The organism is Streptomyces sp. NPDC059009, assembly GCF_042740175.1.
GTDB lineage: Bacteria > Actinomycetota > Actinomycetes > Streptomycetales > Streptomycetaceae > Streptomyces.
In genome coordinates, this window is the sequence record NZ_JBHYJB010000020.1 from 1 (window position 1) to 57671 (window position 57671).

45 protein-coding genes and 1 rRNA gene (1 of these 46 running past the window's edge) are annotated in these 57671 nt (G+C 71.5%); 24 read left to right on the plus strand and 22 right to left on the minus strand.

Annotation, left to right across the window (positions count from 1 at the left end):
* Window positions 1-83: ribosomal RNA gene (gene rrf, locus ACFWYM_RS20645) — 5S ribosomal RNA — on the plus strand; the annotation flags it as partial.
* An 82-nt stretch (window positions 84-165) separates the two neighbouring features.
* On the opposite strand, the gene ACFWYM_RS20650 is transcribed toward rrf, so the two are convergent.
* The 5 genes from ACFWYM_RS20650 to ACFWYM_RS20670 are packed head-to-tail and all read right to left on the minus strand — an operon-like array spanning window position 166 to window position 5728.
* A complete protein-coding gene (locus tag ACFWYM_RS20650) occupies window positions 166-1476 on the minus strand; it encodes a DUF58 domain-containing protein (protein ID WP_384838859.1) in 1311 nt (436 codons plus the stop codon).
* A complete protein-coding gene (locus tag ACFWYM_RS20655) occupies window positions 1476-2465 on the minus strand; it encodes an AAA family ATPase (protein WP_384838862.1) in 990 nt (329 codons plus the stop codon). The genes ACFWYM_RS20650 and ACFWYM_RS20655 overlap by 1 nt, the downstream gene beginning before the upstream one ends.
* A complete protein-coding gene (locus ACFWYM_RS20660) occupies window positions 2465-3694 on the minus strand; it encodes a DUF4350 domain-containing protein (protein ID WP_384838865.1) in 1230 nt (409 codons plus the stop codon). The genes ACFWYM_RS20655 and ACFWYM_RS20660 overlap by 1 nt, the downstream gene beginning before the upstream one ends.
* Window positions 3691-4407, minus strand: coding sequence for a DUF4129 domain-containing protein (locus tag ACFWYM_RS20665; RefSeq protein ID WP_384839202.1), 717 nt, complete (start codon window positions 4405-4407; stop codon window positions 3691-3693). The genes ACFWYM_RS20660 and ACFWYM_RS20665 overlap by 4 nt, the downstream gene beginning before the upstream one ends.
* Window positions 4408-4414: 7 nt before the next feature.
* On the minus strand, window positions 4415-5728 hold the full coding sequence (locus ACFWYM_RS20670; RefSeq protein WP_384838867.1) for a hypothetical protein: 1314 nt from the start codon (window positions 5726-5728) through the stop codon (window positions 4415-4417).
* A gap of 143 nt (window positions 5729-5871) precedes the next feature.
* On the opposite strand from ACFWYM_RS20670, the gene mtnA reads away from it, so the two are divergent.
* The 7 genes from mtnA to ACFWYM_RS20705 all read left to right on the plus strand — a co-directional run bounded on the left by mtnA (window position 5872) and on the right by ACFWYM_RS20705 (window position 14846).
* Window positions 5872-7020, plus strand: coding sequence for an S-methyl-5-thioribose-1-phosphate isomerase (gene mtnA, locus ACFWYM_RS20675; protein ID WP_384838870.1), 1149 nt, complete (start codon window positions 5872-5874; stop codon window positions 7018-7020).
* A gap of 4 nt (window positions 7021-7024) precedes the next feature.
* Window positions 7025-7714, plus strand: a complete 690-nt coding sequence (gene mtrA, locus ACFWYM_RS20680; protein WP_189176211.1) for a two-component system response regulator MtrA — start codon at window positions 7025-7027, stop codon at window positions 7712-7714.
* A 1-nt stretch (window position 7715) separates the two neighbouring features.
* Window positions 7716-9884 carry an MtrAB system histidine kinase MtrB gene (gene mtrB, locus ACFWYM_RS20685; RefSeq protein ID WP_384838873.1) on the plus strand — a complete coding sequence of 723 codons (2169 nt, stop codon included), beginning with the start codon at window positions 7716-7718 and terminating at the stop codon, window positions 9882-9884.
* Window positions 9885-9972: 88 nt separating this feature from the next.
* Window positions 9973-11724 (plus strand): LpqB family beta-propeller domain-containing protein, encoded by a 1752-nt coding sequence (locus ACFWYM_RS20690; protein ID WP_384839205.1) that lies wholly within the window; start codon window positions 9973-9975, stop codon window positions 11722-11724.
* 233 nt (window positions 11725-11957) lie between these two features.
* Entirely contained in the window at window positions 11958-12902 is a 945-nt protein-coding gene (locus ACFWYM_RS20695; RefSeq protein ID WP_384838876.1) for a ComF family protein, read from the plus strand.
* Window positions 12903-13216: 314 nt separating this feature from the next.
* Complete coding sequence (gene hpf / locus ACFWYM_RS20700; protein WP_384838879.1) at window positions 13217-13909, plus strand: ribosome hibernation-promoting factor, HPF/YfiA family; 693 nt, start codon at window positions 13217-13219, stop codon at window positions 13907-13909.
* Window positions 13910-14102: 193 nt separating this feature from the next.
* Window positions 14103-14846 carry a response regulator gene (locus ACFWYM_RS20705; protein ID WP_384838882.1) on the plus strand — a complete coding sequence of 248 codons (744 nt, stop codon included), beginning with the start codon at window positions 14103-14105 and terminating at the stop codon, window positions 14844-14846.
* A gap of 21 nt (window positions 14847-14867) precedes the next feature.
* Here the strand turns inward: ACFWYM_RS20705 and ACFWYM_RS20710 are convergent, their stop codons facing one another.
* Together ACFWYM_RS20710 and ACFWYM_RS20715 are read right to left on the minus strand one after the other, a co-directional pair.
* Window positions 14868-16055 (minus strand): winged helix-turn-helix domain-containing protein, encoded by a 1188-nt coding sequence (locus ACFWYM_RS20710; RefSeq protein WP_384838885.1) that lies wholly within the window; start codon window positions 16053-16055, stop codon window positions 14868-14870.
* A gap of 30 nt (window positions 16056-16085) precedes the next feature.
* Complete coding sequence (locus ACFWYM_RS20715; protein WP_384838888.1) at window positions 16086-16658, minus strand: GNAT family N-acetyltransferase; 573 nt, start codon at window positions 16656-16658, stop codon at window positions 16086-16088.
* A 229-nt stretch (window positions 16659-16887) separates the two neighbouring features.
* Between ACFWYM_RS20715 and secA the strand changes: the two genes are divergently transcribed.
* Window positions 16888-19725, plus strand: coding sequence for a preprotein translocase subunit SecA (gene secA, locus ACFWYM_RS20720; protein WP_384838891.1), 2838 nt, complete (start codon window positions 16888-16890; stop codon window positions 19723-19725).
* Between the two features lie 101 nt (window positions 19726-19826).
* Here the strand turns inward: secA and ACFWYM_RS20725 are convergent, their stop codons facing one another.
* Window positions 19827-20273: an Rv3235 family protein gene (locus ACFWYM_RS20725; protein WP_384838894.1), complete on the minus strand. Its 447-nt coding sequence runs from the start codon at window positions 20271-20273 to the stop codon at window positions 19827-19829.
* A gap of 342 nt (window positions 20274-20615) precedes the next feature.
* Here ACFWYM_RS20725 and ACFWYM_RS20730 point away from each other — a divergent pair, with 342 nt between their 5' ends.
* Entirely contained in the window at window positions 20616-21122 is a 507-nt protein-coding gene (locus ACFWYM_RS20730) for a DUF6912 family protein (protein WP_384838897.1), read from the plus strand.
* 213 nt (window positions 21123-21335) lie between these two features.
* A complete protein-coding gene (locus ACFWYM_RS20735; RefSeq protein WP_384838900.1) occupies window positions 21336-22004 on the plus strand; it encodes an HAD family hydrolase in 669 nt (222 codons plus the stop codon).
* A gap of 77 nt (window positions 22005-22081) precedes the next feature.
* Here ACFWYM_RS20735 and ACFWYM_RS20740 read toward each other — a convergent pair whose 3' ends face one another.
* Window positions 22082-22648 carry a DJ-1/PfpI family protein gene (locus tag ACFWYM_RS20740; RefSeq protein WP_384838904.1) on the minus strand — a complete coding sequence of 189 codons (567 nt, stop codon included), beginning with the start codon at window positions 22646-22648 and terminating at the stop codon, window positions 22082-22084.
* 577 nt (window positions 22649-23225) lie between these two features.
* On the opposite strand from ACFWYM_RS20740, the gene ACFWYM_RS20745 reads away from it, so the two are divergent.
* The gene (locus ACFWYM_RS20745; protein ID WP_384838907.1) at window positions 23226-28172 is read left to right on the plus strand and encodes an NAD-glutamate dehydrogenase; all 4947 of its coding nucleotides are present in this window, start codon (window positions 23226-23228) and stop codon (window positions 28170-28172) included.
* A gap of 113 nt (window positions 28173-28285) precedes the next feature.
* Here ACFWYM_RS20745 and ACFWYM_RS20750 read toward each other — a convergent pair whose 3' ends face one another.
* A complete protein-coding gene (locus ACFWYM_RS20750) occupies window positions 28286-30118 on the minus strand; it encodes a serine/threonine-protein kinase (protein WP_384838910.1) in 1833 nt (610 codons plus the stop codon).
* 150 nt (window positions 30119-30268) lie between these two features.
* A complete protein-coding gene (locus ACFWYM_RS20755) occupies window positions 30269-31405 on the minus strand; it encodes a serine/threonine-protein kinase (RefSeq protein WP_384838913.1) in 1137 nt (378 codons plus the stop codon).
* Between the two features lie 413 nt (window positions 31406-31818).
* On the opposite strand from ACFWYM_RS20755, the gene ACFWYM_RS20760 reads away from it, so the two are divergent.
* The 3 genes from ACFWYM_RS20760 to ACFWYM_RS20770 are packed head-to-tail and all read left to right on the plus strand — an operon-like array spanning window position 31819 to window position 34614.
* On the plus strand, window positions 31819-32535 hold the full coding sequence (locus ACFWYM_RS20760) for a polyprenol monophosphomannose synthase (protein ID WP_384839208.1): 717 nt from the start codon (window positions 31819-31821) through the stop codon (window positions 32533-32535).
* A complete protein-coding gene (locus tag ACFWYM_RS20765) occupies window positions 32532-33086 on the plus strand; it encodes a GtrA family protein (RefSeq protein ID WP_384838916.1) in 555 nt (184 codons plus the stop codon). The genes ACFWYM_RS20760 and ACFWYM_RS20765 overlap by 4 nt, the downstream gene beginning before the upstream one ends.
* Window positions 33070-34614 carry a hypothetical protein gene (locus ACFWYM_RS20770; RefSeq protein ID WP_384838919.1) on the plus strand — a complete coding sequence of 515 codons (1545 nt, stop codon included), beginning with the start codon at window positions 33070-33072 and terminating at the stop codon, window positions 34612-34614. The genes ACFWYM_RS20765 and ACFWYM_RS20770 overlap by 17 nt, the downstream gene beginning before the upstream one ends.
* A 55-nt stretch (window positions 34615-34669) precedes the next feature.
* Here the strand turns inward: ACFWYM_RS20770 and ACFWYM_RS20775 are convergent, their stop codons facing one another.
* The 3 genes from ACFWYM_RS20775 to ACFWYM_RS20785 form a co-directional block, all read right to left on the minus strand.
* On the minus strand, window positions 34670-35212 hold the full coding sequence (locus tag ACFWYM_RS20775; protein ID WP_384838922.1) for a UTRA domain-containing protein: 543 nt from the start codon (window positions 35210-35212) through the stop codon (window positions 34670-34672).
* Between the two features lie 130 nt (window positions 35213-35342).
* A complete protein-coding gene (locus ACFWYM_RS20780; RefSeq protein ID WP_384838925.1) occupies window positions 35343-35900 on the minus strand; it encodes a GNAT family N-acetyltransferase in 558 nt (185 codons plus the stop codon).
* Between the two features lie 10 nt (window positions 35901-35910).
* The gene (locus ACFWYM_RS20785; RefSeq protein ID WP_384838928.1) at window positions 35911-37200 is read right to left on the minus strand and encodes a hypothetical protein; all 1290 of its coding nucleotides are present in this window, start codon (window positions 37198-37200) and stop codon (window positions 35911-35913) included.
* A gap of 362 nt (window positions 37201-37562) precedes the next feature.
* Here ACFWYM_RS20785 and ACFWYM_RS20790 point away from each other — a divergent pair, with 362 nt between their 5' ends.
* Window positions 37563-37904: a hypothetical protein gene (locus ACFWYM_RS20790; protein ID WP_384839211.1), complete on the plus strand. Its 342-nt coding sequence runs from the start codon at window positions 37563-37565 to the stop codon at window positions 37902-37904.
* Window positions 37901-38161, plus strand: coding sequence for a hypothetical protein (locus ACFWYM_RS20795; RefSeq protein WP_384838931.1), 261 nt, complete (start codon window positions 37901-37903; stop codon window positions 38159-38161). Before ACFWYM_RS20790 ends, ACFWYM_RS20795 begins: the two co-directional genes overlap by 4 nt.
* 284 nt (window positions 38162-38445) lie before the next feature.
* Here ACFWYM_RS20795 and ACFWYM_RS20800 read toward each other — a convergent pair whose 3' ends face one another.
* The 5 genes from ACFWYM_RS20800 to ACFWYM_RS20820 all read right to left on the minus strand — a co-directional run bounded on the left by ACFWYM_RS20800 (window position 38446) and on the right by ACFWYM_RS20820 (window position 48053).
* Window positions 38446-40128: a glycosyltransferase family 2 protein gene (locus ACFWYM_RS20800; RefSeq protein ID WP_384838933.1), complete on the minus strand. Its 1683-nt coding sequence runs from the start codon at window positions 40126-40128 to the stop codon at window positions 38446-38448.
* Window positions 40125-42395 (minus strand): CDP-glycerol glycerophosphotransferase family protein, encoded by a 2271-nt coding sequence (locus tag ACFWYM_RS20805; protein WP_384838936.1) that lies wholly within the window; start codon window positions 42393-42395, stop codon window positions 40125-40127. Before ACFWYM_RS20805 ends, ACFWYM_RS20800 begins: the two co-directional genes overlap by 4 nt.
* Before the next feature lie 47 nt (window positions 42396-42442).
* Complete coding sequence (locus tag ACFWYM_RS20810) at window positions 42443-46075, minus strand: CDP-glycerol glycerophosphotransferase family protein (protein WP_384838939.1); 3633 nt, start codon at window positions 46073-46075, stop codon at window positions 42443-42445.
* Between the two features lie 153 nt (window positions 46076-46228).
* Window positions 46229-47128: an ABC transporter ATP-binding protein gene (locus ACFWYM_RS20815; protein ID WP_384838942.1), complete on the minus strand. Its 900-nt coding sequence runs from the start codon at window positions 47126-47128 to the stop codon at window positions 46229-46231.
* Window positions 47121-48053, minus strand: a complete 933-nt coding sequence (locus ACFWYM_RS20820) for an ABC transporter permease (RefSeq protein WP_384838945.1) — start codon at window positions 48051-48053, stop codon at window positions 47121-47123. Before ACFWYM_RS20820 ends, ACFWYM_RS20815 begins: the two co-directional genes overlap by 8 nt.
* A 148-nt stretch (window positions 48054-48201) precedes the next feature.
* Between ACFWYM_RS20820 and ACFWYM_RS20825 the strand changes: the two genes are divergently transcribed.
* Window positions 48202-48846, plus strand: a complete 645-nt coding sequence (locus tag ACFWYM_RS20825; protein WP_384838948.1) for a TetR/AcrR family transcriptional regulator — start codon at window positions 48202-48204, stop codon at window positions 48844-48846.
* Window positions 48847-48885: 39 nt separating this feature from the next.
* Here ACFWYM_RS20825 and ACFWYM_RS20830 read toward each other — a convergent pair whose 3' ends face one another.
* Window positions 48886-49056, minus strand: a complete 171-nt coding sequence (locus tag ACFWYM_RS20830) for a hypothetical protein (RefSeq protein ID WP_384838951.1) — start codon at window positions 49054-49056, stop codon at window positions 48886-48888.
* 201 nt (window positions 49057-49257) lie between these two features.
* Here ACFWYM_RS20830 and ACFWYM_RS20835 point away from each other — a divergent pair, with 201 nt between their 5' ends.
* The 5 genes from ACFWYM_RS20835 (at window position 49258) to ACFWYM_RS20855 (ending at window position 55787) form a co-directional block, all read left to right on the plus strand.
* The gene (locus ACFWYM_RS20835) at window positions 49258-50433 is read left to right on the plus strand and encodes a histidine kinase (protein WP_384839214.1); all 1176 of its coding nucleotides are present in this window, start codon (window positions 49258-49260) and stop codon (window positions 50431-50433) included.
* Window positions 50421-51065, plus strand: a complete 645-nt coding sequence (locus tag ACFWYM_RS20840; RefSeq protein WP_384838954.1) for a LuxR C-terminal-related transcriptional regulator — start codon at window positions 50421-50423, stop codon at window positions 51063-51065. The genes ACFWYM_RS20835 and ACFWYM_RS20840 overlap by 13 nt, the downstream gene beginning before the upstream one ends.
* Before the next feature lie 295 nt (window positions 51066-51360).
* Window positions 51361-52134: an ABC transporter ATP-binding protein gene (locus ACFWYM_RS20845; protein ID WP_384838957.1), complete on the plus strand. Its 774-nt coding sequence runs from the start codon at window positions 51361-51363 to the stop codon at window positions 52132-52134.
* On the plus strand, window positions 52131-54749 hold the full coding sequence (locus tag ACFWYM_RS20850; protein ID WP_384838960.1) for an ABC transporter permease: 2619 nt from the start codon (window positions 52131-52133) through the stop codon (window positions 54747-54749). The genes ACFWYM_RS20845 and ACFWYM_RS20850 overlap by 4 nt, the downstream gene beginning before the upstream one ends.
* A 42-nt stretch (window positions 54750-54791) precedes the next feature.
* Window positions 54792-55787 (plus strand): molybdopterin-dependent oxidoreductase, encoded by a 996-nt coding sequence (locus ACFWYM_RS20855; protein ID WP_384838963.1) that lies wholly within the window; start codon window positions 54792-54794, stop codon window positions 55785-55787.
* Here the strand turns inward: ACFWYM_RS20855 and ACFWYM_RS20860 are convergent.
* Entirely contained in the window at window positions 55784-56638 is an 855-nt protein-coding gene (locus ACFWYM_RS20860; RefSeq protein WP_384838966.1) for an MOSC domain-containing protein, read from the minus strand. The genes ACFWYM_RS20855 and ACFWYM_RS20860 overlap by 4 nt on opposite strands.
* A gap of 73 nt (window positions 56639-56711) precedes the next feature.
* Between ACFWYM_RS20860 and ACFWYM_RS20865 the strand changes: the two genes are divergently transcribed.
* Window positions 56712-57068 (plus strand): VOC family protein, encoded by a 357-nt coding sequence (locus ACFWYM_RS20865; protein ID WP_384838969.1) that lies wholly within the window; start codon window positions 56712-56714, stop codon window positions 57066-57068.
* A gap of 21 nt (window positions 57069-57089) precedes the next feature.
* On the opposite strand, the gene galE is transcribed toward ACFWYM_RS20865, so the two are convergent.
* On the minus strand, window positions 57090-57671 hold the 3' portion of the coding sequence (gene galE, locus ACFWYM_RS20870) for a UDP-glucose 4-epimerase GalE (protein ID WP_384838972.1). It continues 411 nt past the right edge of the window; the window shows 582 of its 993 coding nt (coding positions 412-993); its start codon lies beyond the right edge, outside the window; its stop codon occupies window positions 57090-57092.

Genomic DNA, 57671 nt, shown 5'->3' on the forward strand with positions numbered 1-57671 from the left:
ACATTCCGAACCCGGAAGCTAAGCCTCACAGCGCCGATGGTACTGCAGGGGGGACCCTGTGGGAGAGTAGGACGCCGCCGAACTCCTTTTAGAGAAAGCCGTATTCCCGGACCTTGGTCCGGGAATACGGCTTTCTTGCGTTTTGGGCCCGGAAGGACCGCCTGACTAGAGGCGGCCCGCTGCCTTCAGGGACAAGTAGGCGTCCGCCAAAGCTGGGGGTAGCTCGGATGGAGTGGCGTCCACGATCGTGACCCCGTGGCGCATGAGTTGTTCCGCTGTGCGGCGGCGCTCTGACTGGGCCTGAGCGGCCGCTGCCGCGTCGTACACCGCATCGATGCTTCCTCTGGCCGTTGCCATGCGCTCGATATGAGGATCGGCGACCGAAGCCACCAAGACCTTGTTCCGCGTGGTCAGTTGGGACAGCACGGAGAGGAGGCCCTCTTCGACGGGGGCTGCTTCGAGACTGGTGATGAGAACGATCAGTGAGCTGCGGGGGGCCGTGCGGAGTGCCGTGGCGGTCAGGCCCCGAGCGTCCGTCTCGACGAGTTCGGGCTCGATGGTGGCCAGTGCGTTCACGAGGGAAGGCAGGATGTCGCCGGCAGTGCGACCTTGGACCAGGGCGCGTACACGACGGTCGTATGCGAGGAGATCGACGCGATCGCCTGCGCGGGTGGCCAGGGCGGTTAGGAGCAGAGCGGCGTCCATCGCGGCGTCGAGGCGAGGGGCGTCGTCCACGCGGCCTGCGGAAGTGCGGCCGGTGTCCAGGACCAGCAAGATGTGGCGGTCGCGTTCGGGGCGCCAGGTGCGGATGGCTACTGAGGACTGGCGGGCGGTGGCGCGCCAGTCGATGGAGCGTGTGTCGTCGCCTGGGACGTAGTCGCGGAGACTGTCGAACTCCGTGCCTTGGCCGCGGGTCAACACGCTGGTGCGGCCGTCGAGTTCGCGGAGGCGGGCCAGCTTGGACGGCAGATGCTTGCGGCTGGCGAAGCGAGGTAGGACGCGCAAGGTCCAGGGGACTCGGTGGCTGCCTTGGCGGGCGTAGAGGCCGAGGGGGCCGAAGGAACGGATGGTGACGCGGTCGGCCTGGTGGTCGCCGCGGCGGGTGGGGCGCAGGCGTGTGGTGAGTCGGCGGCGCTCGCCTGCGGGGATCGTCAACGTGTGGCGGGATGCCGTGACTTCGGTGCCGGGCTGCCAGCTGCTGGGGGGCCAGGCGTCGCGCAGCTGGGCGCGGAGCCGACGGCGCGACGGGTTGGTGACGGTGAGCTGGATGTCGGCGGACTCGTCGAGGCGTATTGAGGTGTCGCCTGAGCGGGTCAGGTTCAGGCGGCGTACGGGTGCGGCCAGGGCGAAGTCACAGGCGCAGGCGAGGGCCAGGGGGCCGTTGACGGCGAGGATGCCTGTCCAGCTGGGCTCCAGGATGCCGATGGGGAGTGAGCCCAGGGCGGCGAGGAGCGCGGTGCGGCCGGTGAGCGCCATCAGCGGGGGACCGGGACGTGGGTGAGGATCGCGTTGATGACGGAGTCGGCGGTGACACCCTCCATCTCGGCCTCGGGGCGGAGTTGGATGCGGTGGCGGAGCGTGGGCAGAGCCAAGGCCTTCACATCGTCCGGGATGACGTAGTCGCGGCCGGTCAGCCAGGCCCAGGCGCGTGCCGTGGACAGGAGCGCCGTGGCACCTCGTGGGGAAACGCCGAGTGTCAGTGACGGGGATTCGCGGGTGGCGCGGCAGATGTCGACCACGTAGGCGGTGATTTCGGGGGAGACCGCCGTCTTCGCCACGGCGGTGCGGGCGGCTTCGAGGTCGGCGCGGCCCGCGACGGGGTGGACGCCGGCGGCGCGCAGGTCGCGTGGGTTGAAGCCGTGGGCGTGCCGGGTGAGGACGTCGATCTCGTCCTGCCGGGACGGGAGGGGGACGGTGAGTTTGAGGAGGAAGCGGTCCAGTTGGGCTTCCGGCAGGGGGTAGGTGCCCTCGTATTCGACGGGGTTCTGGGTGGCGGCGACGAGGAAGGGCTCGGGGAGCGGGCGAGGGGTGCCGTCGACGGTGACCTGGCGTTCCTCCATGGCTTCGAGGAGGGAGGACTGGGTCTTGGGCGGGGTGCGGTTGATCTCGTCGGCGAGGAGGACGTTGGTGAAGACCGGGCCGGGCTGGAAGGAGAACTTGGTGGTGTGGGCGTCGTAGACGAGGGAGCCCGTGACGTCGCTGGGCATGAGGTCGGGCGTGAACTGGACGCGCTTGGTGTCGAGTTCGAGGCTGGCCGCGAGCGCGCGGACGAGCAACGTTTTTGCTACCCCGGGGACTCCTTCTAGTAGGACGTGGCCCCGGCAGAGCAGGGCGACGACGAGTCCGGTGACGGCGGGGTCCTGGCCGACCACTGCCTTGGAGATCTCGGTGCGCAGGGCTTCGAGTGCGGCCCGGCTGTCGCGGGGGTCTCCGGTGGGCCCGGCGTTGTCAGTGGTCGGGTCCATCATGAGTGGCGTACCTCTCTCTCGAGGGCGTCGAGTTGGTCGGCGAGGGAGATGAGTGCTGCGTCGTTGCCGGGCGGGGGCCCGAAGAGGAGGGCGTGCAAGTCGTGGCCGGGGCTGGGGAGCCGGGAGGTCAGGGCGGGGATCAGGGTCTCGGGCGTGTGTGCCTGAGTGGGGGAGACACCGATGAGGGGGGCGAGACGGGTGCGGGTGGCCGAGCGCAGTGTCATGGCCGCGCGGTCGCGGGCGTCTGCCTTGCGATAGAGGCGGGCACGGCCTTCGACGGTTTCGGAGGCGCGTACGGCGACGGGGAGCCGTTCGGGGACCAGGGGGCCGAGGCGGCGGGCTCGCCACAGGGCGGCGAGCGCGGCGGCGATGGTGAGTTGGAGTGTGCCCCAGAGCCAGCCGGAGGGGATCAGGTCGAAGAAGCCGCGGCGGTCGTCGGAGTTGTCTGCGGCGTCATCGGAGAGCGAGGGGAGGTACCAGACCAAGTGGGGGCGGGAGCCGAGGAGTTGCAGGGCGAGCGAGGCGTTGCCGTGCTTGTCGAGACGGTTGTTGAAGAGGATGTCGGGGGCGCCGAGGACGACGGTGTCGCCTGCTCCGTCGGAGTCGGGGAGGCGCAGCAGGCTGGGCAGTCCGTCGCTGAGGTAGCAGGTGTCTGCCTCCGGGGCGAGGGTGTCGTAGCGGATGCCGCCCACGTCCGCGGTGCCCGCACGATGGGCCTCGGGGAGGGAGCAGCTGGGGGAGAGCTTCGAGTCGATGCTGGGTGTGGCGTCCGCGGTGACTCCGGGGGCGAGGGTGCCGACGGACGAGGGGCCGGGGGACAGGAGGACCGTGCGGCCTCCGGAGTCCTGGGTGGCGTCGTGGAGTTGGGACCGCTGGTGCTTGGTGAGCAGGTCGGGGTTGGTCACCAGGAGAGTGGTGTCGGGGCCCGTGGCGGTCCGGGCCTCTTCGGTGGTGGTGACCACGCGGGTCGAGACGCCTCGGTCGGCGAGGAGTTCGGCGACAGCGAGACTGCCGTAGGGGTCTGCGGAGCGCGGGTCGAGGCGGCCGTGCTGGGCGCCGGAGCGGACCGCGGCGATGGCGACACCGGCAGCGAGGAGGATGACCAGCGCGAGGAGGATGCCGCGGGTGCGGGTCCACACCTGGCGGGGCGAAGCCGCGGTCGAGGTGGTGGGTGGCTGCGGGGCCGTCGTGGGCGGCTCGGTGCGCGGGGCGGGGGCGCCGGTCATACGGCGGGTCCGTTGCTGTGGGCTGCGCTGGTGGCGGTGGTTTCGGCGAGCGTCGGCTTGGTGCGGTCCAGGTCGTGGTCGAGTTCGGTGAGGCGGAGGTACGCCGGTTGGTCGGTGGTGCGGCCGCCGTATGTCACGTCGTCGAACTCTCTGGCCGCGGCATGGAGTTGGCTCGTGTGGGCGGGCAGGGTGCGGCCTGCTTCAGCTGCTGCCTCGTCGGCCGTGCGGCCGGGGCGGGGGTCGAGCAGGGCGCGCTCTTCCAGGGCACGGACGATGGCCCGCATGCGTTCCTGCACGGCCTGGTTCCAGTGGCCCTGGGCGGCATGTGCCTCGGCGGCCGCGCGGTGCTCTGCGGCGCTGCGGGGGCGGTCGTCGAAGAGTGCGGCAGACGTCGCCGGGGTGCGCTGCGGGGGGCCGAGGCGCCACCAGAGGGCCACGACGAGCAGGATCACGGCGACGACGATGACCAGGAGGCCGAGTCCGCCGCCCGGGGTGGCCTGGGAGGCCGCGCTGAACAGGTCGCCTACCCAGTCCCAGAAGCGGTCGAGGGCGCGTTGGAGGAGGCTGGGGTCGTCTTGGTGGTATTGCGGCTTGGACAGTTCGCGTTCGGCCGCCTCCCGCGCGGGGTCGCGTGGGATCGTCACGGGCGGCTCGTCGCCGGTGCGGGGCAGCAGTGATGCCTGTGCCGCCCTGAGAACTGCCCCCGCCGCGATCACCGCATCAGCTCCCGGGAGTGTCGGAGGCGCCGGAGCCGGTTGCTTGGCCGGTGGTGCCGGCGGCGCGAGCGAGTTCGAGGTCGAGTGCCTCGCGGCGGATGCGCTGGTCGATGTAGAGGAGCACCGTGACCCCGGCGGTGATCGGGAAGGTGAGCGTGGAGCCGATCACCGAACCGATTCCGCTGATGATCAGGAAGGTCCACCCGAGGTCGCTCGTGCCGCTGTTGAGGAAGCCGGTCACGCCCTCCCCGCTCACTGCGCTCGCGATGAGGGTGAAGGGGATGACGATGATCGACGCGACGATGTTCGCGATGACCCCGGCGAGCAGTTGGATGCCGAAGACCCGCCACCAGGAGCCGCGCACGAGCTTGGCGGAGCGGATCATCGACTTCTTCACGCCCTGCTTCTCCAGCATCAGCGCGGGCGAGGCGAGCGAGAAGCGGATCAGCAGCCAGACGGCGACGACCGCGGCGCCCAGCAGCCCCAGCGAGGCGAGGCCGACACCGGCTTCGGTGGATCCGGCGAGTGCGATCAGTCCGCCGGGGAGCGTGCCGATGGCCAGGATTCCCACACCGATCAGCGGGAGGAGGAGCGTCAGACCGAGCAGTCTGAGCAGCTGAGGCCGGGAGTCCTGCCATGCCTCGGCGGTGGTGACGGACTTTCCGAGCACGGCCCGGCTGGTGACCATCGTCAGCAGGGCGGTCGCCACGATCGTGCCGAGCAGGGCGACGAGGAAGACCACCCCGGAGTTCAACATGGCGTCGCCCATCGCCCGGGACAGTTCGCCGGCGGTGGCGCTGTTCGGATCGTTCAGGGCGTCGGTGCTGGCGCTGTCGTCCAGGACGAGGCCCTGCAGCAGGATGACGATGATCTCCGTGACCACGGCGACGGTCAGGGAGATGCCGAGCACTGTGCGCCAGTGCGCACGCATCGTCGACACCGCGCCGTCGAGGATCTCGCCGACGCCGAGGGGGCGGAGCGGGATGACACCGGGCTTGGCGGCGGGCGGCGGGCCCTGCCAGGCACCCCAGCCGCGGTAGGGGCCGCCGGGACCGGCCGGACCTCCGCGGCCGCCTCGGCCACCGGGCTGTCCGCCGCCCCAGCCCTGACCGCTCGTCGGAGCGGGCGGCGGGGGCGGGGCCTGGCCGGGTGCGGGCGCGCTGGGGGCGGACCACTGGGCGGGCGGCGGCTGCTCCTTGGACCACTTCGAACCCGGACCGGTCTCCTGGTCCGCGGGCTCGGTCGGCTCCGGGGTGCCGGAGTCCTGGCCGTCGGAGGGTGCAGATCCGGGCGAGGCCCAGCCCGGAGTGTCGTTCATCGTCGCTCCTTCACAGTGCCGCCCGTCCGCAGGTGCGGCGGCAGGTTGGCAGCCATCGTGTCACGCTGTGCCCGGCGCGGGACCGGGCACCGTATGGGCTGCACACCTTCAATTGTCCGTCAGGTACGGGGCAGACTGGGCGGATGGCTGATCAGGGCGTGCAATTCAGCGAGGACGTACGGCCGTCGGAGATCCCCGCGATCCGTTGGGACGAACCACCGGAGGGCCCCGTACTGGTCCTCCTCGACCAGACCAGGCTGCCGGCCGAAGAGACCGAGTTGGTGTGTACCGACGCTCCGGCCCTGGTCGAGGCGATCCGCACCCTTGCCGTGCGGGGCGCTCCGCTCCTCGGCATCGCCGGGGCATACGGAGTCGCGCTCGCCGCGGCCCGGGGCTACGACGTGGACGAGGCCGCGGCGGCACTGGCCGCGGCGCGGCCCACCGCCGTCAACCTCGCGTACGGGGTGGACCGCGCTCTCGCGGCCTACCGCAGCGCGTGCGCGGGCGGCGCCGATGACGAGGGAGCCGCGGCGGCGGTGCTCCGCGAGGCGAGGGCGCTGCACGACGAGGACGCCCAGGCCAGTGCCCGCATGGCGGTGCATGGTCTGACGCTGCTCGACGAGCTGCTGCCCGGCGGCGGCCACCGGGTCCTCACGCACTGCAATACGGGGGCGCTGGTCTCCGGCGGCGAGGGCACGGCGTTCGCGGTGGCGCTCGCCGCGCACCGGGAAGGGCGGCTGCGCAGGCTGTGGGTCGACGAGACGCGGCCGCTGCTGCAGGGGGCGCGCCTCACCGCGTACGAGGCGGCGCGCAGCGGCATGGCGTACACGCTGCTGACGGACAATGCGGCGGGGTCGCTGTTCGCGGCGGGTGAGGTGGATGCCGTGCTGATCGGCGCGGATCGCATCGCGGCCGACGGTTCGGTGGCCAACAAGGTGGGGAGCTATCCGCTCGCGGTCCTCGCCCGGTACCACCACGTGCCGTTCATCGTGGTGGCGCCGGTGACGACCGTGGATCCGGACACCCCGGACGGCGCGTGCATCGAGGTCGAGCAGCGGGCCGGACATGAGGTGACGGAGGTCACAGCGCCTCAGGCGCCGGTGGCCGGGACGGAAGCGGGAGGCGGTATACCGGTGGCACCCCTGGGGACGCAGGCGTACAACCCCGCCTTCGATGTGACGCCGCCCGAACTGGTGACGGCGATCGTCACCGAACAGGGCGTTGTTTCGCCCGTGACAGCAGAGGGCCTTGCCGAGCTGTGTGCCAGGTCACGCCAGGTAACGATTAGCTAATGGGATGATGTCAGGCATGAAGGGACGAGTCCTTGTCGTCGACGACGACACCGCACTGGCCGAGATGCTCGGGATTGTGCTGCGTGGAGAAGGTTTTGAGCCGTCGTTCGTAGCTGATGGCGACAAGGCGCTTGCTGCTTTCCGGGAAGCCAAGCCGGATCTGGTGCTGCTCGATCTGATGCTGCCCGGTCGGGACGGCATCGAGGTGTGCCGCCTGATCAGGGCGGAGTCCGGCGTGCCGATCGTCATGCTGACCGCGAAGAGCGACACCGTCGATGTCGTCGTCGGCCTCGAGTCGGGGGCCGACGACTACATCGTGAAGCCGTTCAAGCCGAAGGAGCTGGTGGCCCGGATCCGGGCACGCCTGCGTCGGTCCGAGGAGCCCGCGCCGGAGCAGCTCGCCATCGGTGACCTGGTCATCGACGTGGCCGGGCACTCCGTGAAGCGGGACGGGCAGTCGATCGCGCTGACACCGCTGGAGTTCGACCTGCTTGTCGCGCTGGCGCGCAAGCCGTGGCAGGTGTTCACGCGTGAGGTGCTGCTCGAGCAGGTGTGGGGCTATCGGCACGCGGCCGACACCCGCCTGGTCAACGTGCATGTGCAGCGGCTGCGCTCCAAGGTCGAGCGGGATCCGGAGCGGCCGGAGATCGTGGTGACGGTCCGCGGCGTCGGCTACAAGGCCGGACCGAGCTGACATGTCCCGGGACAGTTCCCCTGCGGGGCCCGGGGATTCCGGAGGCCGCCCGGGGCGGACTGTACGGCCGTCCCGGCGCTCCGCCGGGTTCAGCCGGATCGTGGACGGCGGGCTGCTGCTGCAGGGCGGGATGCAGGGCAGCCCCGTCGTGCGGCTGTTCGTGCGCTGGGTGCGGCGGCCGCTGCTGCCCGCCCTGCGGCTGTGGCGACGCAACATTCAGCTGAAGGTCGTCGTGACCACGCTGCTGATGTCGCTCGGCGTCGTGCTGATGCTGGGCTTCGCCGTCATGAGTTCCGTGAACAACGGCCTGCTCAAGGCCAAGGTGAAGGCGTCACAGAGCCAGGCCGACGGCGGTTTCCGGGCCGCTCAGGACACCGCCAACTCCGCGCGGCAGGGCGCTGCGCGGGACGGCGGAAACAGCACGGCCGACGGGCGTACCGGGCAGAACGCCGCCGTGTGGATGTCCGACCTGGTCGAGCAGTTGTCCAGCGGCGGTCAGAACGCCTTCGCCGTGGTGACGCTCAGCCCCGCCTCCACGGGGGGCTCAGGGAGTGTCCGCGGGCCGCGTGCATCGGGCGGCGTGGAGCCGATCCTGAGCGTGCCCGAGGAGCTGCGCCGCCGCGTCGACGAGGGCACGGGGGCGTACCAGAGCAACACGCGGATCGTGTACCGCGAGGGCAAGGAGGCTCAGCCCGGCCTCGTCATCGGCAAGCGCCTGAGCGACCTCAACGGAGACCCGTACCAGCTCTACTACCTCTTCCCGCTGACCCAGGAAGAGGAGTCGCTCAAGCTCGTCAGAGGGACCCTCGCGACGGCCGGGCTGTTCGTCGTGGTGCTCCTCGGCGCTATCGCCTGGCTCGTCGTGCGCCAGGTCGTCACGCCCGTGCGGATGGCCGCGGGCATCGCCGAGCGGCTGTCCGCCGGGCGGCTCCAGGAACGCATGAAGGTCACCGGGGAGGACGACATCGCGCGCCTCGGTGAGGCGTTCAACAAGATGGCGCAGAACCTCCAGCTGAAGATCCAGCAGCTGGAGGAGCTGTCGCGGATGCAGCGGCGCTTCGTGTCCGACGTGTCGCACGAGCTGCGCACGCCGCTGACCACGGTGCGAATGGCGGCCGACGTGATCCACGAGGCGCGCGTGGACTTCGACCCGGTGACGGCGCGCTCCGCGGAGCTGCTCGCAGACCAGCTGGACCGCTTCGAGTCGCTGCTCGCCGACCTCCTGGAGATCAGCCGCTTCGACGCGGGAGCGGCCGCGCTGGAGGCCGAGCCGATAGACCTGCGGGAGGTCGTACGACGGGTCGTCGGCGGCGCGGAACCGCTGGCCGAGCGCAAGGGCACCCACATCCGGATCGTCGGCGACCAGCAACCTGTGGTCGCCGAGGCCGACGCCCGCCGCGTGGAGCGGGTCCTGCGCAACCTGGTGGTCAATGCCGTGGAGCACGGCGAGGGCAAGGACGTCATGGTGCGGCTCGCGGCGGCGGGCGGCGCGGTCGCGGTCGCCGTGCGGGACTACGGGGTGGGGCTCAAGCCCGGCGAGGCGACCCGGGTGTTCAGCCGCTTCTGGCGGGCCGACCCGGCACGCGCGCGTACCACCGGCGGCACGGGTCTCGGCCTCTCCATCGCCCTGGAGGACGCGCGGTTGCACGGCGGCTGGCTGCAGGCGTGGGGCGAGCCGGGTGGCGGTTCACAGTTCCGGCTCACCCTGCCGCGTACGGCCGACGAGGCGCTGCGCGGTTCGCCGATACCGCTGGAACCCGACGACTCCAGGCGCCACCGCGGCCTGAACGACGCCGGGCTGCCCACCGGAGGCGGCACCAAGCTCGCCACGGTGCCGGCCCAGGCGTCCGCGGAGCGCATGCCAGCGCCCGTACCGGCGCGGGCACCGATCGCACCGCGGCTCGCGCAGACGGCAGCGGCGGACCCGACGGCCCTGCCCGGCAGCGGCGCACGGGTCGTCCCCCGGAGAGCCCATGAGACGCGGGCCCCGGGCCAGGGGCCCGTACGGGAAGAAGCACGGAACCACGTACAAGAAGACGTACGAGACGTACGGGAAGACGCACAGGACGACGCAGCGGAGGGGCGGCGTGGGGAGCCGACGGGACCGGCGCGCGACAGCGCCGGAGAAGCTCGACCGCACCCGGACGGGGAGTCGACACGTGACCGCTGACCTGCGACGGCGCGGCCGTCGTCGGCCCCTGCTGCGTACCGGGGCGCTGCTCGGTGCCTGCGCCGTGCTCCTCGCGGGCTGTGCGTCCATGCCCGACAGCGGCAACCTCAACCCGGTCAACGCCTCCCAGCGGCCGGATTCCCAGTCGCAGGTCCGCGTCTACGCGATGCCGCCGCCCGAGGGTGCCGGGCCGCTCCAGATCGTGCAGGGCTTCCTGGAGGCGCTGACCAGTGACGACCCGGGGTTCGAGATCGCGCGCAAGTACCTGACCAAGAGCGCGTCGAAGCGCTGGAATCCCGACGTGTCCACCACCGTGCTCGCCGACGGCCCCAACGCGGACCCGGCGAAGGCGTCCAACGACCGGGAGGGCGGCCGCAACTACCCGCTGAGCGGCACCGAGGTGGCGCAGGTGGACGAGCAGCACGCGTATCGGCCCCAAGGGCGCCCCTACGGGGAGAACATCCACCTTGTCCAGGTGAAGGGGGCGAACGGCAGTGAGTGGCGCATCAACGCCCTGCCGCAGGGTGTCGTGCTCGGTGAGTCCGACTTCCAGCGCACCTATCAGTCGGTCAACAAGTTCTACTTCGCCTCGAGTTCGTCCGGAGCGGGTGCCCCGGAAGGGCTCGTCGCCGACCCGGTCTACGTGCGCCAGCGCATAGACCCGGTGACCCAGACGGTGAAGTCGCTCCTCGACGGGCCCACCACGTGGCTTCGCCCGGTGGTGGAGTCGCGTTTCCCGACGCGGACGCAGCTCAAGGAGGGGACCAGGACGCTGGCCCCCGACGACCAGGGCAAGCTGGTCGTGCCGCTGAACGAACGCGCCGACCCGGTCGGCCTCGGCCTGTGCCGGAAGATGGCCGCGCAACTCCTGTTCACCCTCCAGGACTTGACGTCGTCGGGCGTCAAGAGCGTGGAGCTGCAGCGGTCCAACGGCTCCCAGCTGTGCGTGCTGAGCGAGGACCAGGCCGAGAGCGTCGCGTCGTACCGCACCGCGGACCACCCCGACTACCAGTACTTCATCGACGACAAGCGCCGGCTGGTACGGATGTCGGCCAACGCACGCCGCGGTGCCGACCCCTCCCCGGTGTCCGGACCGCTGGGCAGCGGTGAGCAGCCGCTGCGCTCGGCCGCGGTGTCGCGGGACGAGGAGCGCGCGGCCGGGGTGTCGCTGGACGGCAAGTCGCTCTACATGGGGTCGCTGGTCTCCGGCGGTGAGCTCGGCAAGGCGGAGGTGCACAGCAAGGCCAAGTCGGAGGAGGACCGTCTGTCCACGCCCAGTTGGGACGGCAGAGGTGACCTGTGGGTGGCCGACCGGGACGGGGAGCACTCCCGGCTCCTCTGGCTCTCCCAGGGCGCGGGCGAACCCGTGGACGTCAGGATCCCGGATCTCGACGGGCGTATCGAGGCGGTACGGGTAGCGGCCGACGGTGTGCGCATCGCCCTGATCGTGCGGAAGGACGGCAAGACGGCCCTGCGGATCGGCCGCATCGAACGGCAGGGTGGCGACGGCGACAAGCCCGACATCCTGGTCGACGGACTGCGGCAGGCGGCACCGCAGATGGAAGAGGTCACCGCGATGTCCTGGGCCGGCGGTAGCAGGCTCGTGGTGGTCGGGCGCGAGTACGGCGGGGTGCAGCAGATGCGCTATGTCCAGTGCGACGGCTCGGCGCCGGCGGCCTCGAACCTGCCCGGGCTCACCGGCGTCGACGAGATCGCCGCGTCCGAGGACGACCGGCAGCCGCTGCTCGCGCACTCGGACGACGGGATCGTGCGGCTGCCGACGGGGGCGCAGTGGCAGACGGTGGTGGAGAAGGGCAAGTCGCCGGTCTATCCCGGGTAGTCGGCTGGGTCTGCCGGGTCTGCCGGGTGGGACGGCGAACGGTTGCGCCGGCTGGGCCCGTTGGGCGGCTGGGCGGCTGAGGCGTGGTGTGCGGGGCGGGTACTGGTACCCGCCCCGCACTGGTGTCCGCTGTCGAGCGACCTCCCACAACACCCGTGTGGGGTACAGAAGTTGTGCACAGGGGTTATCCACAGGGGTGGCCGCACGGCTCACCTCTTGGCACAGTGGTGGACATGCGGGGCTGGTGGCAGGACCTCACCGATCTGGTGCTGCCGGCCGAGTGCGGAGGCTGCGGGAGGCCCCGGACGACGCTCTGTGAGGAGTGCCGTGCCTCTCTGTACGGAGCCGCACCGCGCCGGGTGCGACCGATACCGATGCCGCCGGGGCTGCCCGTGGTGCACGCGGCAGCCCCGTACGAGGACGCGGTGCGAGCAGCGCTGCTCGCACACAAGGAGAGGGGTGTGTTGGGGCTCGCGGGACCGCTGGGAGTGGCACTGGCGGGGGCGGTGCGGGCGGGTGTGGTGGAGGCGGGGGGTGGGGTGGGGGGAGAGGGCCCCACCGGAGCCGTCGCCGGATCGGCTGCTTCCCTCCTCCTCGTCCCGGTCCCCTCCGCCCCAAGTGCCGTGAGAGCTCGGGGACATGACCCGGCTCGGCGGATCGCGCTGGCTGCCGCGGGGGAGTTGCGGCGGTGCGGGGTGCGGGCCCGGGTGCTGGCTGTGCTGCGTCAACGTCGCGTCGTGGCCGATCAGTCGGGGCTCGACGCGCGGCAGCGGCTGGCCAATCTCAGTGGTGCGCTGGAGGTTTCGGCGGGTGGGGCGAGGCTGTTGGCCAGTGCCAGTGCCAGTGCCAGTGCCAGTGCCAGTGCCGCTCCCGGTGTCCGTTCCTGTCAAAGGTCTGGTGCGGGGCCGGGGGCCCGGGTCGTCATCGTGGACGATCTCATGACGACGGGGGCTTCGCTGGCCGAGGCCGCGCGGGCGGTAGGTGCCTTGGGCATGTTTTCCGTACGTGCGGAAAGGCGTGCGGGGAGAGGTGCGGGAACCACGCGGCGTACCAGGGAAGAGGGCGCCGAGGAGGCCCTGTCGGCGGGCGGGGATAGCGGGGATAGGGGGTCCGTGAACGTGGTCGGCGCGGCCGTTGTCGCCGCTTCACCGGAATCCTTCGAAATAAACCGGAACTGATAGAGAACTTGCGTCGTTGCAGGTAGTGAGTGGGTTCATCCAGCCGAATGGAGGTACGCGGCAGTAGAGGGTGACGACATCCGCCCGGGCGAGATATGTTCGGTTGTGAGGAATGGCGGACGCTGTCCCTCGCATATCGGAATGCCGGTCTTTGGGTTTTCTGCAATCACCCGGACCGGTGGGGTGGAGATCTTGCCCACGGGGGAGGAGGAGGTGGAAGTCACCGAGTCCGAGGCTCCGGGATTCACCGGGGTCTGGTGCAAAAGGGAGATGCTCCGCCACAGGAGCGGGGCGATCCGGGAACGGAGTTCTGCGTGGACATCGTCGTCAAGGGCCGCAAGACCGAGGTGCCCGAGCGGTTCCGCAAGCACGTGGCCGAGAAGCTGAACCTGGAGAAGATCCAGAAGCTCGACGGCAAGGTGATCAGCCTGGACGTCGAGGTGTCCAAGGAAGCCAACCCGCGTCAGGCCGACCGTTCCGACCGTGTGGAGATCACCGTCCGCACCCGTGGGCCCGTGATCCGCGCGGAGGCATCGGCTGCCGATCCGTACGCGGCGTTGGACCTCGCCACGGCCAAGCTCGACGCCCGGCTGCGCAAGCAGCACGACAAGCGCCGCACGCGCCGTGGCAACGGCCGCCTCTCCGCGGCCGAAGTCGTGGACGTGGTGCCCGGTGTGGCCTCGCTCAACCAAGAGGGCGAGACGGCCGCAGAAGAGGCCGCGGACGCGATCCCCACCACCAGGATCGGATCGCTCGAGATCCAGGGCGAAGGCCCGCTCGTGGTCCGCGAGAAGACCCACGTAGCCGCTCCGATGACGCTCGACCAGGCGCTCTACGAGATGGAGCTGGTCGGGCACGACTTCTACCTGTTCGTCGACTCCGAGTCGAAGGAGCCCAGCGTCGTCTACCGGCGCCACGCCTACGACTACGGCGTCATCCGCCTCAACACCGACCCCATGGTCGCCCAGGCCGAGTCGGCGGGCGGCGGTGGCGCGCTCGGCGGCTGACGGGCCCCGGTGACCGCTGATTTGGTGCCCCTGGAGCGTGTGTGCGCCCCCAGGGGCACCAACGTGCGACCACTGCGAGCAGCGCTCTGTCGCCCGGCATGAAATCATGGGCGCTCCGGTCCAACCGGTGTGCTGCTGCGTCGGGTTGGCGCAGCCAAGGCAAGACAGGCCATGGCCTTCAGGGGGAGGAACGATGGCGGACAGCTTCGGTCCGATGCGCGACGGTGATGCCGACGACGGCATCGGCATCGGCACGGATGCGGGCGTCCCACGCAAAGAGCCCATCAGGGTTCTTGTGGTGGACGACCATGCGCTCTTCCGCCGGGGCCTCGAGATCGTCCTCGCCGCCGAGGAGGACATCCAGGTGGTGGGGGAGGCCGGGGACGGCGCCGAGGCGGTGGACAAGGCGGCCGACCTGCTGCCGGACATCGTGCTGATGGACGTACGCATGCCCAAGCGGGGCGGCATCGAGGCATGCACGTCCATCAAGGAAGTGGCCCCGAGCGCCAAGATCATCATGCTGACGATCAGCGACGAGGAGGCGGACCTCTACGACGCGATCAAGGCGGGCGCCACGGGCTATCTCCTGAAGGAGATCTCCACGGACGAGGTGGCCACGGCGATCCGCGCGGTGGCCGACGGGCAGTCGCAGATCAGCCCGTCCATGGCGTCCAAGCTGCTCACGGAGTTCAAGTCGATGATCCAGCGCACCGACGAGCGCAGACTCGTGCCCGCGCCGCGGCTCACCGACCGTGAGCTGGAGGTCCTGAAGCTGGTGGCCACGGGGATGAACAACCGTGACATCGCGAAGGAGTTGTTCATCTCCGAGAACACCGTGAAGAACCATGTGCGCAACATCCTGGAGAAGCTGCAGCTGCACTCCAGGATGGAGGCCGTGGTCTACGCGATGCGGGAGAAGATCCTAGAGATCCGCTAGTCACGGGGCCTTGCCGGTCGGCTAGCCGATGGCTTCGACCAGCGGGCCCGCCAGTTCCGGCTGGTCCATGCGCTCCACGCGCACGGAGTCGCAGCCGACCCACTGCGCCGCCTCGACCAGGGCCTGGGCCATCGGCTCGACGGCCTTCGGGGAGTGCAGCGACACCTGCTTGGCGACCAGTGTGCGGCCCTCGCGCGCGGGGTCGACGCGGCCCATGATGCGGCCGCCGGAGAGCAGTGGCATCGCGAAGTAGCCGTACACCCGCTTCGGCTTGGGGACGTATGCCTCCAGGCGGTGAGTGAAGCCGAAGATCCGCTCCGTGCGGGCCCGCTCCCAGATGAGGGAGTCGAAGGGCGACAGGAGAGTCGTGCGGTGCCGCCCGCGCGGGGCGCTCTCCAGGGCCGCCGGATCGGCCCAGGCGGGCTTGGACCAGCCCTCCACGGTGACGGGCACCAGGCCCGAGTCCGCGACCACCTCGTCGAACTGCTCGCCCTTGAGGCGGTGGTAGTCGGCGATGTCCGCGCGCGTGCCGACGCCCAGCGACTGCCCGGCCAGGCGCACCAGGCGGCGCAGGCACTCGGCGTCCTCCAGGTCGTCGTGGAACAGGGCGTCGGGGATCGCGCGCTCGGCGAGGTCGTACACCCGCTTCCAGCTGCGCCGCTCGGTGCACACCACCTCCCCGTACATCAGCGCCCGCTCGACGGCGACCTTCGAGTCCGACCAGTCCCACCACTCGCCCTTGTTCTTCGCGCCGCCCAACTCCGTGGCGGTGAGGGGGCCTTCGGCGTGGAGCTGCTTGATCACGGCGTCGTACGCGCCGTCGGGCAGCTGGTGGTTCCAGTGCGGGCGGTCGCGGTAGGCGCGGCGGCGGAAGGCGAAGTGGGGCCACTCCTCGATGGGCAGGATGCACGCGGCGTGCGACCAGTACTCGAAGGCGTGGGGTCGTGCCGGAGACGCGCTGTCGGATGTGGTGCTCCAGTACGCCGATTCGATCCTGTCGCGGCCGACGGCGCCCAGGCGTGCGTACGGAATGAGCTCGTGGGAGCGGGCGAGCACGGAGATCGTGTCGAGCTGGACGGCACCGAGGTGCCGGAGCACACCCCGCACGCCCGCCCTGCGGTCCGGGGCGCCGAGGAAGCCCTGGGCGCGCAGCGCGATACGGCGGGCCTCGTCGGCGGAGAGCGTGGTGACGGGCGGCAGGATCGTCATGTCGGGAACCTTAGGCGGCGGCACTGACAATCAGGCCCGGGGCGGCAGATACGGCAGGCGGGAGACGATGCCGAGGTCCGCGGGCAGCAGGGCGCCGACCCAGCAGTCGCGGAGTGTGCCCTTGTTGAACAGGCCGGCCCGGAGCACGCCCTCGACGCGGAAGCCCGCCTTCTCGATGACGCCGCGCGAGCCCGTGTTGCCGACTTCCGCACGCCATTCCAGGCGGGTGCAGGAGAGGTCGGTGAAGGCCCAGCGGGCGAGGCCGAGGACGGTCTCCGTCATGTAGCCGCGGCCGCGGTGTTCCTTGGCCGTCCAGAAGCCCACTTCCCAGCCACCCGCGCGCGGGTGGTGCAGGCTGGCCGCGGCGACGAGGGGGCCGCCTTCGTGCGGGCGTACGGAGAAGACGTACTCGGTGTCGTCGCGCCAGCCCTCCGGTGCGATGCGGCCGGTGAAGATTTCCGCGTCGGTGAGGGAGTACGGGGAGGGGATGGTGGTCCAGCGCTGGATGTCCGGGTCCTGGCACGCGGCGTACACCTCGTCGGTGTCCTCGGGGGTGACGGCGCGCAGCGACAGGCGTTCGGTGGTCAGGGTGACGGGCTCCATCGGCCGATTCTGCGTGGACGGTGCCCGGGGGCGCCATGATTTTTGGATGTCTGTGAGGTCTCTGTGAGGAGGTCATCACTTTTCGTGGTCGGATCCGGCACCTTCGGCGCTCCCCGTCCGTTGACGTCATGGCAGACCTCCCGGCGCGGCCGGGTCCTCGCTTACGATGGCCGTTGCCCTACGAGTAAACCGACCGTGCCAGGCCCGACCGGCAAGGAGACCAACCCCCGTGTCCGTCCTCTCGAAGATCATGCGTGCAGGCGAAGGCAAGATCCTGCGCAAGCTGCACCGCATCGCGGACCAGGTCAAGTCCATCGAAGAGGACTTCGTCAGCCTCTCCGACGCCGAGCTGCGCGCCCTGACCGATGAGTACAAGGAGCGGTACGCCGACGGCGAGTCCCTCGACGACCTGCTCCCCGAGGCGTTCGCCACGGTCCGTGAGGCCGCCAAGCGCGTCCTCGGCCAGCGGCACTACGACGTCCAGATGATGGGCGGAGCCGCCCTGCACCTCGGCTATGTCGCCGAGATGAAGACCGGTGAGGGCAAGACCCTCGTCGGCACGCTGCCCGCGTACCTGAACGCCCTGTCGGGCAAGGGTGTGCACCTGATCACGGTCAATGACTACTTGGCCGAGCGCGACTCCGAGATGATGGGCCGCGTCCACAAGTTCCTTGGCCTGACGGTCGGTTGCATCCTGGCCAACATGACGCCGGCACAGCGCCGCGAGCAGTACAACTGCGACATCACCTACGGCACGAACAACGAGTTCGGCTTCGACTACCTGCGCGACAACATGGCGTGGTCGAAGGACGAGCTCGTCCAGCGCGGCCACAACTTCGCGATTGTCGACGAGGTCGACTCGATCCTCGTGGACGAGGCCCGTACGCCGTTGATCATCTCCGGTCCCGCCGACCAGGCCACCAAGTGGTACGGCGACTTCGCCAAGCTGGTGACGCGCCTGACCAAGGGCGAGGCGGGCGAGCCCCTCAAGGGCATCGAGGAGACCGGGGACTACGAGGTCGACGAGAAGAAGCGCACCGTCGGCATCCACGAGTCCGGTGTCTCCAAGGTCGAGGACTGGCTGGGCATCGACAACCTCTACGAGTCGGTGAACACCCCGCTCGTGGGTTACCTGAACAACGCCATCAAGGCCAAGGAACTCTTCAAGAAGGACAAGGACTACGTCGTCATCGACGGCGAAGTCATGATCGTCGACGAGCACACCGGCCGTATCCTCGCGGGCCGCCGCTACAACGAGGGCATGCACCAGGCGATCGAGGCGAAGGAAGGGGTGGACATCAAGGACGAGAACCAGACGCTCGCGACGATCACCCTGCAGAACTTCTTCCGCCTCTACAAGCGTGAGGGTTACGCGAGTGGCCTGTCCGGCATGACGGGTACGGCCATGACCGAGGCCGCAGAGTTCCACCAGATCTACAAGCTCGGTGTCGTGCCGATCCCGACCAACAGGCCGATGGTCCGCGCCGACCAGTCGGACCTGATCTACCGCACCGAGGTCGCGAAGTTCGCTGCGGTGGTCGACGACATCGCCGAGAAGCACGAGAAGGGCCAGCCGATCCTGGTCGGCACCACCTCGGTCGAGAAGTCCGAGTACCTCTCGCAGCAGCTCTCCAAGCGCGGCGTCCAGCACGAGGTGCTCAACGCCAAGCAGCATGACCGTGAGGCGACGATCGTCGCCCAGGCCGGCCGCAAGGGCGCCGTCACCGTCGCCACGAACATGGCCGGACGAGGCACGGACATCAAGCTCGGCGGCAACCCCGACGACCTCGCCGAGGCGGAGCTGCGCCAGCGCGGCCTCGACCCCGAGGAGCACATCGAGGAGTGGGCTGCCGCGCTGCCCGCCGCCCTGGAGAAGGCCGAGAGGGCTGTGAAGGCGGAGTTCGAGGAGGTCAAGGACCTCGGCGGGCTCTATGTGCTGGGCACGGAGCGGCACGAGTCGCGCCGTATCGACAACCAGCTGCGCGGTCGTTCCGGCCGTCAGGGCGACCCCGGCGAGTCCCGCTTCTACCTGTCGCTCGGTGACGACCTGATGCGCCTGTTCAAGGCCCAGATGGTCGAGCGCGTCATGGCGATGGCGAACGTCCCGGACGACGTGCCGATCGAGAACAAGATGGTGACCCGCGCGATCGCCTCCGCGCAGTCCCAGGTCGAGCAGCAGAACTTCGAGACGCGGAAGAACGTCCTCAAGTACGACGAGGTCCTCAACCGCCAGCGCGAGGTCATCTACGGCGAGCGCCGCCGCGTCCTGGAGGGCGAGGACCTGCAGGAGCAGATCCAGCACTTCATGGACGACACGATCGACGCGTACATCTCGGCGGAGACCGCCGAGGGCTTCGCCGAGGAGTGGGACCTGGACCGGCTGTGGGGCGCCTTCAAGCAGCTCTACCCGGTGAAGGTCACCATCGAGGAGCTGGAGGACGCGGCGGGCGACCGTCAGGGTCTGACCGCCGAGTTCATCTCCGAGTCCGTGAAGGACGACATCCACCAGCAGTACGACGCGCGTGAGGAGCAGCTCGGCTCCGAGATCATGCGTGAGCTGGAGCGGCGCGTGGTCCTGTCGGTCCTGGACCGCAAGTGGCGTGAGCACCTCTACGAGATGGACTATCTCCAGGAGGGCATCGGCCTGCGGGCGATGGCGCAGAAGGACCCGCTGGTCGAGTACCAGCGCGAGGGCTTCGACATGTTCAACGCCATGATGGAAGGCATCAAGGAGGAGTCGGTCGGCTACCTGTTCAACCTGGAGGTCCAGGTCGAGCAGCAGGTCGAGGAGGTGCCGGTCGAGGACGCCGCGCAGACCTCGCTGGACAAGGACGGCGCGCAGGACGCGGTTCCCGCCGCCGCCGGGCGTCCGGAGATCCGCGCGAAGGGCCTGGAGGCCCCGCAGCGCCCGGCTCAGCTCCACTTCCAGGCGCCGAACGCCGAAGGCGGCGTCGACGAGGGCGACTTCGCCACGGAGCCGGACGGGGGCGTCCGTTCCGAGTCGGACGGCCTCACGCGCGCGGAGCGCCGTAAGGCCCAGAAGGGCGGCCGTCGCCGCAAGAAGTGACCTGAGGTGAGGGCGCCCGCTCTGAGGCGGGGCCCGAACCGGCGGAGGGCCGGGCGCTGTTGAGCGCCCGGCCCTTCGTCGTGCCGGGGCGCGTCCTTGCCTCAGCCGGTCTGGACGGCGGTGCACTTCCACCTCTGGTCGGCGCCCAGGTGGAGGCGGAAGGCGAGGGCGCGCAGGCTGGTGCCCGCGCCGATGCGGGCGAAGACCTCGTACACGCCGGGCTGCGGCTGGTAGTGGCCGATGCGGTGGACGGCGGGGGCGTGGCCGTTCACGTTCAGCGGGCGGCGTTCCGCGAGCTCGGCCAGGTCGTCGTAGGCGGTGTGCGCGATGTGGCGGGCCACCCAGTGCATCGGGCGCTGTCCGCTGAGGACGAGCAGCAGTCGGTCCGTGAACAGCTCGGTGGGGTGCGGTGGGGGCTGTGGGGGCCGGGGCGGGGTGCGCAGGGGGCGGCCGCCGGGGTGGCGGGTGTCCTGGCGGCCCGGCGGCCGGCCCGTGCCCGGCCGTGCGCCGGGGGGCCGGGTGCCCGGTCGTGACCTCGGCCTGGTCATCACCTTGCGCACGCTGCATCGCCTCCGCTCGGACGTCCGGCCCCGATCTCGGGTACCGGGAGGTAACTTCCGTCGGAAGATCTTGTACGGGGGTGGCGGCGGCCTCCGCAAGGCGGCCCGGAGCCCGGGGAGGGTGGCCCGGAGATTCACCTATCAGGTGTTCCGGGCGGGCCGAATCCCCGAAATCCCGGGGGTGGGCAGAGTGAAGAACGGGGCCTGGGTTGACGTCGGAACGGGCTTGGGCGGCAGCCCGATCGGGGACGCCGCACGTATCCTGAAGGCCCTTCCCGGAGCCTGCCGGCAGTCCGGCCGGAGCGGTCCCCCGAACGAAAGCGGCCAGCCATGCGCGTCTATGTCCCCCTGACCCTGCCCCGGCTCGCGGAGGCGCACCAGGCGGGCGAACTGGGGCCCGGGCCGCTGACCGCGTACGCCGTCACGCCCGCGCTGCGGGAGTGGTACGTCTCGGACGACATCGAGGAGCTGGAGTACGCGGCGCTCAACCGGGCCGCGCTCGCCTCGCTGCGGCTGCTTGCGGGGGATCCGTCGGCGGTGCGGCGCCGGGTCGTCGTGGCGGCGGACGTGCCGGACGGTGCCGCGATGGCCGATCCTGACCGGGGCCTTGACGAGGGTGCGCTCGGCGAGGTGCGGATCGCGGGTGCGCTGCCGCTGGCCAAGGCGGCGGCCGTGCATGTGGACGCGGACGACGCGGAGGCCGATGTGTCCGCGGCCGCGGCGGTGCTGGGCGCGGCGGACCAGGGTGACGACGACGCGCAGTTCACGGTGGACGGGGCCGAGGACCACGAGCTGCTGTGGTTCGCGACGCAGGAGATTCCGGGGCTGGTCGGCTGAGCGGCTGATCGGCCGGGTGTGGCCGCGTGCGTCTGTGTGCGGGCCGGGCTCGGGCTCGGCACGGGCTCACGGGCTCAGGTCGGGCGCAGCTCTCACGGGGCGCCGGCCGAGCTTTGGCCTGAGCGACCCTCGGTGGTGATCAGGGTCGGGTCCGGGGACGGTCAGGGATCTGCCGATGGTGGGCGGCCGGTGGCGGCGGGTACGTTCTTCGACATGGGGAAGCACGCACACGCAGCACACATCGTCTGGGACTGGAACGGCACGCTCCTGCACGACATCCACACGGTGATCGAGGCGACCAATGCCTCGTTCGCGGAGATCGGCCTGGCGCCGATCACGCTGGAGCGGTACCGCGATCTGTACTGCGTGCCCATACCGCGCTTCTACGAGCGGCTCATGGGGCGGCTGCCCACCGAGGCCGAGTGGGAGGTGATGGACGCCGTGTTCCACAAGCACTACTGGGCGCGGGCGGAGTCCTGCGGCCTCGCGGACGGCGCGGCCGAGCTGCTCGCGCAGCGCCGGGCGGCGGGGCGCACGCAGTCGCTGCTCTCGCTCGCCCCGCACGAACATCTGGTGCCGATCGTCCGCAAGCACGGCATCGAGGAGCACTTCATACGCATCGACGGGCGGATGGACACCTCGCACGCGGGCAAGGCCGACCGCATGGTGCGCCACCTCGCCGCGCTCGACGGCATACCGGCGGCGCGCACGGTGGTGATCGGTGACGCGGTCGACGACGCGGTGGCGGCGGCCCACGCGGGCGCTCACGCGGTCCTCTACACCGGTGGCTCGCACAGCCGCGCCAGCCTGGAGGAGGCGGGCGTGCCCGTGGTGGACACGCTGGCCGAGGCGGTGCGGGTGGCGGACGGGTTCGCGGCCTGAGCCGGCCTGGGCCCGCCTGGGCGGGGCCGCGCCGGGGCCGTCGTCGGCGTCGGGGCGCGGCTGCCTCAGGGGCCGCCTCAGGTGACCGGTGCCTTCGCCCGCAGCACCGTCAGGAACTCGCGCATCCAGCGGGAGTGGTCCGGCCAGGCGCGGGCGGAGACGAGGGTCCCGTCGACCACCGTCTCGGCGTCCTGGAAGGTCGCGCCCGCGGACTGGATGTCCAGCTCGAGGGCCGGATAGGCGGTCACGCGGCGGCCCTGGAGCCCGCCGATGGCCGCGGTCAGGAGGGGGCCGTGGCAGATCTGGGCCACCGGTTTGTCGGAGTCGAAGAACGCCTTGAGGATCTTCCGGAGCTCGGGGTCGTTGCGCAGATACTCGGGGGCCCGGCCGCCGGGGATCACCAGGGCGGCGTACTGCCCGGGGTCGACCTCGGAGAAGGCGAGGTCGGCGGGCCAGGTGTAGCCCGGCTTCTCGGTGTAGGTGTCGAAGCCCGGCTCGAAGTCGTGCACGACGAACTGGAGCTTCTTGCGGGCGGGGGCGGCGATGTCGACGTCGTAGCCCTCCTCGCGCAGCCGTTGATAGGGGTAGAGCACCTCCAGTGACTCCGCCGCGTCACCGGTCACTATCAGGATCTTCGCTGGCATCTCGCCGCACTCCCCTCGGCCGGGCCCGCCCGCCCGTCGGGCGGATCGCCTTGGCCAACGTGCCTCCACCGCGCCCCTTTGCCAAGAGGGCCACCCATAAGTCGGAGAGAGCCGGAAGCCACAAGAGAGCCGGAAGCCGTCCGCACGACCGTCCACGAGAGCGTCCACGAGGCAAGGAGAGGGGGAGTGGCTCGGTCATGGCTGGTTTCTGTGCAGAGTGGCAAAGTTTCACCTCATCTTTTGTACACATGCGGCTCATGACGGGTTACCGGTGCGGGGCGATAGCCTTGTCCCGTGATCAGCGCGATATCCCGCGGGGGCACGAGTGTCCCCGCCCTGCGCCCGGGAGCCACGGAGTACATCCGTGCCCGGGCGGTCGCTGACGCTTCCTCGCGGTGCGGCCGGCCGAGCCGGCCGGCAAGCCACTCAGCGAAGCCGCTGAATTTGGCGGATAACCGCCCGCTCATCGCTCATCGCGGCATAACGTCGACCTGGACCGGAGACCCCGCGTCGCGGCGTTATGTCACATCACTTCCTTCTACGTCACGCAACGGCGCGCGACAGGAGTCAGAGGACAATGCAGACCAAGCTGGACGAAGCCAAGGCCGAGCTGCTCGCACGGGCCGCCCGGGTAGCTGAGAACAGCCCGGTTGGGGGGCGCCTACCCACAGGGGCTCCGACCGGGTCGACGAGCGAGGCCGCGCCCGACCAGGACACCGCACTCGCGTTCCTCCAGCGCTACTACCTGCACACCGCCCCCGAGGACCTTGCCGACCGTGACCCGGTCGACGTCTTCGGAGCCGCCTTCTCGCACTACCGGCTGGCCGAGAACCGCCCGCAGGGAACCGCCAACGTCCGGGTGCACACCCCGACGGTCGAGGAGAACGGCTGGACGTGCAGCCACTCCGTCGTCGAGGTGGTCACCGACGACATGCCGTTCCTCGTCGACTCCGTCACCAATGAGCTCTCCCGCCAGGGCCGCGGCATCCACGTCGTGATCCACCCCCAGGTCATCGTCCGCCGCGACGTCACGGGCAAGCTCCTCGAGGTCCTGTCCGCCGACGCCTCGACGGAGCGCCCGCACGACGCGCTCACCGAGTCGTGGATCCACGTCGAGATGGACCGCGAGACCGACCGGGCCGACCTGAAGCAGATCACCGCCGACCTGGTGCGCGTCCTGTCCGACGTCCGCGAGACCGTCGAGGACTGGGAGAAGATGCGCGACGCGGCGCTGCGCATCGCCGATGAGCTGCCCGGTGAGCCGACCGCCGTCGACCTGCGCGACCAGGAGGTCGAGGAGGCCCGCGAGCTGCTGCGCTGGCTCGCCGACAACCACTTCACGTTCCTCGGCTTCCGCGAGTACGACCTCACCGAGGACGACTCCCTCACCGCGGTCCCCGGCACCGGCCTCGGCATCCTGCGCGCCGACCCGCCGCACGACGGCGAGGACCACCACCCCGTCAGCCCGTCCTTCAGCCGGCTGCCCGCCGACGCCCGCGCCAAGGCCCGCGAGCACAAGCTCCTGGTCCTGACGAAGGCCAACAGCCGGGCCACCGTGCACCGCCCGAGCTACCTCGACTACGTCGGCGTGAAGAAGTTCGACGCCGAGGGCAACGTCATCGGTGAGCGCCGCTTCCTCGGTCTGTTCTCCTCGGCCGCCTACACCGAGTCGGTGCTGCGCGTCCCCGTGATCCGCCGCAAGGTCGACGAGGTCCTCAAGGGCGCCGGGTTCTCGCGCAACAGCCACGACGGCCGTGACCTGCTGCAGATCATGGAGACGTACCCGCGCGACGAGCTGTTCCAGACCCCGGCCGACGAGCTGCGCTCCATCGTCACGAGCGTCCTGTATTTGCAGGAGCGGCGGCGGCTGCGGCTCTACCTGCGACAGGACGAGTACGGGCGCTACTACTCGGCGCTCGTCTACCTGCCCCGGGACCGCTACACCACGGGCGTGCGGCTGCGGATCATCGACATCCTCAAGGAGGAACTGGGCGGCACCAGCGTCGACTTCACCGCCTGGAACACCGAGTCGATCCTCTCCCGCATCCACTTCGTCATCCGCGTCGCTCCCGGCAGCGAGCTCCCGGAGCTGTCCGACGCCGACAAGGAGCGCATCGAGGCCCGTCTCGTCGAGGCCGCCCGCTCCTGGGCCGACGGCTTCGCCGAGGCGCTGACCGCCGAGTGCGGCGAGGAGCGGGCCGCGGAGCTCCTTCGCCGGTACGGCTCCGCCTTCCCCGAGGGCTACAAGGCGGACCACACGCCGCGTGCCGCCGTCGCCGACCTGGTGCACCTCGAGCAACTGACGCACGGCAAGGGCGACTTCGCGCTCAGCCTGTACGAGCCGGTGGGCGCCGCCCCCGGTGAGCGCCGCTTCAAGATCTACCGGCTCGGCGGCCAGGTCTCCCTCTCGGCCGTCCTGCCCGTGCTGCAGCGCCTCGGCGTCGAGGTCACCGACGAGCGCCCGTACGAGCTGCGCTGCTCGGACCGGACCAACGCGTGGGTCTACGACTTCGGTCTGCGCATGCCCAAGGCGCTCAACGGCAACGGCGACTACATGGCCGACGACGCCCGCGAGCGCTTCCAGGAGGCGTTCGCCGCCGCCTGGTCCGGCGAGGCCGAGGTCGACGGCTTCAACTCCCTGGTGCTCGGCGCCGGGCTGAGCTGGCGGCAGGCGATGGTGCTGCGCGCCTACGCCAAGTACCTGCGCCAGGCGGGCTCCACGTTCAGCCAGGACTACATGGAGGACACCCTCCGGAACAACGTCCACACGACGCGGCTGCTCATCTCCCTGTTCGAGGCCCGGATGTCGCCGGACCGGCAGAGCGCGGGCACCGAGCTCATCGACGGCATCCTGGAGGAGCTGGACGGCGCCCTCGACCAGGTGGCGAGCCTGGACGAGGACCGCATCCTGCGCTCGTTCCTCACGGTGATCAAGGCGACGCTGCGCACCAACTTCTTCCAGGAGGCGGCGGGTGGCAAGCCGCACGCGTACGTCTCCATGAAGTTCGACCCGCAGGCCATCCCGGACCTTCCGGCGCCCCGCCCGGCGTACGAGATCTGGGTGTACTCGCCGCGGGTCGAGGGAGTGCATCTGCGCTTCGGCAAGGTCGCGCGCGGTGGTCTGCGCTGGTCCGACCGCCGCGAGGACTTCCGTACGGAGATCCTCGGCCTGGTGAAGGCGCAGATGGTGAAGAACACCGTCATCGTGCCGGTCGGCGCCAAGGGCGGCTTCGTCGCCAAGCAGCTGCCCGACCCGTCCGTGGACCGGGACGCGTGGCTGGCCGAGGGCGTCGCCTGCTACAAGATCTTCATCTCGGCGCTGCTCGACATCACCGACAACCTGGTGGCCGGAGAGGTCGTGCCCCCGGCGGACGTCGTGCGGCACGACGAGGACGACACCTACCTCGTGGTCGCCGCAGACAAGGGCACCGCCACGTTCTCCGACATCGCCAACGAGGTCGCCGAGAGCTACAACTTCTGGCTCGGGGACGCCTTCGCCTCCGGTGGCTCGGCCGGCTACGACCACAAGGGCATGGGCATCACCGCGCGCGGCGCCTGGGAGTCCGTGAAGCGGCACTTCCGGGAGCTCGGCCACGACACCCAGACCGAGGACTTCACGGCGGTCGGCGTCGGCGACATGAGCGGCGACGTGTTCGGCAACGGCATGCTGCTCAGCGAGCACATCCGGCTGGTCGCGGCCTTCGACCACCGGCACATCTTCATCGACCCGAACCCGGACGCGGCCACCTCGTACGCGGAGCGGCGCCGCCTGTTCGAGCTGCCGCGCAGCTCCTGGGCCGACTACAACAAGGAGCTCCTTTCGTCCGGCGGCGGGATCTTCCCGCGCAGCGCCAAGGCGATCCAGCTCAACGCGCACATCCGCGAGGCCCTCGGCATCGAGACGGGCGTCGCCAAGATGACCCCGGCCGACCTGATGAAGGCCATCCTCCAGGCCCCCGTCGACCTGCTGTGGAACGGCGGCATCGGCACGTATGTGAAGTCGAGCGCCGAGTCCAACGCCGACGTGGGCGACAAGGCGAACGACGCGATCCGCGTGGACGGCCAGGACCTGCGGGTCAAGGTCGTCGGCGAGGGCGGCAACCTCGGCCTGACGCAGCTCGGGCGCATCGAGTTCGCGCGCTCCGGCGGCCGCATCAACACCGACGCGATCGACAACAGCGCGGGCGTGGACACCTCCGACCACGAGGTGAACATCAAGATCCTGCTGAACGCGGTCGTGGCCAACGGCGACATGACGGTCAAGCAGCGCAACAAGCTGCTCGCCGAAATGACCGACGAGGTCGGCCAGTTGGTGCTGCGCAACAACTACGCGCAGAACACCGCCCTCGCCAACGCCGTGGCCCAGTCGCCGTCGCTGCTCCACGCCCACCAGCGCTTCATGCGCAGGCTCGGCAAGCAGGGCCACCTCGACCGGGGCCTGGAGTTCCTGCCCACCGACCGGCAGATCCGTGAGCTGCTCAACGCGGGGCGCGGCCTGTCGCAGCCGGAGCTCGCCGTGCTCCTCGCGTACACGAAGATCACCACGGCGGACGAGCTGATCCAGACGACGCTGCCCGACGACGCGTATCTGCGTCGCCTGCTGCACGCCTACTTCCCGCAGGCGCTGCGCGAGAAGTTCCCCGAGCAGGTCGACGGGCACGCGCTGCGCCGCGAGATCGTGACGACGGTGCTGGTCAACGACACGGTGAACACCGGTGGTTCGACCTTCCTGCACCGGCTCAGGGAGGAGACGGGCGCCTCGCTCGAGGAGATCGTGCGGGCGCAGCTCGCGGCCCGCGAGATCTTCGGTCTCAGCGAGGTCTGGGACGCCGTCGAGTCCCTCGACAACGAGGTGCAGGCCGAGATCCAGACGCAGATCCGGCTGCACTCGCGCCGCCTCGTGGAGCGCGGCACGCGCTGGCTGCTCAACAACCGGCCGCAGCCGCTGCAGCTCGCCGACACCATCGACTTCTTCAGCGAGGGCGTCGCCCAGGTCTGGGCGGAGCTGCCGAAGCTGCTGAGCGGTTCGGACCTGGAGTGGTACCAGGGCATCCGGGAGGAGCTGACGGAGGCCGGGGTCCCGGAGGAGCTGGCGCAGCGGGTCGCCGGGTTCTCCTCGGTCTTCCCGGCGCTCGACATCGTCGCGATCGCGGACCGCACCGACAAGGACCCGATGGCGGTCGCCGAGGTGTACTACGACCTCGCCGACCGGCTGCACATCACCCGGCTCATGGACCGCATCATCGAGCTGCCGCGCGCGGACCGCTGGCAGTCCATGGCGCGCGCGTCGATCCGCGAGGACCTGTACGCGGCGCACGCGGCGCTGACGTCCGACGTGCTCTCGGTGGGCAACGGCGCGTCGACGCCGGAGCAGCGGTTCAAGGCGTGGGAGGAGAAGAACGCGGCGATTCTGGGCCGCGCGCGGACGACACTGGACGAGATCCAGGGCTCGGACGCGTTCGACCTGGCGAACCTGTCCGTGGCCATGAGGACCATGCGTACGTTGCTGCGTACGCACTCGTAGGCATCACCGCGCCGAGGGGGCGCCCACAGCGAGTGATGTGGGCGCCCCCTCGCGCGCGTCCGGCCGGGCGGGGTCAGAAGCCGGTTTCCGGGGCCAGGAGCCGGTTTCCGGGGTCAGGTGCCGGTTTCCCAGACGGTGACCGTCCCCTTGAGGTCGGGGAGGTAGTCGGGGTCGCCGGGGGCGTCGACGTCGGTGATGGTCCACATGGCGAGGTTGCCGTCGCCGGTGATCATGCAGAGCCGGTCGCCCTTGACGATCTGCTGGGACTTGTTGATCGAGTCGCCGCTCAGGGTCTCCCTGAAGGGGTTCTGCTCGGCGCCTTCCCGGCACTGCTCCGGGGTGGCGCCGGCCGCCTTGCCCATGGGGTGGTCGAACGTCAGCTGCTGGTACTCCGCCGAGAAGTCGTAGTCCTCGCTGTCCATGCTCCCGGTCGGGTCGACCTTGGGGCCGTCGAGGTCCACATAGGTGCGGTCCAGTGAGCCGGCCGGGGTGCGCAGTGTCATCGGCCGGTCCTTGAACAGCGCCTTGTACGTGGTGCCGGCGGGGGGAGTCGAGGCATCCCCGGTGGGGTCACCGGGATCATCGGAACTCTCTTCCTCCTTGGGGGAGTTGGCGGGCGATGACGTGTGCTTGCCGTCGTTGCCCTGCGCCTCGTCGCCGCTGTCGCCCTTGTCGTCCTTGCCGAGCACCCACACCGCCGCGCCCGCGCCCGCTCCGACCGCGAGGACCAGGGCGGCGGCGATCAGGGCGAGTCGGCCGCGGCGCCGGGGCCTGGCCGGTGCGGGGGCGGGAGCGGGGGAGAGGTTGAAGGTCTGGGGGCCCGTCGTGGCGGGGCCGTGCGCGCCCGGGGTGCCCGGAGCGGTGCCCTGTGCGGGGTAGCCCTGGGTCGGGGGCGCCGGGTAGCCGTAGCCCGTGGGCGGCGGGGTGGTGGGCGCCGTCGGCGGGGCGGCGGGAGCCTCGGGCGGGGGCGGGTTCTGGGCCGTCTGCTCGCGCCGGGCGATCTCCTCGGCCAGGGCGAGCGGCAGCCAGCCGCCGAAGTCGCTCAGCGCACGGCCCGACGCCCGCTCGCACCACTCGGCGAGCTCGGCGGTGCCGATGCGGGCGGCCGGGTCACCGGTGAGGCAGCGCTCCAGGAGCGGGCGCAACTGGTCGTCGTACGCGGTGAGTTGGGGCGGGCGGTGGGCCGTGTTGGCGATCTGGGCGGCGATGGTGATGGCGCCGCCGTCGCCGTAAGGGTGGCGGCCGGTGGCGGCGATCGCGGCGATCAGGCCGAGCGAGAAGACGTCGGTGGCCGCGGTGACCTGCTCGCCGAGGGCGTGCTCGGGCGACATGTACTGCGGGGTGCCGATCAGACCGCCGGACTGGGTGAGCTGGGTGGCGTCGGCGGCGCGGGCGATGCCGAAGTCGATGACGTACGGGCCTCCGGAGCCCAGCAGGATGTTGCTGGGCTTCAGGTCGCGGTGGATCACGCCCGCGCTGTGGATCGCGGAGAGCGCGCGAGCCGCGCAGCCGACGAGCTGGAAGACGGCGGGCAGCGGCAGCGGGCCGTGCGCGGCCAGGGCGTCGTCGAGGGGGATGCCGGGGATGAACGCCGAGGCGAGCCAGGGGAGTTCGCCGCTGGTGTCGTGGTCGACGACCGGCACCAGGTGGTAGCCCTGGACGCGGCGGGCGGCCTGCACCTCCTGCTCGAAGCGGCGCCGGAAGTCGGGGTCCTGGCCGTACTCGCGGCGGATCACCTTGAGCGCGACGGGCTGGCCGCCGCGGGTGTGGGAGAGGTAGACGGTGCCCATGCCGCCCTCGCCGATCCGGGCGAGGAGCCGGTAGCCGGAGGTCTCGCGGGGGTCCTGCGGCCCGAGGGGGCTCAGGATGTCGCGCCGGTTGCCGCCGCCGCGGCCGCCGGTGCCGCCCTGTGGTGCGCTGCCGCCCTGTGGTGCGCTGCCGCTCATGGTGTGAGTGCCTCCCCCGGTGACATGCGGTGCGCCTGTGCCGTGCGGCGCCGCTGAAGCGTACAGAGCTTACGACACCGTTGAGGGTGCCGAAGTTCCTCTCGTACGCGAGGAGTTGGGGGTGCGCTGCACGAAGGGAGGGGAGGGGCGTCAGGGTTCGCGGCGCACCCGGCGGGACCACTCGGACGAGGTGCCCGACTCGTCCCGGACCGTGAGGGGGGCGGTCGGGGGCAGCGCCCGTACCGTCTCCGCGTCCGCCAGGGGGACGGGGGACGGGGCGGGCACGGCGGGGCTCAGGGACGCCTGGACGCGGGTGACGTCGGCGGCGACCGGGGCCGGGAGCCAGCCGGTGAAGTCACGGATGTCGCGGACGCCGCCGACGGCGTCCTGGCCGCCGTCCTCGCCCACGTCATGGGCATCGCGCACCTCCTGGGCGTCGCGCCCCGCCGTCTCCGCGAACGCCGCGGCGAACAGCTCGGCCGCCCGCGCCGCCGTCGGCCGGTCCTCGGGGCGGGCGGCCAGGCAGGAGCGGACGAGGGCGCGGACCGGCTCCGGCACGTCGTCCAGGGCCGGGGGCTCGCGGTCGGTGCCCGCGATGCGCGCGGCGATGGCCAGGCCGTTGCCGCGCCCGAAGGGATGGCGGCCGGCGGCGGCCTCGGCGGCGACCAGACCGAGTGCGAACACGTCGGCGGCGGGCGTGAGCGGCTGCCCGAGGGCGTGCTCGGGCGACATGTAACGGGGCGTGCCGACGAGGCGGCCCACCGTGGTCAGCGTCGCCCCGGCGGCGCGGGCGATGCCGAAGTCCAGGAGCCAGGGGCCGTCGGCGGCGAGTAGCAGGTTGCCCGGCTTGACGTCGCGGTGGATGACCCCGGCGAGGTGCACGGCGGACAGGGCGCGGGCGGTGCACGCGGCGAGCTGGAGCACGGTGGCGGCGGGCAGCGGCCCGTGGTCGTCGAGGGCGTCGTCCAGGGGGATCCCGGGGACGTACCGGGTGGCGAGCCAGGGGCGGGCGGCGTGAGCGTCGTGGTCGACGACGGGCACGAGGTGGTAGCCCGCGACGTGGTGGGCGGCGGCGATCTCGCGGGCGAAGCGCTCGCGGAAGGCGGTGGAGCCGGAACCCTCGGCGTACTCGGCGCGGATCAGTTTCAGGGCGACGGGCTGGCCGCCGCGGCTGTACGAGAGGTAGACGGTGCCCATGCCGCCCTCGCCGATCCGGGCCCGCACCGGGTAGCCGGACACCTCGCGCGGGTCCTGCTCCCGCAGCGGCTTCGGTACCGCACCCCCCATGACTGCTCCCCGTCCGTGTCGGTCCCCGTCGGTCCCTGTCGGCCTCTGTCGGCCCCTGTCGCCGGTGGTGCAGCGGAGCGTATCGCGGGGCGGGAGGTTGTCTCTGGGGTGCGGAACGCGTGATGAGATTCGCCATATCCCAATAATTCGGGCATATGGGCTAAGGTGGATGAGATTGTCTGACGGAGGTCTGCGGGGCCCGTACGAGGCGTACTACGAGGCGTACTACGAGGCCGCACGAGGAAGGCCCGGCTGAACGTCTTCCGGTATCCAGACGTCTTCCAGGGCGTCTCCGCGATCAGTGGTCGGCAGTGGTCGGACTGAGGAAGGGCTCAAGCGTGACTGTGAACATCTCCGAGCGCCATACGGGGCGTCTGCCCGAAGCGTGGGCGCGGACGCCGCTGACCGTCGTCATGCCGACGTACAACGAGGCGGGCAATCTGCCCGGGATGGCCGACGCGCTGATGGCGCTCCCGCTGCCGGGACTGCGCCTGCTCGTCGTCGACGACTCCAGCCCGGACGGCACCGGCGACCTCGCGGAGAGCAAGGCGCAGGAGTACGCGGAGCGCGAGGGGGCCGCCCGGATCTCGGTGCTGCACCGCACCGAGAAGGACGGCCTCGGCCGGGCCTACGCGGCCGGGATGGCGCAGGCCGTCGCGGACGGCGCGCGGTACGTGCTGCAGATGGACGCGGACGGCAGCCACCCCGCCGACAAGATCGCCGAGCTGCTCGGAGTCGCCCTCGCCACCGAGGCGGGCGTCGTCATCGGCAGCCGCTATGTGCAGGGCGGCACCCTCTCCGACGCGTGGGGCGCGCACCGCAAGCTGCTCTCGCGCTGGGCCAACACGTACGCGGGCACCATCCTCGGCACCCGCGTCCGCGACATCACCGGCGGCTTCAACCTGTGGCGGGCGGATGCGCTGCGCGCCATCGACCTGGCGTCCGTGGACAGCGCGGGCTACAGCTTCCAGGTCGAGATGAAGTACCGGGCGCTGCGCCGCGGCTTCGACGTCGTGGAGGTGCCGATCCACTTCGAGGACCGCACGGTCGGCGAGTCGAAGATGAACCTGATGGTGCAGCTGGAGTCGATCGCGATGCCGTGGAAGCTACGGGCGAGGTCGCGACGATGACGATGCTGGACCAGGCCCCCACGACGACCTCCGCCACCCCTGGGGCGCCCGCGCCCGTCGTGGAGCCCGCGCGCACGGGCGGCGGCCGACTCACCTTCGCGCGTCTGCGCCGCCTCACCCTCGAGCTGGTGAAGTTCGGTGTGGTCGGCGGCAGCGGCGTGCTGGTCAACTTCGTCGTCTTCAACCTCCTTCTGCACGGCCTCGGTTGGGGCCCGATGACCGCGACGGTGCTGGCCAGCTGCATCGCCATGGGCACCAACTACCTGGGCTTCCGCTTCTTCACCTACCGGGACCGGTCCGCGCGCACGAAGCGGCAGATGGCGCTGTTCTTCGTCTTCAGCGGGATCGGCGTGGTGATGGAGAGCGCGCTGTTCTACGGGGGCTACCACCTGGCGGGCATGAGCGGGCCGCTCGGCTCGAACATCGCGAAGGCGCTGTCGATCGTGCTGGCGTCGGCGTTCCGCTTCCTGGTGTACCGGACGTGGGTGTTCCAGCACCGCGGGAACAAGGACCAGCGGGGGCACGCGAAGCGTGATGCGCGCAGCCACTGACGTGGCCGTCCGGGGCGCGCGGCTGCTCCTGTGGGGCGGCGCCCTGCTCCTGCTGATCCTGCTCGTCGCCGTGATCGCCAGGCTGCCCTGGGCGGGCGACCTCGGCGTCCACGCGGCGACGATCGAACGGCTCCGCCACGACCTGATCGACCCCGGCAACCCCCTCGTCGACGCGAACACCCCCAGCCCCTATTACTCCCCCTGGATGCTGCTGCTCGGCTGCCTGGCCAAGGTGACGGGGCTCGGGACGTTCGTGGTGCTGCGGGTGGCGGCGGTGGCGGGCCTCGCCCTGCTGGTGACGGGGGTCTGGAATCTCGTACGGACCTTCAGCACGCGACGGGCGGCGGCGCCGCTCGCCCTGCTGTGCCTGCTCCTGCTCTGGGGCCCGTCACTCTTCAACTGGAGCGGCTTCCTCGGCCTCAACTCCCTTGCGCTGACGATCTCGTATCCGAGTACGTTCGCGCTGGGCCTGTCCTTCCACCTGTGGGCGTCGCTGCGCCGCGCCCTGCGCTCCGCGTCGGGCCTGCCGGTCTTCCTCGGCCTGGGTCTGCTCTGGTCCGTCATCCTGCTCAGCCACCAGTTCACGGGCGTGGTCGCGTCGTTCGGGGTGCTCGCGATGGTGCTCGGGGCGCGGCCGTGGCCCTCGCGGACGGTGCTGCTGCGCCTGGGCGGGGGACTGGCGCTGGGCCTCGTGGTCCTGCTGGCCTGGCCGTACTACTCCTTCTTCGACCTGTTCGGGGTGAGCGGCCTGGAGGAGATCCACCGGTCGCTCTACCGGCACTTGCTCGGGCACTTCGGCCTGGTGCTGGTGGGGGTGGCGGCCCTCGCCCTGCGCTGGCGCCGGGACCGCCGCGACCCTCTGGTGATCTTCTTCGTGCTGGGCGCCCTGATGTTCGCGGCGGGCGGGCTCAGCGGCCACTACTCGTGGGGGCGGGTCCTGCCGGCCGCCCTGATCCCGGCGCAGCTGGCGGCGGCGCTCGAGGTGTTCGAGGCGGGGCGGCGGGCCAGGGTGCGGAGAGCCGGGGTGCAGCGGGCCGAGGTGCACCGGGCCGGGGGGCGGAGGCTCTTCGCGGGGGTGCTGGGGCTCGCGCTGCTTGTGGGTGCCTGGACGCAGGTGGGGACGCTGGGTTACGTGATCCCGAAGCGGGACCTGCCGTCGCGGGTCGCCGCCAAGTACAAGGCGCCGTGGGCGGGTTACCAGTGGATCATGGACCGGGGGGTGCGGTACGGGGACGTGGTGATGGCCAAGACCTTCCCGGCCCGGCAGATCCCCGCGTACGGGCCGTACACGGTGGCGCCCGGGTACCCGGACTTTTTCCTGCCGGACCAGCAGCGGCGCCTCGACGCCGTGAACCGGTACTTCGCCGCGGGTACGTCTCGGGCCGAGCGGCTTGAGGTGCTGCGGCGGTATGAGGTGCGGTGGGTGGTGGCGTACCCGGGGGACGGGGGGCTGTCGGCGGGGGATCCTGCGTTGCGGTGGGTGGGGGAGGGGCCTAAGGGGCAGGGGTTGTTTGAGGTGGTGGGGTGACCCTGCCTGCGGGCGTTGCTGTTCGTGTAGGGCAGGCCCGGGCCCGGGCATTCGGTCAGCCGATCCTGATCTCGTAGCGCAGCAGTTGGCGGTGGGCGGGCATGACCATCAAGTCGGCCTGGATCGCCCGGTCGTGGGCGTCCAGAGTGACTCTGCTGAGGCGGAGGACCGGCTCGGCCCGGCCCAGGCGCAGGGCCGCGCGCTCGTCGGCGTCGGGCATGCGGGCGGTCACGTCCTCGCGGACGCGTACGCCGATGTGGCCGAGCCCGGCGAGGAGTGTCACGGCTCCGCCGCGGATCTTTCCCGTCTCGGCGAGTGGGGTGCCGTGGGCGATGTCCAGTGGGTAGTACGTGTCCGTCAACTCGCAGGGATCGCCGTCGAGTTCGATGATCCGGCGACGCACGACGACTGTGTCGCCACTGCCTACGCCGAGCAGGGCGGCCACCTCGTCCGGAGCAGGCTCCTCGCCGGCGTGCGTGATGCGTTGGGTGCCCTTGCCTCCTCGGGCGGCGGCTTCGGCTCCCCAGGCGTCGGCTTCGCCCTGCGCGCGTGGCGTCAGGTAGGGCATTGAGGTGCTGGCCCATGTGTGGTCGACCATGGCGTTCTCCGTCAGTTGTCGGGGCTGCCGCGTATCTGCGGTGAGTGGTGACGGCTGTCGGTCCCGGCCTCGCCAAGTAGGTGTCATTCCCTGGATGCCGGTGCCGGTGCCGGTGCCACCGGAGGCGCGGTCATCGGGGCAGGTCGAGCAGCATGACGTCATGAAGGTCGGCGTCCTCCCACGGGCAGGCATCGCCGATCTTTCGGTATCCCCATGACCGGTACACGATTGATGCCGCCCTGCTGTCGGGGTGAACGTTGAGTAGAACGCGCTCAGCGGTGACGCCGTCGAGCAGCGCGTCGTGCAATCGGCGCGCGATGCCCAGCTCGCGCCATTGCTCGCGTACGGCAAGCTCCAGGAGGCCGAAGGTCCGGCGCCCGTCCTCGCGGCGCATCTCGGCGGAGACGGGTTCGGTGAGTTCGTCCCACCAACGGGTGCGGGGGCTGAGAGGGTGGCCGTAGGCCATGCCGACCGCCTCACCACCTTCGGTACGGGCCAGGACTGCGCGGAAAGCCGCCTTGTGTGTCTGGGAGCGGAAACGCCGGAATGCGGCTGCGACGTCCTCCTCGGTCTCGTGGTAGGGCGGCTCGGCGAATGCCTCGGCGTAGACCAGCCTGAATGCGGCCTCGGACCGCGCCGCGGCCGGTCCGTCCAGGCGCTCCACCGTGATGGTGGTCTGCTGCGTCACGTAGTGCCTCTCACGTTGTGCCTTCTCGGACAGTTCGGACGGTCTCGCGGATGCGCTCACCGCACTCACGGGCTGCCATGCTGTCGACTCGGGCAGCGGCTCGCTGGAACTCCCGGATCTTGCCGAGCAGCCGAGGCGAGGAGATGCCGCCGCACATGTCGAGTACCGCACCCATCTCTGCACATGCCTCGTCGATCTCCCCGGCATCGAGGAGAACGCCCGCGAGTTTCACTCGGTACGACGCGCTGTTGCGGGCCAGGTCTCCCCCGATACCGCGTACGGCAGCGCGTAGGAACGGCACGGCGCGGGTGGGCCGCTCGGCCCGTACGTACATGTCGGCAGTGGCGTAGTCGACCTCGAACGGGCCCACGAACTGCGCCCAGTTGGGCACCTCGGGGTCGGTGTCCGCACAGCTCTGATGATGGACGGCGCGACTCAGGGCACGGCGCGCCCCCGACAGGTCTCCGGTGTGCGTGGCGACGTTGGCGTCCCGCAGTGCGATCACGAGGTGCACGGTGTGCCCGGCACCCGCACGGGTAGCGAGCCGGTGTGCGGTCTCGACCGCGCTCGCGGCCTCCCACACTCGATCCGCCTTGACGGCGAGGAGTACGAGGGTCTCCAACACCGAGACCTGGAGCAATGGGTTCTCGACAAAGTGCGCCGCTGCGAGCGCTTCCATACAGGCGGAACGTCCCTCGTCGATGCGGCCACCGTCATAGCCGTACCAGGCCCGGTGCCCGTGCAGTTCGGCGAGCATTGTCTGTAGCTCGCGGCCGACACGGCTCGTGTACGCGGCTGCTCCGAGCGCACCTGTGATCTCGTCCTCGATCCGGTGCGCCCGCATCATGGCGGGCAGGCTGCCTGCCGTGTGGTCCGTCCGGTACAGCCCGTCGAGCCTCGCGCGCAGCCGGGCAATGTCGGCGGCGCCGATCCGTGGACCGGGCCGCGCGGGGACCAGAGCTGTCACGGCCAGCGCTCCAGCATCGGCGACGAAGGTCCTTCGCTTCACCTCTTCAGGGTCGTTGACGGGCGCTGATACTGCTTGACGATGCCGGGGGACATCGAATCCCATCTCAGTCAATGGCACACCGAACATCGCTTCCAGCACGATCTGTTGGCCGGGATGGGGCAAGGGCGGAGGTGCCTCGCACTCCCAGCGGCGTAGCTGTCGGACACTCACCGAGGCATCGACGCCGAGCCGCGCCACTTCCTCGGCAAAGGCCGTCACGAATGAACGCTGCGTGTACCCGGCCGCTCGCCGTAGCCGCGCCAGGCTGTTCCCGGCCGCCGTGCCCGCCATGTGCTCCCCTCGCGGCTGCGGATTTCCTTTCACCGTAGTCACCTGGCCGCTACGGCGAAGTCGGAAACGTCCGCCCAAACGTCCGCTCCATCGTCACCCGTGGCGGAGCCCGATCCGGTGCACTGGTCCCACGCCGCTTCAGTAGTCGTTCTTAGTGCCTGAGAGCCCCACCCATGGACGGGACGACGTGCGACGTGAAGACCCCCGCGACCGTGCGACCGGTCCGGGGGCATGGCCACCAACTACAAGGGAGTTGACGACATGGCTCAAGCTATCGCGAGACTCGGCGGCGACCACAAGGGTTTGTCGTGCACGGCACCGACCTGCGGGCCCTGCTGGATCCACGGCGTGGAGGTGTCCGCGTGACGAACTCCTCTTACAGGCCGCGACTGTTGCCGTGGCAGACCCCGGACGGCAAGCCCTGCTACCTCGCCGGCGCGGAGAACGGCTACGTCTCCCGCGTCGCGGACAACATCGAATCCGTGCAGCTCGGCATGGCGGGTGAACTCCTCGATCATGTCGGTGACTTGCTGGGAGACACCGAGGTCACCACCGAAGAACTCCGGTTCGCCGTCTCCTGCTTGAATACGTCGCTCCGCGATGTGAAGCGCATCGCGGACAGCAGAGGTGCCCGTATGGCTGACGCCGGGGCAGACGACGGTCCTGACGAGGGGCCGCAGCTTCCCGCCGGGGTGTTCGGATGAGCGGCGGGACGCGGGGGCGCTACCGGTTCGCCGACTGGACGCTGAGTGCCATCACGGGCATGGCCGCGCGCTACGTCGGCAAGTGCCTTGCCTGCGGGGCACGTTGTGCCGACACCGCCGAGGCGGACGACGCGCAGGTGTGGTGCCTCAAGCACGCGGGTGCCACCCGGCACACCGGCTATGAGGTGTCCGGCTTCCAGTACTTCAACGCGTCCATGACCGGCCCGGGCGAAACGCAGAGCTCCGTCCCTGGGTAGCGGAGCCGCCTGGCCCCCGCCTGCGGACCACCGCGACGGGGGCTGGCTGCTGCCGGGGCAGGCCGGGTGGGAGGGGGGTGGTGGGTGGGCCAGGGCGGCCGCTGGGTGGGAGACGTGCCGCACGGGTGGTGCGGCGCAAAGCGGTGCGGGGCGGAGGACGGTCGCCCGGTCAGTGCGACGTGTGTGACGCCTGGCGTGGGGCTGCTCCATCGGTGTGGTGCGAATCCCGCACCGCGGGTGACCCCCTGCTTCGTAACGCAGGTGGCCACCCGGCGAGTTGAGGCTCAGCGCGCCACGCTCGCCACCAGCTTTGCCGCCCTGCGGACCCGGGAGCCCACCCGGCCCCCCGCCCTCCGTGCCAGCGGCCGTACCACCCGCGACGTCACCCCCACCGGCATCCAGCGGAGTTGTAGGCGGCCCGCTCCCCGGCCCTCCGGTTCCACCGCGACCTCGTGGGGCAGGGTGCCGCCCTTGTAGTCGACCCGGGCCGTCAGGGAAGGGAAGTGCAGGGGGGCCAGGAGCAGGCCCGTGTTGCGGAGGTTGTCCGGTGAGGTCAGCTGTACGAGGGGGTGGCGTGCGCCCTCGAAGCCGTTCACGGGGAGGGGGGCCGCGGCGAGGTCCAGGCGGACCGTGCCCTCGAAGATGCCGGGGGCGACCGGGTCCAGGCGGAAGCGGGTCGTCATCCGGCGGCGGCCCGGCGCCACCACGAGGGACGCGATCTGCGGGCCCACCGGGAGGCGCAGGCCCGGGTCGTACGTCCGCACGGACAGCTGCACGGACGCGCCCTGGCCCCGTTCGAGGCGGGTGATCTCGTGGCGGAACTGGGCGCCGGGGAACGGGCGCGTGTCCAGGCCCTGGTCCGTCAGGTCCAGTTCGCGGCGGGAGAGGGGGGAGGTGGGGAGTGCCTCGCCCCAGTACACGTGGCCGTCCGTGTCCGTCACCGTCGACCGCGGTGCCACCCCGTGGCCCAGGCCCCGCGCCGCCAGCTGCGCGTCGGACAGGCGGCCGTCCCGGACCAGTTGGGCCACGACCCGCTCGGCCCGTGGCAGGCGCGCGTAGGCGTCGGGGGAGAGCTCCGCCAGATACGGGTTCACGATCTCCGCGAAGCCCGTCAGCCACTCCTCGTCGCGGTACGGCAGGTCACCCGCGTACATGCGGAAGTCGTGCTTCAGGAATTTGTAGTCCTTGGCGGGGCGCACGCCCGCGTGGCCGCTCGTCGTCAAGAACTCGTCGATCAGGCGCTGCACATGGATGCGGTCGCGGACGTTCGTCAGCTTGTGGCGCTGGTTCGAGATCGAGGCCGATTCCGCCGCCTCGTAGGGGGCTATGTACCAGCGGTAGACCGGGTCCGGGATCACCGTGAAGGACGTGGCGAGGCAGTATGCCTGGGCCGAGAAGAGCTGGTCCTCGTAGTGGATGCCCTCCGGGAAGCGCAGGTCGTTCCCGTCCAGGAAGGACTTCTTGTACATCTTGCTCGTCGACAAGTGCTCGAAGAACAGGGCCGGTTCGGCTTCGATGCCCGGCACCGTGCGGCGCTCCGCCACCAGGTGCGGCATCCACGTCGACGTGCGGCCCGTGTCCACGCGGATCCGCTCCACCGCGCCCATCGCGAAGTCGATCTCCGGGCGCTCGCGGTGGGCGGCGAGCAGCAACTCCACCGCCCGCTCGGGGAGTTCGTCGTCGCTGTCCAGGAACATCACGTACGGGGCGCGCGCGATGTCCAGGGATCGGTTGCGCGGGGCGCTGCAGCCGCCGCTGTTCTCCGGGAGTCGGAGGTACGTGATGCGGTCGTCCGTCGACGCCAACTGCCGGGCCACCTCGGGGGTGTGGTCCGTCGAGTGGTCGTCGCTGATGACGATCTCGATGTTCGTGTGCGTCTGGCGGAGGAGGGAGGCCACCGCGCGCGGTAGGCGTTCCGCGTCGTTGTAGACGATCACCGTCACCGTGACATCGGGGGTTGTCGTCATGACGTGGCCGCCTCCTCGGGGCTCGGCGCCGGAGTGCGCTCGTCCACGGGCGTGATCGGAGGCAGGGACTCCGCCGGTTCGTCCAGGAACACCCGGCGTACGACGCGCTCCGCCGCCCGCCCGTCGTCGAACTCGCAGAACGTGCGCCGGAAGGCGGCACGGGCCTTCGCCGCCGTCTCGTCCCGCCAGGCGCCGGAGGTGAAGATCTCCGTCAACTCGGCCTGGGTTCGGGCCACGTGGCCGGGCGCGTGCGCCATCAGGTCGAAGTACACGCCGCGCGTCTTCGCGTAGGTCTCCCAGTCGTCCGCGTAGATGACGAGGGGGCGGTCCAGGTTGGCGTAGTCGAACATGATGGACGAGTAGTCGGTGATCAGGGCGTCCGCCGCCAGGGCCAGCTCCTCCACCGGGTCGTACGACGACACGTCGATGACCCGGCCGCTGCGGCGCAGCCCCGAGAGCGGGGACGCCGCGCCGCCGTAGAAGTAGTGGCCGCGGACCAGGAGCACCGTGTCCTCGCCCAGGGACTCGGAGAGTGCGGCCAGGTCGAGGCGCGGGGTCCACGCCGCCTCGTAGTCGCGGTGCGTGGGCGCGTAGAGGAGGGCCCGCTTGCCGGGGGCGATGCCGAGCTTCTCGCGGATGGAGCGGACGTCCGCCGCCGTCGCGCTGTAGTAGACGTCGTTGCGCGGGTAGCCGTAGTCGAGGGAGACGTAGTCCGCGGGGTAGGCGCGCTCCCACATCTGCGTGGTGTGGCTGTTCGCGGAGACGCTGTAGTCCCACTTGTCGACGCGCGACAGGAGGCTGTAGAAGTTCAGGCCCTTGGAGGCCGCCGGGTAGTCCAGCTGGTCCAGGCCCATGCGCTTGAGCGGGGTGCCGTGGTGGGTCTGGAGGTGGATCGCGTCCGGGCGCTTCACCACGGCGTTGGGGAAGTTGACGTTGTTGGTGAGGTACTTGGCGCGGGCCATGACCTCCCAGTAGCGGCGGGTGCCGGGCACGATGTGGTCCGTGCCGGGCGGGAGGAGCGGGACGTTCGCCGCCGAGACCACCCACACCGGGTGGATCTGCGGGGCCAGTTCCGCGAGCTTCGCCGCGATCGCCGCCGGGTTGCAGGCCACGCCCCGGTCCCAATACGCCGTGAAGACCGCCAGGTTGGGGTCGACGGGCTTGTTCAGGTCGCGGTGGTAGCGGACGTCGCGGACCTTCTTGCCCAGCTGGTGCTTGCGCGCGACGACCGCCGACTTGAGCTTGCGGCGCTTCTGGTTGGCGCTCTGGAAGGCGCGGTACTTCGTGAACGCGTCCTCTTCGAGGAGTCTGCGCCGCACCCCTTCGAGGCCGCCGGGGGGCTGGTAGCCCTCGGGGCGCCAGGTGACGGCCGCGCGCGAGGCGCGGTGGAAGAACTCGCGGGCGACCTTCTCCGGCATCGGCTCACGGGCCACGATCCGCAGACAGGTGCCCGTCATGATGTTGTAGAGGACCCGGCGCGGGCCCGGATCGGCGGCGAGGGCGAGCAGGCCCTCGTACTCCTCGATCAGCCGGAAGCGGTCCTCGGCGCTCGGCCGCGGCCGGCTCTCGGGGCGCAACTCCAGGCTGTTCAGGGCCACTTGGTCGAGGGTGGCGACCTGCCGTGCGAGGAGCAGGGAGGCGTACGCGGCGACCATCTCGCCGTCGCCGGAGTGCTGTGCCGTCTCGCCGTCGCCGGAGAGCTGTGCCCGTTCGCCGCCGCCGGAGAGCTGCTCCTGGTGCGCGCGCCAGAAGTCCGTGCGCAGCACGCGGGTGCCGAGCAGCGGGGTGACCTTCAGCAGGTCCGGGCAGTCCGCGAGGGCCGGCGCGCGGCGGCCCGCCTTCGCCAGGTGCGGGCCGTCCTCGCTGGGCATGCCCTGGTGGCGCCAGGTCGAGCGGACGTGGTCGAGCAGGAGCACGTCGACGGTGTCGGGGAGTTCGGCGGCGCGCTCGGTGACGGCGCGCAGGGCGCCGGTCGGCACCGTGTCCTTGCTGTGCACGAAGAGCAGATGGCGGCCGCTCGCGCGCTCGGCGCCGGCGGTGCGGGCCGCACCGTCCGGGGTGTCGTCGGGCAGCGGGACCACCGTGACGCCGGGGTGCTGCTCGGCGGCGGAGCGCGCGGAGGCGCCCACGGCGGCGACGATCACCTCGGTGTCGGCGGGGGCGGCCTGCCCGGTGACGCTGTCCAGGCACTCGTCCAGGCGGCCCTGGACATTGCGGCCGTACACGACGACGGTCAACTGCGGTTCGGCGACGCTCGGTTGTGGCACTGCGGTGCCCGCCTCTCTCGTACTCGCTCCCGTACGGTCTCCCGTGCTCATGCGCCCGCCCCGGCCCCGCCCCGGTGCGCCAGCATCCGGTCGACGACGCGGCGCGCGGCGTGCCCGTCCTCCAGGTCGCAGAACTCGGCGCGGAACCGCTCGTACGCCTCCGCGTACGGTGCCGTCGCCGCCGTCACGTCCCGCACCGCCGCCACCAGGGCGCCGGAGTCCTGGAGCAGCGGGCCAGGGGCGCGCTCCTCGAAGTCGAAGTAGAAGCCGCGCAGCCGGTCGCGGTAGTGCTCCAGGTCGTAGGTGAAGAACAGCATCGGCTTGCCCGTGACCGCGAAGTCGAACATCACCGAGGAGTAGTCGGTGATCAGGACGTCGGCGACCAGGAGCAGGTCCATGATGTCGGGGTAGCCCGCCACGTCCCACACGAAGCCGTCGCCCGCGCCCGGCACCGGCTCCACGATGTGGGCGTGCGGGCGGACCAACAGGACGTGGTCGTCGCCCAGTTGCTCACGCGCCGCGTCCAGGTCGATGCGCAGGTCGAGCAGGAAGCCGCCGCGGTGGCGCTGCTTGTCCTCGCGCCAGGTGGGGGCGTACAGGACGACCTTCTTGCCCTCGGGCAGGCCGAGCGCGCGGCGCACCTTCTCGGCGCGCTTGGCGCGGTCGGGGGCGAGCAGCACGTCGTTGCGCGGGTAGCCGGTCTCCACCAGCTCGCCGTCGACGTCGCCCTGGAAGCGGAAGGCGCGCTCCAGGATCGGCGTGGAGAAGCGGTTCGGGGAGACCAGCATCGTCCACTGGTGGCGCTCGCGGTCCAGGTCGGCGAGGTACTGCGTGGACGCGAAGTGGTCGTTGTCGAAGTCGAAGCCGATGCGCTTGAGCGGGGTGCCGTGCCAGGTCTGGACGATCTGCTGGCCCTCGCGCCGCTCCAGCCAGCGCGGGAAGTGGGTGTTGCCGACGATGTAGCGGGAGCGCGCCATCGCCTCGTACCACTCGGGGCTGTGCACGCGGACGGCCTTGGCGGTGGCCGGGACCTCGCACTGGCCGTCCTTGACGACCCACAGGTGCTCGACGGGCGTGCCCCGCCGGACCAGCTCCTCGTGGATGGCGCGCGGCGAGTCGCCGTACATGCGGCCGCCGAACACGTCGTACAGGACCGCCTCGCGCAGCGGCTCGTGCCGGGCCGCCGGGTAGGTCTCGGTGCGCAGCCGCGTCTGGCGGTAGCGGGAGCGCTCCTCGGGGCGCAGCTCGGAGTGGGCGAGGAGCGCCAACTGGTCGTACTGGCGCGCCTGGAGCTCCACCCGCTTGCCGTGCGCGTCCACTTCCAGGGGGAGTCGGTCCTGCACGGTCGGGGCGAGCTGCACGGCGGTGCGGACGCCGTCGGGGCGCTCCACCGAGGGCCACCAGAACCCGGCGCGCAGCGGCGTCGTGGCGAATGGGGTCTCCCCTGCTCGAGCGAAGTCGAGAGCTTGGGGAAGGTAGGTGGGCGCGGGCACGAAGCGGGCCTCGAAGCGGCCGTCCGCCGCGCGCGCGGGGAAGGTGAATTCATGCCCGGACCAGGTCTGGCGAAGGACGAGGCGCAGCTCGTGCTCGCCGCCCGCCGGGTAGGTGCCGGTGAGGGTGACCGTGCCGTCGGGGTCGACGGAGACGTTCTCGATCAGCGGCTGGGCGGGCTGGTCGCAGAGCTGGAGGTAGCCGCCGGGGCTGCGGCGCGCGTACAAGGCCCGTCCCTCGTAAGGGAATTGGGCGCCGGAGCAGCCCTCCCGGTCGTCCAGGACCAGGGCGAGGCGGGTGGGGTGCGGGCCCTCGGGGGACTCGGCTACGGGGCCGACCTCGACGGAGGTGTCCCAGCGGGCGATGGACCGCTCGGCCTGTGTGGGGCGCAGGCGCTCGTGGTCTTCTCGTACGTGGGTCAGCTCGGCCAGGGCGACGGTGGCCGTGAAGGGCACGCGGCCGTCGGCCGGGGCGCCCAGGTCCAGCGGCACCGTCAGGATGTGCCCGGACTCGCGGTGGCGCAGGCGCAGCCGTGTGGGGCCGTCGGGGGCGGTGCGCAGGATGCCGCGCACCGTCAACTCGCCGTCCTGTGACCGGACTTCGAGGCAGCGGGCGTGCGCGGTCTCCACCCGGATGCAGAGCTCGCCGTCCTGGATCTGCGGGGCGATGCGGACGTCCTCGGTGACCCAGTGGGCGGGCGGGGTCTGGCCGGTGCCGGTGCCCGCGCCCTGGACGGGGCCGCGGCGGGGCGTCGAGCCCGTACCGGCGACGGCGATGCGCACGTACCACCGGCCGTCGACCCACTTGCCGCGGTGCTTGAGCCGGTTCGGGTTCACGAACGCGCCGAAGCCCGCCCAGTCGGCGTGCCGGAACTCGGCGCCGGAGGCGACCGTGGCTTCCGGGTCGAGGTGGGAGCGGGCGGGCACGAGGACCGTGCGGCGGCTGCCCTTCTCCTTGAGGATCAGCGACTTCAGGGACTTGGCGCGGGACTCGGCGCCGAGCTGGCGGGCGAAGGCCCAGCCGGCCAGCCACAGCTTGCCGTCGTGCCAGGCGGCCTCGTCGAGGCGGGTGCGCAGGCGCAGCTCCTGGTCGAGGCGGAGCACCGCGTCGGGGACGGGGTGCGCGGCGGTGTCGAGGAAGGGGTAGTCGGCCTTGGGGTGGAGGGTGCCGGTGACCGGGATGGAGCCGCCGTGCTCCTTCTCGAACTCCAGGAGCTCGATCAGCTCGTCCATGCGGCGGTGCACGGTCAGATACAGCTTCAGCTTGTGCGGCACGGGCAGCGCGCGCACCGCGTCCTGGCCGATCTCGCGGACCAGGCGGCCCACGTGCTCCAGGAACGCCTCCTGGTAGGCGGCGTCCGAGCCGGGCAGGACCTTCCAGAAGAGGGGGATCTCCTCGGCGAGGGCGTTGTTGTCGTAGACGGCCAGGTGCTCGGCGTACATCGGGTCGCTGTGGCCGAGCATGAAGTCGCGGACCATGCGGATCGACTTCACGCGGTCGATGAGGCCCTGCGGGTTGGTGCGGTTCTGGGTGATGGAGCGCTCGCCGATCTCGCGCTCGCGCCAGTTGTAGATGGGCTCGCTCAGGACGTCGACGGACTCGGCGAGGTAGTGCGCGGGGACGGAGACCGGGGCGTCCTCGTAGAGCATGCCCTCGGGGTAGGCGAGGTGGTGCTTCGCCCAGAAGGTGCGGCGGTAGACCTTGTTCCAGGCGGTGCGGTCGGTGAGCAGCGGCCGGAACTTCGACACGTGGGTGCGCAGCCGGGTCGCCGCGAAGGGCACCCGGTGGACCGGGGACTGGACGTGTCCTGCGGAGCGGAAGCGGGTCACGTTGCCCGCGGCGAAGTCCGAGCCGGTCTTGTCGAGGGTGTCGATCAGGAGGGCGTACGCGGTGGCGGGCAGGGTGTCGTCGCTGTCGACGAAGGCCAGGTACTCGCTGGCGTCGGCCATCTCCCGCACACCCGTGTTGCGGGCGGCGCCGAGGCCCTTGTTCTCCTGGGATATCAGGCGGAAGCGGGGGTCGGCGGCGGCGAACCGCTCGGCGATGGCGGCGCTGGAGTCCGTGGAGCCGTCGTCGACCATGAGCACTTCGAAGTCCGTGAAGGTCTGGGCCGCGAGGGACTCCAGGCATTCGTCGAGGTACAGCTCGACGTTGTAGACGGGGACGACGACACTTAGGCGCGGCTGCACGTGGCTCCTTGCATTTCTGCAGTTCTGTAGGTAAACGCACCCATAGTGTAATGAGCCGCGCTCAAGGCGGACAAAGGGGACGGTCTATCCGGGCAGTCCAGGCGGCCCGGATGGTCCGGGCGGCCCCGGCGGCCGAGCAGCAGTCCCCGCGCCTCACGCGGTAAGAAGGGCTTCTGCGGCTTTTGGTTCCCTTTTCGCCTTTACGGGCTCCTTAGTGGCCTTCTTCTCGGGGCCCGACTTCCTGTCGGGGCCGCCGGTGAACGCCTCGTACGCCTCCAGGACCTCGCCCGTCGGCCCGTCCATGCGCAGCTCGCCGCGCTCCAGCCACAGGACGCGGTCGCAGGTGTCGCGGATCGACTTGTTGCTGTGGCTGACCAGGAAGACGGTGCCCGCCCGCTCGCGCAGCTCGCGGATCCGCTCCTCGGAGCGCTTCTGGAAGGAGCGGTCGCCGGTGGCCAGGGCCTCGTCGACGAGGAGCACGTCGTGGTCCTTGGCGGCGGCGATGGAGAAGCGGAGCCGGGCGGACATGCCGGAGGAGTACGTGCGCATGGGCAGCGTGATGAAGTCGCCCTTCTCGTTGATCCCGGAGAAGTCGACGATGTCGTCGTAGCGCTCGCGCACCTCCTCGCGGCTCATGCCCATGGCGAGGCCGCCCAGGTGGACGTTGCGCTCGCCGGTCAGGTCGTTCATGAGGGCGGCGTTCACGCCGAGCAGGGAGGGCTGGCCGTTGGTGTAGATCCGCCCGCTCTCGCAGGGCAGCAGGCCCGCGACGGCCTTGAGGAGCGTGGACTTCCCGGAGCCGTTCGTCCCGATCAGGCCGATGGCCTCGCCCTTGTACGCGGTGAAGGAGACGTTCTTGACGGCGTGCACCCGGCGCACCCCGGCCCGCTTCTCGGCGCGCTTGCGGCCGCCGATGATGCGGTTGAGGGCGGCGGTGGCGCTGCCCCGGCCCGCGCCGGTGCCGTTGACGCGGTAGACGATGTCGACGCGGTCGGCGATGACGGTGGGGACGGCTTCCTCGGTGAGGCCGGTCCTCTCGTTGCGGTCAGCCACGGCCGTACTCCTCTTCTCCGCGCCAGAAGTAGATGAAGCCGCCGATGCCCGCGGCCAGGGCCCAGCCCGCGGCGAGCACCCACACGTGCGGGGGCAGCTGCGAAGCCTTGAAGCTGTCGATGAGGGCGAACCGCATCAGGTCCAGATAGATGCTCGCCGGGTTGAGCTGCATGACCTCGCCCACCCAGTGCGGCATCGAGCTGTGCTTGAGCTGCCCGGACAGGCTGTACATCACGCCCGACATGTACATCCACACCCGCAGGATGAACGGCATCAGCTGCGCCGTGTCCGGCACCTTGCTGCCGAGCCGGGCGAAGAGCAGGGCGAGTCCGGTGTTGAAGACGGTCTGCAGGAAGAGTGCGGGCACCGCGAGCAGCCAGGCCCCGGTGATCGGCACCCCGAAGCAGACCACGATGATCGCGAGCGCGCCCATCGAGAACGCCAGCTGCTGGAGCTGCTGGATGCAGTACGCGATGGGGAGGCTGGCGCGCGGGAAGTGCAGGGCCCGGACCAGGCCGAGGCTGCCGGAGATGGCGCGGGTGCCGCTGGTGACGGTCTGTGAGGTGAAGCTCCAGACGAAGACGCCGGTCACCAGGAAGGAGATGTAGTCCGGGATGCCCCGGTTCACCCCCATCAGGATGCCGAAGATGAAGTAGTAGACGACCGCGTTGAGCAGCGGCGTCATCAGCTGCCAGACCTGGCCGAGCTTGGCCTCGCTGTACTGCGAGGTGAGCTTGGCGGTGGCGAAGGCGGTGATGAAGTGGCGCCGCCCCCACAGCTGGCGCACGTACTGGCCGGGGGACGGGCGGGCGCCGCTGACGGTCAGGCCGTGGTGCGCGGCGAGCTCCGCCGGGGTGAGGGGGGCGGGGGGCTGGGGTGGGGCCGTCCGGGAGGCCGGGGGCGGTGCGTCGAGGACCTGGCTCACATCCGCTGCTTTCGTCGTTGCGTCGGGACGCCGCGACGCCGGAAGGGCGTCTTCACGTCGGGACGGGACCGTATCGTCGCAACGCCGAGAGTAGGGCGTCTCTACGTCGGAACGCAACCGTATCGTCGTCACGCTTTATGCTGTCCGTATGACGACCAGCGCAGACAGCAGCGGAAAGAAGCCGGGCCCGCCGCAGAGACAGGGGGCCAAGCGGGCGCCCGCGGGGGCGGCCGTGCTGCGGGAGGACGTGACCGACGCCATCCGGGCGGCCGTCTTCGCCGAGCTCGCCGCGGTCGGCTACGCGCGCATGTCCATCGAGGGCATCGCGCGCCGCGCGGGCGTCGGCAAGACCGCCGTCTACCGGCGCTGGCGCTCCAAGCTGCACCTGGTCCTCGACCTGGTCTCGGCGCTCGCGGTGCAGGGGCTGCCCGCCCCGGACACCGGCTCCCTGGAGGGAGATCTGCGACTGCTGTACGAGGTGACCTCGCGCGCCCTGCGGCACCCCGTGGCCTCTCAGGTGATCCCCGACCTCCAGGCGGAGGCGGCCCGCAATCCGGAGATCGCGGAGGCGTTGCAGAAGGCGCTGCGGGAGGGGCAGCACGGGGTGGCCAGCGGCATCGTGCAGGCGGCCGTCGCCCGCGGCGAGCTCTCCGAGGGGGTCGACGAGGACCTTGCCCTCGACCTGATCTCGGGGCCCTTGTACTGGCGGGCCGTGGTGGTGCGGGCGCCGTTGCCGGCGGGGTATCTGGGGAGTCTGGCGACGGCCACGGGGGCGGCGCTCAGGGGGCTGTAAGGGGTGGGGCGCCCTTCTCCGCCGCTCCGCGCCGCGCCCTCACGCCTCCGACCGCCTCTCCCGCGTCACGAACAGCGTGATCCCCGACGCCAGTGCCGTCACCCCCGTCCCTACGCTGATCAGCGCCTGCTGCACGCCGTCGAAGGCGAAGCTGGTGGCGACGTTGACGGCGAGCGCGGCGGTGAGGATGAGCCAGAGCAGGGCCTTCATGACGGGTCGGTTCCTTCCGGGGACGGGGAGGGCCACCGCACCGTGCGGCGGGCGGCCTGTGATCGGGATCCATCCTGCCGAACGCCCCGCCGCCGCGACGAGGGAGTGCCCTCCCGAACCGGGGGTGTAGCGGGCTACACCATCGGCCGGGGAGCGGCCGCGCCCGCGCGCCCCGCCCAGGTCGCCTAGCCTTGCGGCATGTTGTGGGAGTCGGTGCGCCGAGCGGGTCTCGCCCTTGCCCAGCTGGGCAGGGCGGCGGTGCTCGCGCTCCTCTCGTATCTCTTCATGGCGCTGATCCTGTTCACCGCCGTCGTCACGCTGCTCGTCGTCGGCGCGGCCGTGCTGCCCGAGACGGTGCTGCTGCTGCGCAGGACCGCGGGGCTCAAGCGGCGGTTCATCGCCGAGTGGACGGGTGAGCCGGTCGCAGAGGCGTACGCGCCGCTGACCGGGGACGTGCGGGAGCGGGTCACCAAGGCCCTGCAGGATCCCGGCACCTGGCGCGATCTGCGGTGGCTGGTGGCGCACTTCGCGTACGGCTGGGTCCTGCTGTACGTGGCGCTGCCGCTGACCGTCGTCGGGCTGATCGTCGACGGCGTGTGGTGCGGACTCTTCCGGCAGCCGCCCGTGCTGCTGCGTCTCGTGCCGCGCCTCGCCGACCTCGACGCGACGTGGTCGCGGGCGCTGCTCACGCCGTCGCCGGAGGCGCAGCGGGCCGTGGACCTGGCCGAGCGGGTCGAGGAGCTGACCGTGACGCGCGCCGACGCCGTCGCCGCGCACGGCGCCGAACTCCGCCGCATCGAACGGGACCTGCACGACGGCACGCAGGCCCGCCTGGTCTCCCTCTCCATGCGGGTGGGGCTCGCCAAGCGCGCGTACGAGAAGAACCCGGAAGCCGCCCGCAAGCTCCTCGACGACGCCCAGGACCAGGCCGAGGAGGCCCTCACCGAGCTGCGCCACGTCGTGCGCGGCATCCACCCGCCGATCCTCACGGACCGTGGACTCGTGGGCGCGGTGCGGGCGTTGGCGGCCAGTAGCGGTCTCGACGTGGCGGTGGCCGACGAGGGCGTGGCCGACGGCTCGCGGCCGCCCGCCGCCGTGGAGGCCGCGGCGTACTTCGTGGTGGCGGAGGCGCTGACGAACGCGGCCAAGCACAGCGGCTCGGAACGGGCGGCCGTCCAACTGGTGCGGGAGACGGGCGGCTTGAGGATTTCCGTACGGGACGAGGGGCGGGGCGGCGCCGAGGGCGCGGGCGCCGGCGGGGGCAGTGGGCTGCTCGGCATGCGGCGCCGGGTCGCCGCGCTCGACGGGACCGTGGTGGTGTCGAGCCCCGTCGGGGGGCCGACCGTGATCGAAGTGGAGCTGCCGTGCGCGTGGTGATCGCCGAGGACAACGCCCTGTTGCGGGAGGGGATGGTCCTGCTGCTCACGTCGGCGGGCCACGAGGTGGCGGCGGTGGCCGCGACCGGGCCCGAGGTCCTGCCCGCGCTCCTCGAACACCGCCCGGACGTCGCGGTGCTGGACGTCCGGATGCCGCCGGGCTTCCGGGACGAGGGGCTGCGGGCGGCGCTCGCGGCGCGCACCGAGATCCCCGGGCTCCCTGTCCTCGTCCTCTCCCAGTACGTCGAGGAGACGTACGCGGCGGAGCTGCTGGGCGGGGGCGCGAGCGGGGTCGGCTATCTGCTCAAGGACCGGGTGGGGCGGGTGGACGAGTTCCTGGACGCGCTGGAGAGGGTGGCGGACGGGGGGACGGCGCTCGACCCCGAGGTGGTGACGGAGCTGCTGACCCGGCGCAAGGACGACCCGCTCGACTCGCTGACGCCTCGGGAGCGGGAGGTGCTCCAACTCATGGCGGAGGGGCGGGACAACGCGACGATCGCGTCCGCGCTGGTGGTCTCCGACCGGGCGGTCAGCAAGCACATCGGCAACGTGTTTCTGAAGCTGGGGCTGCCGCCGAGTGATTCGGGGCATCGGCGGGTTCTGGCTGTGCTGGCCTACTTGAACAAGGGGTGAGGGGGCTGGGGGCTGGGGCTGCCTCCGGCGGTTCTTTCCCCAGTCCCGCCCCTTCCCGAATCCGCCGCTCCGCGGCCCTGGGGCACCCGATATCGCCTGAACGGCTCGTCCTCAAACGCCGGACGGGCTGAGTGGTTCCAGCCCGTCCGGCGATTGAGGACGAGGCGCGTTCAGCGCCGATAGGGGGGGTGTAGCCAGCTGCACCACGAACCCGGGAGTCTCCTCTCTCGCCCCTCTGACCTGCGCTTCCTAGCGTTTCAGTGGTACGCAAGGCCCACTGGAAGGACGTACGGACATGAAGGGCACCCTCGACGCCCTCACCCTCGAAGGCGTCAGCCGGACCTACCGGCGCGGCACCCGCGCCCCCGCCTCCGCCCCCGCCCTGCACCCCCTCGACCTCACCGTCCCCCGCGCCCGCTTCCTCGCCGTCATGGGCCCCTCGGGCTCCGGCAAGTCGACCCTCCTCCAGTGCGCCGCGGGGCTTGACCGCCCCACCGCCGGCACCGTCCGCATCGGCGGCACCGCCATCGGCGGACTCGGCGAGGCCAAGCTGTCGCGTCTGCGCCGTGAACGCGTCGGGTTCGTCTTCCAGGACCACAACCTCGTGCCCTCCCTCAGCGTCGCCGAGAACGTCGCCCTGCCTCTCCTCCTCGGCGGCGAGGACCCGGGAGAGCGGCCCCGGTCGGGGCTGGACGCCGTCGGGCTCGGGGACCGTGGCGGCGACCGGCCCGCCGAACTCTCCGGCGGCCAGCGCCAGCGCGTCGCCATCGCCCGCGCCCTCGTCACCCGCCCCGAGGTCGTCTTCGCCGACGAACCCACCGGTGCCCTCGACCCCGCCACCGCCGACGACGTCCTCGCCCTCCTGCGCCGGGCCGTCGACGCGGACGGCCACGCCGTGGTGATGGTGACCCACGATCCGGCGGCGGCGGCCTGGGCGGACGAGGTGCTCTTCCTCGCGGAGGGGCGGGTCGCCGGTCGGCTGGCCCGGCCCGGTGCCGCCGAAGTCGGGCGCATCATGCGGGAGTTGGGCAGGCGTGCGGCGAGCGCCGCCCAGGAGGTGCACGCATGAGCACCGCCACGCGCCTCCTCGCCACCCGTGCCGCCCGCACCCACCGCCGCGCCTGGGCCGCCGTCTTCGCCGCGCTCGCCCTGACCTCGCTCCTCCTCGGCGTCTTCGGGCTCACTCTCGCCTCCGCGGGGCTCGGGCACGCACGCGTGGAGCGGTATGCCGCCGCCGACCTCGTCGTCGCCGGGGACCAGAACACCCGCTACACCGCGAAGCCGTGGGGCAGCGACCCGGAGACCGCGGAGGCCGGGCTCACCGAGCGGGTACGGGTTCCGGCGGCGGCCCTCGCTGTCGTGCGAAAGGTTCCGGGCGTACGGGCGGCCGTTCCCGATGAGGTGTTCCCTGTCGGGGTCGGCGGCCGCGCGGGCGTCGGACGCCCTTGGGGCGCGGCCCGGTTGGCGTCCTGCAGTCTCAGTGAGGGGCGTGCCCCGCGCGCCGCCGACGAAGTCGTCGTGAGCGACGGTCACAGCCGTCAGCGGGTGCGGCTCGGCGACCGCGTCACCATCCGCGTGCACGGCGCCGACCGCCCGTACACCGTCGTCGGACGCACCCACGGACCGAACACCGGCACCGGCATTGGCATCAGCACCAGCACCGAGGCCGATGTCGGCACCGCCGTCTACTTCTCCACCGCCCAGGCCCACCGCCTCGCCGGCCACCCGGACTCCCTCGCCGCCATCGGCATCCGCGCCCAACAGGGCGTATCCACACAGCAGTTGTACGAGCGCGTGCGGCACGCCCTGGACGATAAGCACCTCAAGAGCGTCGGCCGGCGGGCCGACGGAGACTCCGCCCGACTGCGTGTGCTGACCGGAAACGGGCGGGGCGCGGCCGAGTTCCTGGAGGTCGCGCCCGCGCGCCAGGAGATGCTGGGGCTGCTCGCCTCCGTCGCCGCCACCATGGTCCTCGTCGCACTGCTCGTCGTCTCCTCCACGATCGTGCAGGCCCTGCAGCAACGCGCCCATGAGCTCGGCCTGTTGCGTGCCGTCGGTGCCACGCCGCGGCAACTGCGGGGCGCCGTCGGCCGGGAGGTGGGACGGGTCGCCGCAGGGGCGGCGCTCGTCGGGGCGGTCGGGGCCGTTCCCGCGTACGTCGGGCTGCGTGCCCTGCTGCACGCGCGCGGCGCCCTCCCCGAGGGGTTCGAACTGCCGCTGCCCCCCTACCTGTTGGCCGCGCCGCTCGTCACCGCCGGGCTCACCATCCTGGTCGCGCGGATCGCGGCGCTCATCGCCTGTGCGCGGACGGCGAAGGTGCGCCCGGCGCAGGCCCTGCGCGCCGCGGAACCCGGAACGGCCCGGCGGATCAGCGGACTTGTGCTGCTCTTCGTCGGCTTCAGCTCGGCCGGGACGGCCACCCTGCAGCACGGTGCCGCCGCGGCCGCGGCGGCGGGTGCCGCCACCGTCACCCTCGTCATCGCCTGCGCCCTGCTCGGACCCTGGATCGCCCAGGGCGCCCTGCGGGTCCTCGGCACCCCGATGCGCCGCTTCGGCGGTCCGGGCGGTGCGCTCGCGGCCGCCAACTGTGCTGCGTCCGCACGGCGGTTGGGGGCGGCGATCACTCCGGTCGTGCTGGTCACGGCGTTCGTCGCGGTGCAGCTCTCGGCGGGCGCCACCCTCACCCACGCGGGCGGCGGGCAGGCGGAGCGGGCGGCCCGTGCGGACCTCGCGGTGCGCGCGGACGGCGGCCTGCCCGGCGACGCGGTGGAGCGGATCCGCGCCGTCGACGGTGTGCGGGCGGCGACCGGCGTCCTGCGCGGCACCGTCGTCCTCGCCGGCCGTGAGACGGGGTCGCCCAAGCTGGAGCGGCTGCCCGTGCTCGGCGTCACCCCGCAGGGCCTGGAGCGCACCCTCGACCCGGACGTGACCGGTGGGGACCTGCGCGCGCTGCGGCCCGGCACCGTCGCCGTGGGCGGGGACCGGGCGCGCGCCCTCGACGCGCACCCCGGCTCGACGGTGACGCTGCGGTTCGGGGACGGGCAGGAGGCCCGCCTCAAGGTCGTCGCGACCTATGAACGCGCCCTTGCCCTGGGCGACTTCCTGTTCTCCCGCGAGGAACTCGCCCGGCACACGGCGGTGCCCGGCCGAGGCGAGCAGGTCCTGGTCGCCACCGGCCACGGCCGGGCGGAGCAGCGGGCCGCCGACGCCCTCGCCCGTGCGGTGCCCGGTGCCCAGGTGCTGCGGCACCCGGAGCCCGTCCGCGTCGAGGCCGGTGACCAGGCCCTCGGCGAGGTGGTCACCGGGGCGGCGGTCGGCGCGATCGGCGGCTACACGGTCATCGCCGTCCTCAGCACCCTGGCCCTGATCACGGTCGGGCGGCGCCCCGAACTGACCCTGCTGCGGCTCGCCGGCGCGGGCCGGGGCCAGCTGCGCCGCATGCTCCGCCTGGAGGCGGCGGCGACGGCCGTGACGGGACTGGTGGTGGGCGCGGTGGCGGCCTCGGTGCCGCTGCTCGCGTTCAGCCTGGCGGTGGCGCGCACGGTGCCGTATCTGCCGCCCGGGCAGGCGGCGCTGATCGTCGCCGTGGTCGCCGTGACGGCTCTCGCGGGCACGCTGCCGCCTGCGTGGGCGGTGCTGCGGGGGCGGTATCCGGGAGCTGCGTCCAACTCCGGGGCGCGTTAGGGTCGTTGCATGGTTACGCCCCCTACATCGGGTCTCCCGGAGATGGCTCAGGCACCCGACGTCACGCCCGACGCCACGCCCGACGTCACGCCCGGCTTCGCTCCCGAACGCGCACCCGGCTTCTTCACGCCCGTCCCCGACGTCTTCGTCCGCACGCACATGGGCGTCCCCGATGTCGACGCCGACCGCTGGACCCTGTCGGTGGAAGGGCTCGTCGAGCGGCCCCTGCGGATCGGACTGGCCGAGCTCCTCGCCCGGCCCGCCCGCAGGCTCGCCGCCGTCCACGAGTGCTTCGGCAGCCCCTTCGCCCCGGACGTGCCGACGCGCGCGGTGGCCAACGTGGCGTGGACCGGCTTCCCGCTGGCCGAACTCCTCGACGAGGCACGGCCGTTGGCGCAGGCCCGGCACGTGTGGTTCGAGGGCGTGGACACCGGCTCCTTCCACGGCGAGGACGGACTGACGTACACCAAGGACCTGCCCCTGAAGGACGCGCACGGCCGCGTGTTCCTCGCCCACCGCATGAATGGCGAGCCGCTCACGGCGGAGCACGGCTCTCCCGTACGGGCGGTGGTGCCGCGCATGTTCGGCACGAACTCGGTGAAGTGGCTGACGCGCGTCGTGCTGGCGGCGCGGCGCCCGGAGCACATGTTCACCACCCGCTTCTACACCCGCGTCCTGCCCGGTGCCGACGCCCCGACACCCGTGCGCGACGTCGACGTGAACAGCAAGCTCTCCGCTCCGGCGGACGGTGCCCGACTCCCCGTGGGAGACGTGGAGATCACCGGCCACGCCTGGAGCACGACGGAGGTCGCGGCCGTCGAGGTGTCCGTCGACGAGGGCCCCTGGGAGCGCGCCGCCCTCGACGCGCTCGGCGCCGACGACGGCCCGGTCTGGCAGCGCTTCACCCTGACCCGGCCGCTCACGGCGGGCCCGCACCGCGTCCGCTCCCGCGCCACCGACCGCACGGGCCGCGTCCAGCCCCCGCCCGGCTCCCGGAACTCGGTGCACGAGATCACGGTCACCGCCGAGGTGCCTTAGCCCGCCCTGTCGGCCGCGTCCCCGGGCTTCTCCACCGCCCACTCCCGCACGGCGAACTCATCGCCCACGGCGAGCTCGCCGGTGCGCAGGACCGTGTACTTCGCGCCGAGCGAGACGCCCTTGCCCTCGGGCACGCGCCGATAGGTGGCGAGCGTCCGCAGCGGCTCGGGCCCGGCCCGCTCGCCGCGCTCCTGGTCGACGAGGGTGACCGCGCAGCGCACCGCGAGCTTGGCGAAGGCGAGTTCGGTGCCGCCCGCGGTGACGTGCCGGGCCTGGTCCTCCAGGTGCGGCTCGGCCCAGCCGTCGAGCACGATGTTGGGTCGGAAGCGGGAGAGGGGCAGCGGCTCGCGGCCCGCCGCCACGATGCGCCGGTTCAGCTCGCCGAGGCTGGCCCGCGACAGGACGTGCAGGGAGCCGCTGTCGGCGTAGAGGGAGCGGCCGGGGACCAGGCCGTCGGTGGTCCGCTCGTACTCCGGCGGCACCCGCACCAACCGCCGCTCGGCGCCCAGGACTTCGGAGAGCCAGCGGGCCACCGTGTCGCCCTGGTCGATGCCCTGGTGGGCCGCGCCGAACAGCTCGACGGGCCGTGGGGGCGAGGCGGTGTCCACGTCGAGGCGGAGCGGCTCGGTGCCGGGCGCGCTCAGGGTGAGCTCGCGGCCGTCGGCGCCGACCTCGGGTGTGATCACCGCGAGGCGTGGCTCGTTGCGCTGCGTACGGAAGACGCCGTCGCCGTCGACGACCAGGAACGCGCGGTCGTGCGCGAGGCCGGTCCGGGCCAGGGCGGCGCGTGGCTGCGGCCGTCCGGCACAGCCCTTGACGGGATAGGTGATCAACTCGGCGATGGCAGGCACGGAGTCACCCTAACGGCCGCCCCGCCGGGCCATCGAGAGCCGGTGCCGCCCCCGGGGGCCCTACCCTCGGCGCATGATCGATGGCGCGCACCTCATCATCTACAGCAACGACGCCGAGGCCGACCGGGCCTTCTTCCGGGACGTGCTCCGATATCCGCACGTCGACGCGGGCCACGGGTGGCTGATCTTCAAGCTGCCGCCCGCCGAGCTCGCGGTGCACCCGGCGGACGGCGGGGGCGGTGGCTCGCACGAGGTGTTCTTCATGTGTGCGGACCTCGCCGCCACGGTCGCCGAACTCGCCTCGCAGGGCGTCGAGTTCACGCAGGAGGTGACGCAGGCGGGGTGGGGGGCGGTCACCGCGTTCCGGCTGCCGGGCGGCTCGGAGGTACGGCTCTACGAGCCGCGCCACCCCAGGGCGACGGAGCTGTAGGAACCGCTGGGACCGCGGTGCTCAGGCGCGGGCCGCCTCCGGGTGCAGCCGCACCCAGCCCGCCCAGGCGGACGTCACCATGTCCCGCACGTCGTACCGGGCGTGCCAGCCGAGCTCCGTGGCGATCCGGCCGGCCGAGGCGACGACCCGCGCCGGGTCGCCGGGGCGCCGCGCGGTCACCACGGGCGGGATGTCGTACCCGGTGGTCTCGTTGATGAGCTCGGCCATCTCGCGGACCGAAACCCCCTCGCCCCGGCCGATGTTGAGCGTCAGATCGCTGCCGCCGGGCGCCCCCGCCAGCTTCCGCGCCGTCGACACATGGGCCTCGGCCAGGTCGACGACGTGGATGTAGTCGCGTACACAGGTGCCGTCCGGCGTCGGGTAGTCGGCGCCGAAGATGCGCGGCGCCTCCCCGGCGGTGAGCCGCTCGAAGACCATCGGCACGAGGTTGAAAACCCCGGTGTCGGCCAGGTCGGGGCGGGCCGCGCCCGCCACGTTGAAGTAGCGCAGCGACGCCGTCCGCAGGCCCGTCGCCCGGCCCGTCGCGCGCACCAGCCACTCGCCCGCGAGCTTCGTCTCGCCGTACGGGCTCAGCGGCAGACA

Excerpts from the sequence above, each read along its gene's own strand:
- ACFWYM_RS20650 (WP_384838859.1), bottom strand. The coding sequence starts at position 1,476 with ATGGCGCTCACCGGCCGCACCGCGCTCCTCGCCGCCCTGGGCTCACTC.
- ACFWYM_RS20655 (WP_384838862.1), bottom strand. The coding sequence starts at position 2,465 with ATGGACCCGACCACTGACAACGCCGGGCCCACCGGAGACCCCCGCGAC.
- ACFWYM_RS20660 (WP_384838865.1), bottom strand. The coding sequence starts at position 3,694 with ATGACCGGCGCCCCCGCCCCGCGCACCGAGCCGCCCACGACGGCCCCG.
- ACFWYM_RS20670 (WP_384838867.1), bottom strand. The coding sequence starts at position 5,728 with ATGAACGACACTCCGGGCTGGGCCTCGCCCGGATCTGCACCCTCCGAC.
- mtnA (WP_384838870.1), top strand. The coding sequence starts at position 5,872 with ATGGCTGATCAGGGCGTGCAATTCAGCGAGGACGTACGGCCGTCGGAG.
- mtrA (WP_189176211.1), top strand. The coding sequence starts at position 7,025 with ATGATGTCAGGCATGAAGGGACGAGTCCTTGTCGTCGACGACGACACC.
- mtrB (WP_384838873.1), top strand. The coding sequence starts at position 7,716 with ATGTCCCGGGACAGTTCCCCTGCGGGGCCCGGGGATTCCGGAGGCCGC.
- ACFWYM_RS20690 (WP_384839205.1), top strand. The coding sequence starts at position 9,973 with ATGCCCGACAGCGGCAACCTCAACCCGGTCAACGCCTCCCAGCGGCCG.
- ACFWYM_RS20695 (WP_384838876.1), top strand. The coding sequence starts at position 11,958 with ATGCGGGGCTGGTGGCAGGACCTCACCGATCTGGTGCTGCCGGCCGAG.
- ACFWYM_RS20705 (WP_384838882.1), top strand. The coding sequence starts at position 14,103 with ATGGCGGACAGCTTCGGTCCGATGCGCGACGGTGATGCCGACGACGGC.
- ACFWYM_RS20710 (WP_384838885.1), bottom strand. The coding sequence starts at position 16,055 with ATGACGATCCTGCCGCCCGTCACCACGCTCTCCGCCGACGAGGCCCGC.
- ACFWYM_RS20715 (WP_384838888.1), bottom strand. The coding sequence starts at position 16,658 with ATGGAGCCCGTCACCCTGACCACCGAACGCCTGTCGCTGCGCGCCGTC.
- ACFWYM_RS20725 (WP_384838894.1), bottom strand. The coding sequence starts at position 20,273 with ATGACCAGGCCGAGGTCACGACCGGGCACCCGGCCCCCCGGCGCACGG.
- ACFWYM_RS20730 (WP_384838897.1), top strand. The coding sequence starts at position 20,616 with ATGCGCGTCTATGTCCCCCTGACCCTGCCCCGGCTCGCGGAGGCGCAC.
- ACFWYM_RS20735 (WP_384838900.1), top strand. The coding sequence starts at position 21,336 with ATGGGGAAGCACGCACACGCAGCACACATCGTCTGGGACTGGAACGGC.
- ACFWYM_RS20740 (WP_384838904.1), bottom strand. The coding sequence starts at position 22,648 with ATGCCAGCGAAGATCCTGATAGTGACCGGTGACGCGGCGGAGTCACTG.
- ACFWYM_RS20745 (WP_384838907.1), top strand. The coding sequence starts at position 23,226 with ATGCAGACCAAGCTGGACGAAGCCAAGGCCGAGCTGCTCGCACGGGCC.
- ACFWYM_RS20750 (WP_384838910.1), bottom strand. The coding sequence starts at position 30,118 with ATGAGCGGCAGCGCACCACAGGGCGGCAGCGCACCACAGGGCGGCACC.
- ACFWYM_RS20755 (WP_384838913.1), bottom strand. The coding sequence starts at position 31,405 with ATGGGGGGTGCGGTACCGAAGCCGCTGCGGGAGCAGGACCCGCGCGAG.
- ACFWYM_RS20760 (WP_384839208.1), top strand. The coding sequence starts at position 31,819 with ATGCCGACGTACAACGAGGCGGGCAATCTGCCCGGGATGGCCGACGCG.
- ACFWYM_RS20765 (WP_384838916.1), top strand. The coding sequence starts at position 32,532 with ATGACGATGCTGGACCAGGCCCCCACGACGACCTCCGCCACCCCTGGG.
- ACFWYM_RS20770 (WP_384838919.1), top strand. The coding sequence starts at position 33,070 with ATGCGCGCAGCCACTGACGTGGCCGTCCGGGGCGCGCGGCTGCTCCTG.
- ACFWYM_RS20775 (WP_384838922.1), bottom strand. The coding sequence starts at position 35,212 with ATGGTCGACCACACATGGGCCAGCACCTCAATGCCCTACCTGACGCCA.
- ACFWYM_RS20785 (WP_384838928.1), bottom strand. The coding sequence starts at position 37,200 with ATGGCGGGCACGGCGGCCGGGAACAGCCTGGCGCGGCTACGGCGAGCG.
- ACFWYM_RS20795 (WP_384838931.1), top strand. The coding sequence starts at position 37,901 with ATGAGCGGCGGGACGCGGGGGCGCTACCGGTTCGCCGACTGGACGCTG.
- ACFWYM_RS20800 (WP_384838933.1), bottom strand. The coding sequence starts at position 40,128 with ATGACGACAACCCCCGATGTCACGGTGACGGTGATCGTCTACAACGAC.
- ACFWYM_RS20825 (WP_384838948.1), top strand. The coding sequence starts at position 48,202 with ATGACGACCAGCGCAGACAGCAGCGGAAAGAAGCCGGGCCCGCCGCAG.
- ACFWYM_RS20830 (WP_384838951.1), bottom strand. The coding sequence starts at position 49,056 with ATGAAGGCCCTGCTCTGGCTCATCCTCACCGCCGCGCTCGCCGTCAAC.
- ACFWYM_RS20845 (WP_384838957.1), top strand. The coding sequence starts at position 51,361 with ATGAAGGGCACCCTCGACGCCCTCACCCTCGAAGGCGTCAGCCGGACC.
- ACFWYM_RS20850 (WP_384838960.1), top strand. The coding sequence starts at position 52,131 with ATGAGCACCGCCACGCGCCTCCTCGCCACCCGTGCCGCCCGCACCCAC.
- ACFWYM_RS20855 (WP_384838963.1), top strand. The coding sequence starts at position 54,792 with ATGGCTCAGGCACCCGACGTCACGCCCGACGCCACGCCCGACGTCACG.
- ACFWYM_RS20865 (WP_384838969.1), top strand. The coding sequence starts at position 56,712 with ATGATCGATGGCGCGCACCTCATCATCTACAGCAACGACGCCGAGGCC.